Origin of the sequence: Corynebacterium sp. HMSC059E07 (genome assembly GCF_001814395.1) — a bacterium.
Lineage (GTDB): Bacteria > Actinomycetota > Actinomycetes > Mycobacteriales > Mycobacteriaceae > Corynebacterium > Corynebacterium hesseae.
In genome coordinates, this window is the sequence record NZ_KV816341.1 from 1 (window position 1) to 48,083 (window position 48,083).

Annotated in this window: 45 protein-coding genes and 1 tRNA gene; 17 read left to right on the forward strand and 29 right to left on the reverse strand. The window is 61.6% G+C overall.

The window, feature by feature from the left end; genetic code table 11:
* Positions 1 to 175: 175 nt before the first annotated feature.
* Positions 176 to 952 carry a hypothetical protein gene (locus HMPREF2967_RS12360; RefSeq protein ID WP_070686791.1) on the reverse strand — a complete coding sequence of 259 codons (777 nt, stop codon included), beginning with the start codon at positions 950 to 952 and terminating at the stop codon, positions 176 to 178.
* A 162-nt stretch (positions 953 to 1,114) separates the two neighbouring features.
* Here HMPREF2967_RS12360 and HMPREF2967_RS12365 point away from each other — a divergent pair, with 162 nt between their 5' ends.
* A complete protein-coding gene (locus tag HMPREF2967_RS12365; RefSeq protein ID WP_185963183.1) occupies positions 1,115 to 2,254 on the forward strand; it encodes an Mrp/NBP35 family ATP-binding protein in 1,140 nt (379 codons plus the stop codon).
* A 7-nt stretch (positions 2,255 to 2,261) separates the two neighbouring features.
* Here the strand turns inward: HMPREF2967_RS12365 and HMPREF2967_RS12370 are convergent, their stop codons facing one another.
* The 3 genes from HMPREF2967_RS12370 to sigE form a co-directional block, all read right to left on the reverse strand.
* Positions 2,262 to 2,834, reverse strand: a complete 573-nt coding sequence (locus HMPREF2967_RS12370; protein ID WP_070562909.1) for a twin-arginine translocase TatA/TatE family subunit — start codon at positions 2,832 to 2,834, stop codon at positions 2,262 to 2,264.
* Between the two features lie 70 nt (positions 2,835 to 2,904).
* A complete protein-coding gene (locus HMPREF2967_RS12375; RefSeq protein ID WP_070686793.1) occupies positions 2,905 to 3,372 on the reverse strand; it encodes an anti-sigma factor family protein in 468 nt (155 codons plus the stop codon).
* A gap of 84 nt (positions 3,373 to 3,456) precedes the next feature.
* Complete coding sequence (gene sigE / locus HMPREF2967_RS12380) at positions 3,457 to 4,122, reverse strand: RNA polymerase sigma factor SigE (RefSeq protein ID WP_070562087.1); 666 nt, start codon at positions 4,120 to 4,122, stop codon at positions 3,457 to 3,459.
* Positions 4,123 to 4,286: 164 nt separating this feature from the next.
* On the opposite strand from sigE, the gene HMPREF2967_RS12385 reads away from it, so the two are divergent.
* Positions 4,287 to 4,934: an O-methyltransferase gene (locus HMPREF2967_RS12385; protein ID WP_070686794.1), complete on the forward strand. Its 648-nt coding sequence runs from the start codon at positions 4,287 to 4,289 to the stop codon at positions 4,932 to 4,934.
* Positions 4,935 to 5,017: 83 nt separating this feature from the next.
* On the opposite strand, the gene glgC is transcribed toward HMPREF2967_RS12385, so the two are convergent.
* Entirely contained in the window at positions 5,018 to 6,235 is a 1,218-nt protein-coding gene (gene glgC / locus HMPREF2967_RS12390) for a glucose-1-phosphate adenylyltransferase (RefSeq protein WP_070686796.1), read from the reverse strand.
* 154 nt (positions 6,236 to 6,389) lie between these two features.
* Between glgC and glgA the strand changes: the two genes are divergently transcribed.
* Together glgA and HMPREF2967_RS12400 are read left to right on the forward strand one after the other, a co-directional pair.
* Positions 6,390 to 7,544 (forward strand): glycogen synthase, encoded by a 1,155-nt coding sequence (gene glgA, locus HMPREF2967_RS12395; RefSeq protein ID WP_070686799.1) that lies wholly within the window; start codon positions 6,390 to 6,392, stop codon positions 7,542 to 7,544.
* Positions 7,545 to 7,555: 11 nt separating this feature from the next.
* A complete protein-coding gene (locus tag HMPREF2967_RS12400; protein WP_070686801.1) occupies positions 7,556 to 9,013 on the forward strand; it encodes a GH32 C-terminal domain-containing protein in 1,458 nt (485 codons plus the stop codon).
* Between the two features lie 493 nt (positions 9,014 to 9,506).
* On the opposite strand, the gene HMPREF2967_RS12405 is transcribed toward HMPREF2967_RS12400, so the two are convergent.
* From HMPREF2967_RS12405 to dapE, 7 genes are all read right to left on the reverse strand, one after another.
* Complete coding sequence (locus HMPREF2967_RS12405) at positions 9,507 to 10,391, reverse strand: methyltransferase domain-containing protein (protein WP_070562898.1); 885 nt, start codon at positions 10,389 to 10,391, stop codon at positions 9,507 to 9,509.
* 10 nt (positions 10,392 to 10,401) lie between these two features.
* Entirely contained in the window at positions 10,402 to 10,569 is a 168-nt protein-coding gene (locus HMPREF2967_RS12410) for a DUF3117 domain-containing protein (RefSeq protein WP_010187237.1), read from the reverse strand.
* An 89-nt stretch (positions 10,570 to 10,658) separates the two neighbouring features.
* Positions 10,659 to 10,958 carry a DivIVA domain-containing protein gene (locus tag HMPREF2967_RS12415; protein ID WP_070530397.1) on the reverse strand — a complete coding sequence of 100 codons (300 nt, stop codon included), beginning with the start codon at positions 10,956 to 10,958 and terminating at the stop codon, positions 10,659 to 10,661.
* Between the two features lie 3 nt (positions 10,959 to 10,961).
* Positions 10,962 to 11,699, reverse strand: a complete 738-nt coding sequence (locus HMPREF2967_RS12420) for a glucosyl-3-phosphoglycerate synthase (RefSeq protein ID WP_070686803.1) — start codon at positions 11,697 to 11,699, stop codon at positions 10,962 to 10,964.
* A gap of 3 nt (positions 11,700 to 11,702) precedes the next feature.
* Positions 11,703 to 12,515 carry a dihydropteroate synthase gene (folP, locus tag HMPREF2967_RS12425; protein ID WP_198531060.1) on the reverse strand — a complete coding sequence of 271 codons (813 nt, stop codon included), beginning with the start codon at positions 12,513 to 12,515 and terminating at the stop codon, positions 11,703 to 11,705.
* Positions 12,516 to 12,541: 26 nt separating this feature from the next.
* Positions 12,542 to 13,312, reverse strand: a complete 771-nt coding sequence (locus tag HMPREF2967_RS12430) for an LOG family protein (protein WP_070562885.1) — start codon at positions 13,310 to 13,312, stop codon at positions 12,542 to 12,544.
* A gap of 7 nt (positions 13,313 to 13,319) precedes the next feature.
* Positions 13,320 to 14,408, reverse strand: a complete 1,089-nt coding sequence (gene dapE / locus HMPREF2967_RS12435; protein WP_070686807.1) for a succinyl-diaminopimelate desuccinylase — start codon at positions 14,406 to 14,408, stop codon at positions 13,320 to 13,322.
* A 91-nt stretch (positions 14,409 to 14,499) separates the two neighbouring features.
* On the opposite strand from dapE, the gene HMPREF2967_RS12440 reads away from it, so the two are divergent.
* The 6 genes from HMPREF2967_RS12440 to HMPREF2967_RS12465 all read left to right on the forward strand — a co-directional run bounded on the left by HMPREF2967_RS12440 (position 14,500) and on the right by HMPREF2967_RS12465 (position 20,554).
* Positions 14,500 to 15,858, forward strand: a complete 1,359-nt coding sequence (locus HMPREF2967_RS12440) for an amino acid permease (RefSeq protein WP_070524924.1) — start codon at positions 14,500 to 14,502, stop codon at positions 15,856 to 15,858.
* Positions 15,859 to 15,876: 18 nt separating this feature from the next.
* A complete protein-coding gene (gene dapD, locus HMPREF2967_RS12445) occupies positions 15,877 to 16,848 on the forward strand; it encodes a 2,3,4,5-tetrahydropyridine-2,6-dicarboxylate N-succinyltransferase (protein WP_070562103.1) in 972 nt (323 codons plus the stop codon).
* A gap of 126 nt (positions 16,849 to 16,974) precedes the next feature.
* Positions 16,975 to 18,405, forward strand: a complete 1,431-nt coding sequence (locus HMPREF2967_RS12450; RefSeq protein ID WP_070562105.1) for an amino acid permease — start codon at positions 16,975 to 16,977, stop codon at positions 18,403 to 18,405.
* 561 nt (positions 18,406 to 18,966) lie between these two features.
* Positions 18,967 to 19,827, forward strand: a complete 861-nt coding sequence (locus HMPREF2967_RS12455; RefSeq protein WP_070562107.1) for a type IV toxin-antitoxin system AbiEi family antitoxin domain-containing protein — start codon at positions 18,967 to 18,969, stop codon at positions 19,825 to 19,827.
* A 54-nt stretch (positions 19,828 to 19,881) separates the two neighbouring features.
* Complete coding sequence (locus HMPREF2967_RS13315) at positions 19,882 to 20,091, forward strand: helix-turn-helix transcriptional regulator (RefSeq protein WP_070524916.1); 210 nt, start codon at positions 19,882 to 19,884, stop codon at positions 20,089 to 20,091.
* Positions 20,075 to 20,554 carry a transcriptional regulator gene (locus tag HMPREF2967_RS12465; protein WP_227485796.1) on the forward strand — a complete coding sequence of 160 codons (480 nt, stop codon included), beginning with the start codon at positions 20,075 to 20,077 and terminating at the stop codon, positions 20,552 to 20,554. The genes HMPREF2967_RS13315 and HMPREF2967_RS12465 overlap by 17 nt, the downstream gene beginning before the upstream one ends.
* A gap of 419 nt (positions 20,555 to 20,973) precedes the next feature.
* Here the strand turns inward: HMPREF2967_RS12465 and HMPREF2967_RS12470 are convergent, their stop codons facing one another.
* The 8 genes from HMPREF2967_RS12470 to typA form a co-directional block, all read right to left on the reverse strand.
* The gene (locus tag HMPREF2967_RS12470; RefSeq protein WP_070524912.1) at positions 20,974 to 21,537 is read right to left on the reverse strand and encodes a GtrA family protein; all 564 of its coding nucleotides are present in this window, start codon (positions 21,535 to 21,537) and stop codon (positions 20,974 to 20,976) included.
* A 107-nt stretch (positions 21,538 to 21,644) separates the two neighbouring features.
* Entirely contained in the window at positions 21,645 to 22,451 is an 807-nt protein-coding gene (locus HMPREF2967_RS12475; RefSeq protein ID WP_070686809.1) for a pseudouridine synthase, read from the reverse strand.
* Entirely contained in the window at positions 22,452 to 23,537 is a 1,086-nt protein-coding gene (gene dapC, locus HMPREF2967_RS12480) for a succinyldiaminopimelate transaminase (RefSeq protein WP_070686810.1), read from the reverse strand. It lies immediately after the preceding gene.
* 3 nt (positions 23,538 to 23,540) lie between these two features.
* On the reverse strand, positions 23,541 to 23,864 hold the full coding sequence (gene fdxA, locus HMPREF2967_RS12485; protein WP_070524905.1) for a ferredoxin: 324 nt from the start codon (positions 23,862 to 23,864) through the stop codon (positions 23,541 to 23,543).
* A gap of 50 nt (positions 23,865 to 23,914) precedes the next feature.
* Positions 23,915 to 24,307, reverse strand: a complete 393-nt coding sequence (locus tag HMPREF2967_RS12490; protein WP_070686812.1) for a hypothetical protein — start codon at positions 24,305 to 24,307, stop codon at positions 23,915 to 23,917.
* On the reverse strand, positions 24,304 to 25,170 hold the full coding sequence (locus HMPREF2967_RS12495; protein ID WP_070686814.1) for a PIG-L family deacetylase: 867 nt from the start codon (positions 25,168 to 25,170) through the stop codon (positions 24,304 to 24,306). Before HMPREF2967_RS12495 ends, HMPREF2967_RS12490 begins: the two co-directional genes overlap by 4 nt.
* Positions 25,163 to 26,764 (reverse strand): ABC transporter family substrate-binding protein, encoded by a 1,602-nt coding sequence (locus HMPREF2967_RS12500; RefSeq protein WP_070686816.1) that lies wholly within the window; start codon positions 26,762 to 26,764, stop codon positions 25,163 to 25,165. Before HMPREF2967_RS12500 ends, HMPREF2967_RS12495 begins: the two co-directional genes overlap by 8 nt.
* A 102-nt stretch (positions 26,765 to 26,866) precedes the next feature.
* The gene (typA, locus tag HMPREF2967_RS12505) at positions 26,867 to 28,777 is read right to left on the reverse strand and encodes a translational GTPase TypA (RefSeq protein ID WP_070524897.1); all 1,911 of its coding nucleotides are present in this window, start codon (positions 28,775 to 28,777) and stop codon (positions 26,867 to 26,869) included.
* A 272-nt stretch (positions 28,778 to 29,049) separates the two neighbouring features.
* On the opposite strand from typA, the gene HMPREF2967_RS12510 reads away from it, so the two are divergent.
* The 3 genes from HMPREF2967_RS12510 to HMPREF2967_RS12520 are packed head-to-tail and all read left to right on the forward strand — an operon-like array spanning position 29,050 to position 31,265.
* Positions 29,050 to 29,769: an Rv1157c family protein gene (locus HMPREF2967_RS12510; protein ID WP_070686818.1), complete on the forward strand. Its 720-nt coding sequence runs from the start codon at positions 29,050 to 29,052 to the stop codon at positions 29,767 to 29,769.
* Complete coding sequence (locus HMPREF2967_RS12515; RefSeq protein WP_070530369.1) at positions 29,769 to 30,305, forward strand: ribonuclease FAU-1 family protein; 537 nt, start codon at positions 29,769 to 29,771, stop codon at positions 30,303 to 30,305. The genes HMPREF2967_RS12510 and HMPREF2967_RS12515 overlap by 1 nt, the downstream gene beginning before the upstream one ends.
* Before the next feature lie 42 nt (positions 30,306 to 30,347).
* Positions 30,348 to 31,265: a DUF808 domain-containing protein gene (locus HMPREF2967_RS12520; protein ID WP_070686820.1), complete on the forward strand. Its 918-nt coding sequence runs from the start codon at positions 30,348 to 30,350 to the stop codon at positions 31,263 to 31,265.
* On the opposite strand, the gene zupT is transcribed toward HMPREF2967_RS12520, so the two are convergent.
* Both zupT and HMPREF2967_RS12530 read right to left on the reverse strand, forming a co-directional pair.
* The gene (gene zupT, locus HMPREF2967_RS12525; RefSeq protein ID WP_070686822.1) at positions 31,258 to 32,055 is read right to left on the reverse strand and encodes a zinc transporter ZupT; all 798 of its coding nucleotides are present in this window, start codon (positions 32,053 to 32,055) and stop codon (positions 31,258 to 31,260) included. The two genes, HMPREF2967_RS12520 and zupT, sit on opposite strands and share 8 nt — an antisense overlap.
* Positions 32,056 to 32,064: 9 nt before the next feature.
* Positions 32,065 to 34,002 (reverse strand): BCCT family transporter, encoded by a 1,938-nt coding sequence (locus HMPREF2967_RS12530; RefSeq protein WP_070686823.1) that lies wholly within the window; start codon positions 34,000 to 34,002, stop codon positions 32,065 to 32,067.
* A gap of 154 nt (positions 34,003 to 34,156) precedes the next feature.
* Between HMPREF2967_RS12530 and HMPREF2967_RS12535 the strand changes: the two genes are divergently transcribed.
* Positions 34,157 to 34,999: a hypothetical protein gene (locus HMPREF2967_RS12535; RefSeq protein ID WP_070686825.1), complete on the forward strand. Its 843-nt coding sequence runs from the start codon at positions 34,157 to 34,159 to the stop codon at positions 34,997 to 34,999.
* Positions 35,000 to 35,070: 71 nt separating this feature from the next.
* Here the strand turns inward: HMPREF2967_RS12535 and selB are convergent, their stop codons facing one another.
* From selB to HMPREF2967_RS12550, 3 genes are all read right to left on the reverse strand, one after another.
* Positions 35,071 to 36,861 carry a selenocysteine-specific translation elongation factor gene (gene selB / locus HMPREF2967_RS12540; protein WP_070686827.1) on the reverse strand — a complete coding sequence of 597 codons (1,791 nt, stop codon included), beginning with the start codon at positions 36,859 to 36,861 and terminating at the stop codon, positions 35,071 to 35,073.
* On the reverse strand, positions 36,862 to 38,145 hold the full coding sequence (selA, locus tag HMPREF2967_RS12545) for an L-seryl-tRNA(Sec) selenium transferase (RefSeq protein ID WP_198531058.1): 1,284 nt from the start codon (positions 38,143 to 38,145) through the stop codon (positions 36,862 to 36,864).
* A 24-nt stretch (positions 38,146 to 38,169) separates the two neighbouring features.
* A tRNA-Sec gene (locus tag HMPREF2967_RS12550) sits at positions 38,170 to 38,264 on the reverse strand.
* A 35-nt stretch (positions 38,265 to 38,299) separates the two neighbouring features.
* Between HMPREF2967_RS12550 and selD the strand changes: the two genes are divergently transcribed.
* Positions 38,300 to 39,277 carry a selenide, water dikinase SelD gene (selD, locus tag HMPREF2967_RS12555; RefSeq protein ID WP_070524877.1) on the forward strand — a complete coding sequence of 326 codons (978 nt, stop codon included), beginning with the start codon at positions 38,300 to 38,302 and terminating at the stop codon, positions 39,275 to 39,277.
* Here selD and nrfD read toward each other — a convergent pair.
* Genes nrfD through fdnG form a run of 3 tightly spaced genes read right to left on the reverse strand, consistent with a single transcriptional unit; the run spans position 39,267 to position 44,683 of the window.
* Positions 39,267 to 40,361 carry an NrfD/PsrC family molybdoenzyme membrane anchor subunit gene (gene nrfD / locus HMPREF2967_RS12560; RefSeq protein ID WP_070524875.1) on the reverse strand — a complete coding sequence of 365 codons (1,095 nt, stop codon included), beginning with the start codon at positions 40,359 to 40,361 and terminating at the stop codon, positions 39,267 to 39,269. The genes selD and nrfD overlap by 11 nt on opposite strands.
* On the reverse strand, positions 40,358 to 41,401 hold the full coding sequence (locus HMPREF2967_RS12565; protein WP_070524873.1) for a 4Fe-4S dicluster domain-containing protein: 1,044 nt from the start codon (positions 41,399 to 41,401) through the stop codon (positions 40,358 to 40,360). The genes nrfD and HMPREF2967_RS12565 overlap by 4 nt, the downstream gene beginning before the upstream one ends.
* A 9-nt stretch (positions 41,402 to 41,410) precedes the next feature.
* Entirely contained in the window at positions 41,411 to 44,683 is a 3,273-nt protein-coding gene (fdnG, locus tag HMPREF2967_RS12570) for a formate dehydrogenase-N subunit alpha (protein WP_232770869.1), read from the reverse strand.
* An 86-nt stretch (positions 44,684 to 44,769) separates the two neighbouring features.
* Between fdnG and HMPREF2967_RS12580 the strand changes: the two genes are divergently transcribed.
* Both HMPREF2967_RS12580 and HMPREF2967_RS12585 read left to right on the forward strand, forming a co-directional pair.
* Positions 44,770 to 45,840, forward strand: a complete 1,071-nt coding sequence (locus tag HMPREF2967_RS12580) for a lipoate--protein ligase family protein (RefSeq protein WP_070529063.1) — start codon at positions 44,770 to 44,772, stop codon at positions 45,838 to 45,840.
* Positions 45,841 to 45,957: 117 nt separating this feature from the next.
* A complete protein-coding gene (locus HMPREF2967_RS12585; RefSeq protein WP_070524862.1) occupies positions 45,958 to 47,328 on the forward strand; it encodes a dicarboxylate/amino acid:cation symporter in 1,371 nt (456 codons plus the stop codon).
* 312 nt (positions 47,329 to 47,640) lie between these two features.
* Here HMPREF2967_RS12585 and HMPREF2967_RS12590 read toward each other — a convergent pair.
* On the reverse strand, positions 47,641 to 48,083 hold a 443-nt coding region (locus tag HMPREF2967_RS12590), incomplete at its 5' end, for an HNH endonuclease signature motif containing protein (RefSeq protein WP_198531059.1).

Sequence of the window (48,083 nt, forward strand, 5' to 3'; positions counted from 1 at the left end):
GCAGGCAACAACCATAAACCGCTAGAAGTGTCCAAGACCTCCATGGATTCCGTGTCCAAAAAGACACCGGACTCCATGTCCAAAAACCCTATGGACATAACAATACAGTCCTAGGTTGTCCCCCTGGCGCCGAGGACTGCGCCCCCTAGCTTGCCTCTTCTAGGATTCCACACTTCTAGGATTCCTCGTGGACCAAATCCGAGCCACCAGAGGAATTGGAGTCGCCTTCCTCGTTGAGGTTCTGCGAGAGGTTCGCCTCCATCCAGGCGCGCACGGCTCCCTCGAAATCCTCAGACTCCTCCACCTCCTCAACGACCTCATCGAGATCCTGCGTCGTCAGGAATTTGGTAAAGGAGGCGATCTCTAGCTTCTCATCGCGGTTAAAAAGCCCGTCCTGGTAGACCACGACGTAGTTTTGCGGCAGCTCCGGCTTGGAATTGGGGCAGCCTTCGGCGCCGGCGGGCTCCACCACGGACATCTCCGGAGGCATCGACGCCATGAGCGCAACGTGGGTGCGCTCCAGGAAATCCACGTCCTTCGTCCCCTCATCCTTGGCGGCCACATAGTCCTTTGAAATCTCGCGGGCCTCCACCGGGTTGTAGACGCTTAAGAATTCACCCGTGCAGCCAACGAAGAAGTTGCCGTTGGTGCTTATACCGCTGACGTGCTCCCCTCCCTGGCGCACCAGCATATGTTTCTGGGATACGGTAGCCGCGCGCCCCTCATCGCGCAAGGTCTGGCGATAGATTTCCGCCAGCACGCGCTGTTTATGGGATGTCGGGTCGATCATGATGATGATTGGCGCCGATGCAACAGGCTTGGGGTCTGGCTTGGGCTCATATCCCGAGCAGGCGCTGAGCGACGCCCCCACAACCCCCACCAAGGCCACCCCAGCAACGCGGGAGAAGGTTCGGGAACGTGAGGTATGGCGGGGCATCAAGATAGGGCGCATTCTTTCTCTTAAACCAGACATGGAGCAGGACATAAACCACAACATGTCACTACTGTGCAGCTGCAGCGCTTCAGGCGCAGCATCTGGCTGAATTTTACACATCCCATTGCCCTGACGCGGTGTGGCTCTCCTCAGCAACGGGTGACTAGACTGGTGAGGGTTATGACTAGCGCTATTACTGAATCTTCCGTTCGCGACGCGCTCACGCGCGTCGATGACCCAGAAATCGGTCGCCCCATCACTGAGCTCGGCATGGTGAAGTCCGTGACCGTCACCGGCTCGGACGTGGATATCGAGCTTTATCTCACCATCGCGGGCTGCCCGATGAAGAGCACCATCGAGTCCAATACCCGCGCGGCGGTTTCCGAACTAGACGGGGTCGGCGAGATCACCATCTCCATGACACCGATGAGCGATGAGCAGCGTAAAGAGCTCAAGCAGAAGCTGCGCGGCGGACAGGCCGAGCCGGAGATCCCCTTTGCCAAGCCTGAGTCCACCACCCGCGTCTTCGCGGTGGCCTCCGGCAAGGGCGGCGTGGGTAAGTCCTCCGTCACGGTGAACTTGGCGGCTGCCTTGGTGAACAAGGGCCTCAAGGTCGGCATCGTGGACGCCGATATCTATGGCCACTCCGTGCCCAGCCTGCTGGGTTCCACGGCGGGCCCCACAGTGCTTGACGACGAAATGCTGCTTCCCCCCGTCTCCCACGGCATCAAGCACATCTCGATTGGCCAATTCGTGGAGGGTAACGCGCCCGTCGTCTGGCGCGGGCCCATGCTGCACCGCGCCCTCCAGCAGTTCCTCGCGGACGTCTTCTGGGGTGACTTGGATGTGCTCCTGCTGGACCTGCCGCCGGGTACTGGTGACGTGGCCCTGTCGGTGGCCCAGCTCATCCCCAATGCGGAGCTGCTCATCGTGACCACCCCGCAGGCTGCTGCGGCCGAGGTGGCCGAGCGCGCAGGTTCCATCTCGCAGCAAACGCGCCAGCGCGTAGCCGGCGTGATCGAGAACATGGGCGCGATGGTCATGCCGGACGGCTCCACGATGGATATCTTCGGCTCCGGTGGCGGCAGCGTGGTAGCCGAGCGCCTCAGCGTACTGCTGGGCCACGAGGTCCCCCTGCTGGCCAGCATCCCGCTCGACCCAAGCCTGCGTGCGGCCGGCGATGCCGGAACCCCCATCGTTATCTCCGCGCCCGACTCCCCCGCTACCCAAGCCATCAACAAGGTGGCGGATTCCATTGCGGTGCGCTCCGATTCCCTCGTGGGCAAGAAGCTCGGCTTGGGCGTGACCCGCAAGAACTAATCGGGCCTTAGGTGACATCCTCCCAGGAGGAGCTGCCCTCGCCGGCGGATGCATTCCCGCCGCGCGGGGGCTGTGTCGTTTTCTTGTTAGTCGCTCGCTCTTCCACGGACTGCTGCGCACCCAGGTCCGGGTAGACCTGCGAATAATCAAAGGTTGGCCGCGCGGGGTTCTCCTGTGGCGCGGGCTGCGCTGGTCTCTGCGGCGCGGGTTGGTTGTTTACTTCTGCGTCGTGCTCGTACGGGCTGGTGCTCTTCTTGATGTCCTCAGCCATCTTTTTCGGATTGAAATCGTCCCAGGCGGAATCGTCGCCGTCGAAAAGCGCCTTGGTGATAACCCCGCGCGGCCCCATGCGCGTCCACTCCGCCGCCTGGCTCAGAGGTACGCGAAGGTCATCGAACTCCGCGCCGAGACCGCTCATCTCACCGTTGAGCTCCGCCTTAGCGTTGGCAATTGCTTTGCGCGCGGCGTAGATAGCCGCACGGACATCCATGATCACCCCGGGCAAACGCTCGGGGCCGATGATCACCAGACCCAGCAGCACGATGACAAGGATCTCTACCCAACCAATTGAGGAAAACACGAAACTATCTTAACTACTTCGCTAATGGTGACAGGGCGACGGGCGCGCGGAAAGCTTTGGGGCTTATAAGTCAGCCCCGCTGGTTATGCCGGATGGCGCGCACAACCATCTCCACCTTGTCAAGGAAGTCTTGGCGAGGCCGATGCGCGGGCATCTCCGCGTCTGGCCCAGGCCCAGCGCCCTGATTAGCAATACCCGCAAGTTTAGCCATGAGGGAATCCGGCGCCTTGACGTGGGAATCCACGCTGCATTCCCGAATCCATTCGGCGGCATTGCGCTGGTGGTGAATGTCCGCTCGGCACTCCGCGCAGTGCACGAGATGGACGCGCACGCGGTGAGCATACTTGGCCGACATTTCACCGTCGACAAAGGCGACGACTGCCTCGGGCCCCAAGTGGCCAATCGTATCCGCGCGCTGTGCGCGTGCCTTGGCTTTATCGCGGACTTTGGCTTGGGCCTCGGTAAAGAATCCGGACAAGCCTAGGGAGTGGCCATGCTCCTGATCCCCCGAGGACTTCTTATGCCCTGATTCCTTCACCGCAACGTCACCTCCACTCAGCGCGTACTCTCAACCTTTACTTAGCTGCGAGTTTCGCAGTCCTAAGGCTAAACGCTGCCCAGTCTAGCGCGTGCGCAGCAGGCTGCGGGTGTCCGCGTTGGTCTGAGCTTCCTTTTCCAATGCGGCGCGCAACTGGGAGCGGCCGCGGTGGATTCGAGAGCGCACGGTACCCATCTTCACGCCGAGAGTTTCGGCGATTTCGTCGTAGCTCATGCCAACGACATCACAGAGCACCACCGCAACACGAAAATCAGGCGCAAGGTTATCCAGCGCCGATTGCAAAGCCGGGTCGAGGTTAGCCACCGAGTAGGCCTGCTCCGGGGTCATGTCAGTGCCGGGAACACGTTCATAATCCTCCGGCAAGGCCTCCATGCGGATTTTGGAGCGGTGGCGGACCATGTCCAAGAAGAGGTTCGTGGTAATGCGGTGCAGCCACCCTTCAAAGGTTCCGGCCTGGTATTTATTCAAGGAGCGGAAGACGCGCATAAAGGTCTCCTGCGTAAGATCCTCGGCGTCATGCTGGTTACCGGAGAGGCGGTAGGCCAAACGGTAGACACCATCAGCATGTTCGGCAACGAGTTCACCCCAAGAGGGCATATCACCCTGGCCAGCGTCGAACGCTGCGGTTCCGGTCAGCTCTTGGGCTTCTGCGTTCTCGGAAGAGCTGACGGTGGAAGAAGAATCACGAGTGCTTTGAGCGGGCTCAACACTGCGCTGCTGTGTGGTCATGACGATCATCATTCTATAGTGCGGGCCGAAACTCCAGCCAGAGCACTGTGAGCAGCCTGTGAATCCGTCACTCTTCTTACATGCGCTTCTTGTGCCACACGGAGAGGACAATCGCGGGCGATTCTCGGCGCGCAGCTGCAGCGAGTTCACTATGGTTTTCTATTGTGACTACTACGGCTTATGACGCAATGCGAACCTATATCGAATCCACCAGCGAGAGCTCTGAGGTGCTCGCCGCCGCCCGCGCCCACGCGGAGGAGTACGGACTTCCTTCGCCGGATGAGACCACCGGCCAGCTGCTCAGCACGCTCGCCGCGGTTTCTTCCGGTACCTCCTCCCGCCCCCAAGCGGTGGCGATTACCCCGGCCGCATCAGTCGTGGGGCTGTATTTGCTGGCGGGGATGCCGGACAACGGAATCCTGACCTGCATTGACCCAGAGGCCGAGCACCAGGCCAGCGCTAAGCAGGCCTTCCGCGATGCCGGCTACTCCCCTAGCCGCGGGCGCTTCCTTCCTTCCCGCCCCCTCGACATCATGGGCCGCTTGGCTAATGACACATACCAGGTGATTTACGCCGAGGTCCCCGCCCTCGACATGCCTGCGCTTCTCAAGGCAGCGTGGCCTCTGCTCCATCAGCACGGCACCTTGGTGTTGGCCAATGCGCTTCTCGACGGCACCGTGGCCGACCCCTCCCGCACCGACCGCGACACCGCCGCCGCCCGCGAGGCCGACGAATACGCCCGCTCCCTCGAGGGTGCGGCCGTCACACGCCTGCCCTACGGTGCGGGCTTGACGCTCATCACCAAGCTGTAGTCTCCACCAAGCACCACAAAAGCGGGCGCGACGGTGGCAATCACACCACCCGCACGCCCGCTTTAGGGCAGAAATAGCGCGGCTTAGACCTTTACGTTCTTGCCCACAACCACGACTCCGCCTTCAGAGACCTTGAAGCGCTCCTCATCGCGTTCGCGGTCCACGCCGATGATGGCGCCGTCGCTAACAACCACGTTCTTATCCAGGATGGCATGGCGGACTACCGCGCCACGACCGATGCGCACGCCGGGAAGGATGACGGAGCCTTCCACCGTCGCCCCATCCGCCACGTGCACATCCGAAGCCAGCACAGAGTTGCGCACCGTACCGCCGGAGACGATGCAACCCGGAGCCACCATCGAGGACTGCGCAATACCGTTCTGCACAAACTTCGCCGGCGGGAAGTTGGAATCATCCGTGGAGTGGATAGGCCACGAACGGTTGTACAGGTTGAAGATTGGGTGCACCGAAATCATGTCCATGTGCGCCTCATAGAAGGAGTCGATGGTGCCAACATCACGCCAGTAGCCATGGTCACGCTCCGTAGAGCCGGGAACTTCGTTAGCCATGAAGTCATAGACGTGCGCCTGATCGCGCTGCACGAAGTAAGGGATAATGTTGCCGCCCATATCGTGAGCGGAATCCTCATTCTTTTCGTCTTCCAGCAACGCGTCGATAAGCGCCTGCGTGGTGAAGACGTAGTTGCCCATGGAGGCATAGGTCATGTTCGGATCATCCGGGGTCGCCGGAGGATTGGCAGGCTTCTCGACGAACTCCGTGATCGTGCCCATCCCATCCGCCTGAATGCAGCCAAAGGCGGAAGCCTCCGAGCGCGGGACGCGGATACCCGCCACCGAGCAATCCAGACCGGTGGCGATGTGCTCTTCCACCATCTGGGCCGGGTCCATGCGGTAGACGTGGTCGGCGCCGAAAACGATGACATAGTCCGGCTTTTCGTCATAAATCAGGTTCAGCGACTGCAGGATGGCATCGGCGGAACCGTTGTACCAGCGCTTACCGCGACGCTGCTGAGCCGGAACGGAAGCGATGTACTGCGGGGTGGGTCCAGACAGGTTCCACGCTTGGGAAATGTGGCGGTCCAGAGAATGGGACTTGTACTGGGTCAGCACCGCAATCTTGAGGAAACCGGCGTTGACAAGATTGGACAGCACGAAATCGATCAGGCGATAGGAACCGCCGAACGGAACGGCGGGCTTAGCGCGGTCTTCCGTCAGAGGAAAAAGGCGCTTTCCCTCACCGCCGGCAAGGACAATGGCAAGGACATTTGGAAGGCTTCTCACATCACCCAATCTATAGACGTTTTCTGGATCGCGCAGTCGAAGAGTGCTTGTTTTTACCCCCTTTTGATGACCTCTCGCCGCCCCCGCGGGCCAATGCGTCACATGGCCTCTCAAGGTTTAGCGCGAGCTGTGGATAATCCGTATTCTGGCGATTATGAGAGCCGGAATTTTTTCTAAGGAGTATCCGCCGGAGATTTATGGCGGAGCGGGCGTCCACGTTGCAGAGCTCACGCGCTTCATGCGCGAGATCATCGATGTTTCAGTTCACTGCATGGGTTCTGAGCGCGACGAGAAGGATGTGTTTGTGCATGGCGTTGATCCCTCGTTGAAGGAGGCTAACGCCGCGCTGCAGACACTCTCCACAGGGCTGCGCATGGCCAACGCCGCCTCCGATATTGATGTGGCTCACTCCCACACCTGGTACACGGGACTGGGTGGGCACCTTGCCAGCCGCCTGTACGGCATCCCCCACGTGGTCACCGCACACTCGCTCGAACCCCACCGCCCGTGGAAGCGCGAACAGCTTGGTGGTGGCTATGAGATCTCCTCGTGGTCGGAAAAGAACGCCATGGAGTACGCTGACGCCGTCATCGCGGTGTCGGCCGGAATGAAAGACTCAATCTTGGATGCATACCCCCGCATCGACGCCGACAAGGTCCACGTGGTCCTCAACGGCATCGATACCCAGGTATGGCAACCGGGTGAGTCGGCGGTGCTGGATAAGTTGGGCGTCGACAAGCAGCGTCCCATCGTCGCCTTCGTGGGGCGGATCACCCGGCAGAAGGGCGTCAAGCACCTGCTGAAGGCTGCCCAGAGCTTTGACCAAGACATTCAGCTTGTGCTGTGTGCCGGCGCACCCGATACGCCGGAGATTGCGGCGGAGACCGAAGCCCTCGTGGAGGAGCTGCGCGCCCAGCGTGACGGCGTGTTCTGGGTCAAGGACATGCTCTCGCGCGAGGAAATTAAGCAGGTCTACTCCGGCGCGGACGTTTTCGTCTGCCCCTCAATTTATGAGCCTTTGGGAATCGTCAACCTTGAGGCAATGGCTTGTGGCACCACCGTGGTGGCGTCCAATGTGGGCGGCATCCCCGAGGTCGTTGTGGACGGCGAAACTGGTGTTTTGGTCAACTATGACGCAGATGACGACGCGACCTTTGAGGCCGATCTTGCCGCCGCTGTGAACCGCGTTGCTGCCGATAAAGAGCTGGCACAACGCTTCGGTGCTGCGGGCCGCCAGCGCGCCATCGAGGACTTCTCGTGGGCTACCATCGCGCAGCAGACCGTGGACATTTACCGCTCGTTAATGTAGGAAGGACTGCCGTGACGCATAAAGAAACGCACCATCGCCCAGAACTTCACTTCGTTCCCGATAGCGGGATCCTCGACGCCCCCGCAGGAATCGTCCGGGACGGTCATACCTGGCATCTGTTCCACCAGTACCGCCCTGATGCCGGCCAGCCTGCACGCTGGGGTCATTCAACCTCGGAGGAAACGGCCTTCGCCTGGCTGGACTGCGACGACGTTCTCGCCCCCGTCGGCGGTGAGCTGTCACTACGCGCAGGCTCAGTGGCGGAGGGCAAGGACGCCCTCAACCTTTATTTCACCTCGGTGACCTCGGTGGGCACCAGCGTGCGCTTGGCGCGGTATACCGACTACGCCGATGAATGCATCGTGTCAGATGACCCTTCTGCGCTCGATCCGGACGTCGTCCGCTTCGGGGAGGCCGTGGGCGCCCACACCAACTACGACCGCTTCCGCTCCCCCTCCGTGGTCCCGGATTGGGCCAAGGAGGACCGCGAAGAGGGACACGATGGCTGGCTGATGCTGGCGCTGACCGGTCATTCCGATGCCCCGATGCCGGTAATTCTGGACAGCCCCAATGGCGAATCTTGGACTCTTCTTGGGCCCTTGAGCTTCGACGGCGAACCTGGCTTCGAAGACGGCGAGGTTCCGGCTACCTCCCCCATCCCGCCGGTGGTGTCACCGCGCTTGGTGCGCCTTCGTGACGAGGTAGATAGGGAAATCTACGATGTCCTCTTCGTCACCTTAGAGCGCGAGGGCCGCGACGTTTCTGGCTACATCGTGGGCCGCCTCGACGGCACCGTGTTCACCGTGGCACGAGGTTTCCAGCGCGTGGACTATGGCCATGACTTCTCCCGTCCACGCAACACCAACACCACGACCGGAACGATTCCGCAGGAGCGCCGCTACGACCGCGCCGTCATCCTCGGCCTGCTCAATGGCAATGGCCGCGGCGATGACGCCACCAAGCACCCCACGTGGGAGGCTGAGGGCTGGGCTAATAGCTTGTCACTGCCACGTGCAGTCACGCTGCAGGGCGGTGTGCTCTACCAGACTCCGGCGGAGGGTCTGCCGGATGCTGTGAAGCTCTCGGACTACGCACGCTCATGGACAGGCGTATTGGAGGTACCGGCGGGCTCGAGCGTGACCGTCACGCTGAAGGATGGCTCCGGTGACGCCGCTGCGGTCATCCGCCACACGGGCGAGGAAATCAGCTTGGATCGCTCCATGTCGAAGGCCTTCGACAACTACTTCAAGGACTCCGCCCCAGCAGTGGCCAAGCTGGCCGAGGGCGATTCGGATACCCTCACCGTCATTCAGGATGGTGCCAGCGTTGAGGTGTTCGTAGACGGCGGATTGGTGGCTATGAGCTCCCGCGTCTACTTCGAGGGCGGTTGCTCCGCTATCGAGGTCAGCACCGAGGGCGAGGCTATTATTGAGCAGTCCTGGAACAGGAAGGGCACCAAGCTCTCTTAAGAGCGTCGAACGACGATTATAGAAGGAGGCCCAGGGCGACTGGGCCTCCTTTTGTGTGCGGGTCCACTGTTTTGTGCGGCCACGTTGCGCCGCTGCGCTCGCGGTCATCATTTCTCGCGCATGACTCATCAGTTCCACTCGCTCCCCTTCCTCCCTTCGCGCTCACCGGGAGCGGTCTTGGCGGCTGATCGAGGCTCTTGGTGAGCGCGAAGGGAGGATTCGAGGGGAGGATTCGACGAGAGGGGACAGCGAAATAGCCAGCGCGTCAACGCAAGCTCCAGATCACAGTGAGCAAACAGGCCCAGGGGTGGTTGCTTCACAGGCCGCCCCGCCCTTCGCGCTCACGGAGGAGCTAAAACCTTCCGACGGACCCACTGCCGGTGAGCGCGAAGGGTCGTTCTGGAGAGAAAAGGGACGGTCGAAAGAGAGAAGGACCGTTCCCCGAGGCTGAACAGCAAGGGCTGGCAATGAGAAGCCGAGCGCAAACGATGAATTAGGCCGAGCGCAAGCGGTCCAGACGGGCGTGGGCGGTCACGGTCAACGTCTGCGGCAACGAGGCCATACGCTCTGCCAGCTCCTCCGGACTAATGTGGCGCGCCGAGGGGCTCATCCCCACCTGCGCGGCGATGGAAGCCTTGTCCAAGACGATAGGGAAAGAAATATCGACCGGATCCGCTGCCTGCTTGAGGAACCCTTCCGCCTGCGCGTAGAGACGCTCCACCTTGCCTTCTTCCACGCCGAGAATTCCCAGCGGCTCTCGCAGCTCATCCAGGTGACCGGACTGCGGGGTCAAGACGATGACCTCCCCGCCGGGTGCGAGAACGCGCTGAAACTCCGCCGGATTGCGCGGCGCGAAGACCACCGAGATGGCATGGATTGAATCATCTTTCAAGGGCAGGCGCTCCCACACATCCGCAACCACAGCGCCGACGCGCTCGTGCGACTTGGCCAGGTGCTTAGCCGCATGCGTAGAGATATCGAGGCCCACGCCGCGAGCGCCCTCAATCGAATCGAGCGTGTGCGCCAGGTAATAACCCGTGCCGGCGCCTACCTCCAGGAGCGAGGGGGCGGTGTCCTCATTCAGGCCTGCTTGCTGAGCCGCGTCCTGACTCTCCAAAGAATCTTGCACCGCTCCAGTGACTGCCTCCACGAAGGGCGCGAAATGCCCCATAGCCAGGTAGGTTTCACGGGCGGTGACCATCGCGGCATCGTCACCTTGATGCTTCAGACCCGCACCAGCTGCCAACGTGACGTAGCCTTGCTTGGCCACGTCATAGGAATGGCCGGTCTCCGACACGAGGCGGGAAAAATCATCTGCGCCCTCAAGGGCGCTGCCATCGGCGGGATCGGCCAGAATATCGACGATATGTGAAAGCATGCTCCCTAGACTAGCTAGAAACTGCTACGAGGAGTGAACCCAACTCCGCTGCTTCTTCTTTGCTGAGCTCAATAACAATGCGCCCACCCCCGTCAGAAGGAATGCGCATGACGATCTTGCGGGACTCCTCTACCGCTTCCATCTCTCCACCAGTGGTACGGGGCTTCATCGCTGCCATATTGAGTCTCCTTCGACTGTATTTTGTACGTCCTTCTAGTTTAGCTCTTTTTCGGCCGCCGGCGGCAGACTCGTCGTTGTAGGCTCGGCCTAGGCTTGAACCGAAGGTTCTGAAGGTTCGCCCGATGACGCCGCCTTGGCACCCCAATGGCGCTCCACTGCCGCCAACAGGGCATCCACTTGGTCCTGGCGGTAGCCGCGCGCAACCACGTCAAAGCGCAGGTCATCGAAGCGCCCCTCCTCGAGGGCCCGAAGATTCTCTCGATCGGTATCCACGGCCTTGTCGGGAGCGCCCATGACAGGCCCCCGGCCCACGAAGCTTCCCCACGCCCACGTGCCGATGATGATGAGGGCAATGAGCACCACGATAAGAAGAATCCAGGACATCATGCGCTAAATCCTACCCAGCAATGGTGGCCTTTGGGCAACAGGCCCAACCACGCCAGCACGGGACAGGATGGTGCGCGCAACCACATCGGCCATCGGGGCCAGCTCCTCCAATGGACGGTTACGGTGGGTGCGGGTGCCCAGGTCAACCTCGGCGAGGGCATAGGGGCCATAGCGCTTGGCGACGTCTATCAGCAGCCCCGCTTCCACCCCGTACCCTTCCACGAACGGCAGCTCCATGGCGGCCGCGCGTCTTAAGGCGTACTCGCCACCGAGTGGTTGGTCAATGTGTGCGAGCTCCGGGAAGAACTGTCGCAAAAGCGGCTTGGCGGTCAGCTCGGTCACGCGCCCGCCGCCGGTGGGCTTTCCTTGAAAGCTGCGCTGGTAACGCGCCTTAACCATCTGGATGTGCGGATCGATGAAAGGCTCTGTGAGCGTGGAAACCATTCCGGGCGCAGCGGATTCTAGGTCCGCATCGATGAAGACGACGATGTCGCCCTCAGCTGCCGCCACGCCGCGCCAGAGGGATTCGCCCTTGCCGGGGCGGGGCTCCTCAGGCAGGATCTCCCGCCAATCGAGCACCCGAGCCCCTGCCGCCTGTGCCTCAGCCGCAGTTTCATCACTCGAGTCCGCATCGATGACGATGACCTCTTGAGGTTCATCCGCCAGGCAAGCACGCACCACGTGCGCGACTGTGCGCTCCTCATTGAGCGCAGGGATAACCACGGAAACGCTGTCGGCCATGGCTTAGGCCAGCCCCCGCGTCGTGGCCAAGGGTGCCATCTGGCCCTGGATGGCGGCGGTCATGCGAATGACGTCGAGAGTCGGGGCCACCTCATGGACCCGGAATGCCGCCACACCCCGTGCCGCCGACCATGCCGTTGCCGCCAGCGTGCCCGCGACGCGCTGGTCCACGGCGCGGTCGAGGGTCTCACCCACAAAATCCTTGTTCGACAAGGCCATGAGCACCGGCCAGCCGGTCGCCACGATCTCATCGATGCGCCGCAGCAACTCCAAGCCGTGGAAGGTGTTTTTGCCGAAATCGTGCGTGGGGTCGATAAACGTCAGCTCCTCCGGGCAACCGAGGTCGGCGGCGCGCTCGGCCAGCCGCGTGGTCTCGCTGATGACATCGGCAACCACATCATCGAAGTGCACACGATGCGGGCGGGTGCGCGGGGTCACGCCACCGGTGTGCGAGCACACGTAGCCTACCTTGTGGTGGCCAGCCACCTCGATGAGCTCGGGGTCCCAGCCGGCCCACGTGTCATTGACTAGACCGGCACCAGCAGCGATCGCGGCCTCTGCTACCTCAGCGCGCCACGTGTCCACCGAAATCAGCGCTTCCGGGCGGCGGCGGTGCAGCTCCGCGATGGTGGGCACGACGCGCTCGATTTCCTCGGCTGCGTCGACATGCTGACCCGGGCCGGCCTTGACGCCTCCGATGTCGATGATGGAGGCGCCGTCGTCAAGCGCCTGCTCCGCGCGCTGGATTGCTGGGTCGAGCTCGAAGGTGGCGCCCTTGTCATAGAAGGAGTCTGGGGTGCGGTTCACAATCGCCATGACCCGCGCGAGGTTGTGCGCTTGGGTCACTTGCTCTCCTGCTCCCGCAGGCGCTTGTCCGACATGACCTTGTGCGCGGCCAGGATGTGGGCGACGGCTTCATCGATATCGTCCGTGACCAAGAAAAGATCGAGGTCCTCGGCGCTGATGAATCCACCCTCGGCCAGGGTCTTCTTCATCCACTCCACCAAGCCGGACCAGTATTCAGTACCCATGAGCACGATGGGATAGTTGGTCACCTTGCCGGTTTGGACCATGCACATGACCTCGAAGAATTCATCCATGGTGCCCATGCCGCCGGGCAGGCAGATGAAGGCCTGGGAGTACTTGAGGAACATGGTCTTGCGGGCAAAGAAATAGCGGAAGTTCAGGCCCAAGTCCACGTAGGGGTTCAGGCCCTGCTCGTGCGGAAGCTCGATGCCTAGGCCCACAGACAACCCTCCGGCCTCGTGCGCGCCGCGGTTGGCCGCCTCCATGATGCCGGGGCCACCGCCGGTAATGACGGCATACTTAGCCTCCACGAGGCGGCGCCCCAAGGCCACGGCCAGCTGATAATTCGGATCCTCCTCCGGGGTGCGAGCGGAACCGAAGACGGTCACGGCCTTCGGCAGCTTGGCCAGGGCGTCGAAACCATCCACGAACTCGCCTTGGATGCGCAGGACGCGCCAGGGATCGGCGTGCTGCCATTCGTGATCCGCGCCGGACTGCAGCAGCCGTTGGTCAAAGGTGGAGGACTGCTCTCCAGCAGTACGCACGAGAAGTGGTCCGCGCAGGGTGCGCAGTTGCTCAGGCGTCATGGTGGTCTTATCCCTTCAGGTAGTTCAAGAGTGCGGTCGAGACTTCGGTGATCTGGGTGACGGGCACTTGTTCGTCCTTCTTGTGGGCAAAGCCTGGGTCTCCAGCGCCGAAATTGACGGCTGGGGTCCCCATCTCGGAGAAGCGGGCCACGTCGGTCCAACCATACTTGGCGCGGACGTTGCCGCCGACGGCGTCGACAAGCGCGCGTGCCGCCGGCTGGCCCAAGCCGGGCAGGGCGGCGCCGGCGATGTCGTCGACCTCCACGGTGATGTTCTCGTGTTCGCCGAGGACCTCCATCAGGTGCACCAGCGCCTCCTCGGAGCTGCGGTCCGGGGCGAAGCGGAAGTTGACGAACATCCAGGCCTCATCCGGGATGGTGTTGGTGGCCACGCCGGATTCGAGGTGGACGATGTTGAGGCCTTCCTTGTATGTGCAGCCGTCAATCTCCACATCGCGCGGCTGGTAGTTGGCCACGTTGAGCATCACCGGCGCCAAGGTGTGGGCGGCGTTGGACCCCAGCCAGGCGCGGGCCGAGTGCGCGCGGGTGCCATGGGCGGTAACGCGCACGCGAATGGTGCCCTGGCAGCCGGCCTCGATCATGGCGCCGGAAGGCTCCCCCAGCAGAGCGAGGTCCCCCTTCAGCCATTCCGGGTGATCCTTTTGCAGGTGGCCCAGGCCGTTGAACTCGGTGGCGACCTCCTCGCCCTCGTAGGCGATGACGGTGAGATCGTGCTTCAACTCATCGGAGTTGTACAGCTGCGCAAAGGCGTTGAGGTAGACCGCCATGCCCGACTTCATGTCCACGGTGCCGCAGCCGTACATGATCTCCCCGTACTCCGACATGGTGTGGGGCACGTTATCGGCCAGAGGAACGGTATCGATGTGGCCGGCTAGGACCACGCGGCTTTCAAAACCCCGGTTTGTCCGGGCACACACGGTGTTGCCATAGCGTTGCACCTCCACCGTGTCTTGGTCCAGACCGCGCAGGGCCTCCTCGACGGCGTCGGCGATCGCCTCTTCGTGATGGGAAGGGCTTGGGATATCCACCAGGGCCTTAGTGAGCTCGATGGGATCGGAGAAGAGATTTAAAGTCACAACCCGCCATGCTAGCGCCCCCGGATGCTCAGCGCATTGCGTAAAGTACTTCCCATTACAAACAATCAATAGCGTTGAAGGTGATCACCCTATGGCAGCGGCCACACAACTTAAAACCCGCCACCTCACCATGATGGGGCTCGGATCCGCAGTGGGTGCGGGACTCTTCCTGGGCGTGGGCCTAGGCATTCAGGTGTCCGGCACCTCCGTTCTCATCTCCTATGCGGTAGCTGGCGCGCTCATCGCCTTGGTGATGTGGATGCTCGGCGAGATGGCCGCCGCACGCCCTTCGTTGGGCGCGTTCTCCACCTATGCAGGACAGGCCTTTGGGCCATGGGCCAGGTTTACGTTGGGCTGGATTTACTGGTTCATGCTGGTCATGGTGATGGGCGCGGAGATTACCGGTGCTGCGGCCATTATCTCGAATTGGTTCGGGGTCGATCCGTGGATACCGGCTTTGGTGGCTGTGGTGTTCTTCGCCGTGGTCAACTTTGCCGCCGTGGGCGGCTTCGGCGAATTCGAGTTCTGGTTCGCCATCATCAAGGTAGCCACGATTGTGGCCTTCCTCGGAGTCGGTGTGCTCATGGCGCTGGGAATCCTGCCCGGAATGGACCTCTCCTTGGCAGGTCATAACTTCACAGAGAACTTCCTGCCCAACGGCGGCCCCGGTTTTGCTGCCGGCCTACTCGCCGTGGCTTTCGCTTTCGGTGGCATCGAGCTGGTCACCATTGCCGCCGCCGAGTCCGAGGATCCAGCGCACAACGTCGCCACTGCGGTGCGCGCCATCATCGTGCGCATCATGGTCTTCTACATCGGTTCCATCCTGGTTATCACGCTGGCATTGCCTTTCAGCTCCATCCAGGACGCCGACGTCGCCGCGGACTCGCCCTTCACGCTGGTCCTCGCCGCCGCGAAAATCCCCTTCGCTGCGGGATTCATGGAAGCCATCATCGCCCTAGCGCTGCTCTCTGCCTTCAACGCACAGATCTACGCCACCTCCCGTCTGGTCTATGACATGGCGAAGGACCATAGCGCGCACCACATCTTCCTTCGGACGAACACCTCCGGTTCCCCCATTTTTGCGGTGGTGCTCTCCATCATCTTCGCCTTTGCATCGGTGGTGCTGCAGTACTGGAACCCGCCGGGATTGTTGGCCTTCCTCTTCAACGCGGTTGGCGGCTGCCTGCTGGTCATCTGGTGTTTCATCGTGGCCTCCTATATCAAGCTGCACCCACAGATGCAGGCCAACGGCGAGCTCACCACGCTGCGCGTCCCGGGCTTCCCGTGGCTGCCGTGGCTCACCGCCCTAGCGCTGGTCGGCCTCACAATTCTTATGCTTTTCGACGCCTCCGCCCGCAACCAAGTCCTCGCCGTCCTCATCCTGACCGTGGCCCTGGTTGTGATCTTTCACCTACTACCGGGTAACTCACGGCGCACGACAGAGGCGTAGCTGCTAGGGTGTGAGCCTATGACTTCAGCATCCGCACGCGGCCTGGCAACCATTACCCACGACGGCACCGTCCTGGACGTTTGGTTCCCAGCAGTTCACACCGATATTTCTGTAGACGCCAGCGGCACCGAGCGCTTGGAGGAGGTTCCGCAGCAATTCGCTGACCTGGTTGGCCCCGATGAGGAACGCGGCGTCGCCCGCATCGCCGTGGAGACTAAGATTGCGGACCTTGACGCAGCACCTGCCGATACCTACGACGCTTACCTGCGCCTGCACCTGCTCTCTCACCGCGCAGTCAAGCCTCACGGCCTGAACGTGGACGGGATCTTCGGCAAGCTGGCCAACGTGGTGTGGACCAACTACGGCCCCTGCGCGGTTGCCGATTTCCAGATGGTCCGCGGCCGCCTCGCTTCCCGCGGTCCGGTCGTTGTCTACTCCGTCGATAAGTTCCCGCGCATGGTGGACTACGTCGTCCCGTCCGGCGTGCGCATTGGCGATGCCGACCGAGTACGCCTAGGTGCCCACCTCGCCGAGGGCACGACCGTGATGCACGAGGGCTTCGTTAACTTCAACGCCGGCACCCTGGGCGCCTCCATGGTCGAGGGCCGCATCTCCGCGGGTGTCGTCGTGGGCAATGGTTCCGATATCGGCGGCGGCGCCTCCATCATGGGCACCCTCTCCGGCGGCGGCAAGGAGGTCATCTCCATCGGCGAGCGCTGCCTGCTCGGTGCGAACTCGGGTGTGGGCATTTCGCTTGGCGACGACTCCGTCGTCGAAGCCGGCCTCTACGTCACCGCCGGCACCAAGATTGCGGTCTTTGGCAAGATTGCTCAGGCCCTGGGTCTGTCCGAGGGCGAGACTGTCAAGGGCTCTAAGCTCTCCGGCGTCTCCGGCGTTCTGCTGCGCCGCAACTCCGTCACCGGCGCCGTCGAGGCCGTGGACTGGAAGTCTGAGGCTGTGGCCCTCAACGAGGATCTGCACAAGAACTAAGCGCTGTTGCTTGAGGCCCCCGTTTCTGCGGGGGCCTTTCGCGATCGTGGACTTAAGCCCTCCGCATTATGCACAAGCGCTATAAAATGGCCCCTTTATGCCCAAACGCCTTGGCAGCTGCCTACAATGCTAAAGGTGACTGCTCAAAACGATTCCTCTCCTAGCTCACTCGGCAGCGGCTTGAAAGTCCGCCACCTAACCATGATGGGGCTGGGCTCCACTATCGGTGCCGGTCTTTTCCTAGGCACCGGCGTAGGTATTTCCGCCGCCGGTCCCGCGGTTCTCTTGGCCTACCTCATCGCTGGCTTCCTTGCCATCTTGGTCATGCAAATGCTCGGTGAGATGGGCACGGTCATCCCCGCTTCCGGTTCCTTCTCTGAATACGCCGAGCACGGAATCGGACGCTGGGCAGGCTTCACACAAGGCTGGATTTATTGGCTTGCCACCGTCGCCGTCCTCGGCGCGGAAATTACGGGCGCTGCTGGTTTCATCGGCGCATGGTTCGACTGCCCGCCGTGGATCCCCGCGGCCATCTGCGTGGCGCTCTTTGGCACCATCAACCTCTTGCGTGTGCGCTTGTTCGGCGAGTTCGAGTACTGGTTCGCCTTCATTAAGGTCGCCGTCATCATTGCCTTCCTTGTCATCGGTGCGCTGCTGATCTTCGGGCTGCTTCCTGGCCACACCTTCATCGGGACGTCCGTCTTCCTTGCCGACGGCTTCATGCCCAACGGCCTCGGCGGCGTGGCCGCCGGCCTGCTCGCCGTGGCCTTTGCTTTCGGCGGCATCGAGGTCGTCGCCATTGCCGCGGCGGAATCCGAGGACCCCGAGAAGTCCCTTGTCAACGCGGTGCGCACCACCATTACTCGCATTTCGGTCTTCTACTTGGGCTCCGTCCTCGTCATCACCTTCCTCCTGCCCTACTCTTCGCTCGGCTCCGCGCAGTCTGCCGCCGAGTCTCCGTTCACGATGGTCTTGGACCGGGCTGGAATCCCTGGTGCTGCGGCCATCATGGAAGTGGTCATCGTGCTCGCGCTACTCTCCGCGTTCAACGCGCAGATCTACGCCTCCTCCCGCATGATGCACTCGCTGGCCTCCCGAGGTGAGGCGCCCAAGCTCTTCGCTGCAACAGATCGCCGCGGCGTGCCAACCGCCGCCATTGCGCTGTCCGTGGTGCTCTCCGCGGTCATGGTTGTTCTCAACTATGCGGATACCGGATGGCTGCTGTCCTTCATGCTGAACGCCGCTGGTGCTTCGCTGCTCATCGTGTGGGTCTTCATTGCAGTGAGCCAGTTGCGCCTGCGCCCGCAGCTCGAGGCCATCCACCCGCTGCCGGTCCGCATGTGGGCCTACCCCTACCTCACGTGGTTCGCGCTGGCATTGTTTGCAGCTATTGCGGTGCTCATGCTTAGCGACGCCTCCGCCCGCATCCAGCTCTACTCCGCCGCCGCCATGTTCGCTGTGCTCGCTGTCGCGGGCGTGATCAACGCTAAGGCCCGCGGAATCTCCCCGACCGCTCGCCTGCCCCTACCAACAGCCGAGGAGCTGAAGGCCCGCTAGCCGCCCCTCCCGCTGCCACTCCACTCCCTTCGCGTCCCTTCCTCACTCCTCCTCGCAGCCACCTCACTCCCTTCGCGCTCACCGGCGCACTGCGTAGCACCGTATCTCCGTTCCCTGTGGCCGCCAAGGGCATGCCGCATGAGCTGTCACCCCAGCAAGCGCCCTTCGCGCTCACCAACGAAGGGCGGACAATGACAGGCGCCTGCCCCGTGAGCGCAAAAGGTAGGTGGACCCGAACGGCGCTCGATGCAATTCCCAACCTCACCGATGCAATTCCCGACCAAGCCTATGCCCTTCGCGGTCACCGCCGAAAGCTCTAGCAGCTAATCAGCGAGCCCGGTGAGCGCCAAGGGCGCGGAGGGATTTAAGGGGCTGTGTTGGTCGACAACGCCGAATCGATGCGGCGATCCGAACACTGCAAAGCCCAAACGATAGGGAATGCGCTAGACAGGAAGACGACGCGTCAACATAAACCCTCAGAATCTGGCTTTGAGGCAGGGTTATCCACAGGCGGAGAATTGACTATCGACTCGTCGCCAAGCACTGCATACCTTGAGTTTCATGAAGGCATGGACTACCGCAGAGCTGCGCGAGATGGGGTTGAGCAAGGAGGCAATCCGGCGGAAGCTTCGCGCGGGAAAGCTGTTTCGCGTGCATCGGGGGATTTATAGCGATGAGTGGTCGCCGTTAGCTGTGGCACAAGCTCTGGCTCACGGGCTGAGTCGAATACATTTCACGGGTAAGACCGCGCAGGAGATTCACTTGGGGCGGAATTTGACGTTTCCGCTGGAGGCCGAGGGGCCACGAACGCTCAAGGGGAAGAACTTTCGGGTGACGCATTCGCGGCTTTCGGCCACAACCCTGGTCAACGGACTTCCGGTCATTCAGGTTCTCTGGGCGGCGCGGCGAATAGCCGCAGCGTGTGGTCAATTGCTGGAAGAGCATTATCGCGGCAAGACGGGCCCTGAGCGCTTAGACAACGACCGGCGGAGAATGCGTCGGATTCCCCGGCGTCTAAAGGAGGCTATTCGCCACACACCCATCGGCGCGGACAGTGTGCCGGAGCGCCAACTCAGTCGAAGACTGCGCACGACCGGAATCTTCCCTGAACACAATGCGCTCATCGCGGGCTACCGCTTTGACTTGAAGATTGGCAAGCTCATCGTCGAAGTCGACGGTTGGGAATACCACAAGGATGGCAGGGCTTTTCAAGCAGACCGTACGAAGCAGAATGCGGCCGTGGCACATGGATATACGGTTTTGCGCTTTACTGCCGACGATATCCGCTACCACCTCGATGATGCCTTTTTGCTTATCAAAGCGACTCTTGAGCTGCTCAAAGGGCGAAATCCCAAGCTCCCTTCTGCCGCGACCCAGCCTTATTGGACTTGGCACTTATGCATGCAAACATTGCCATCATGACAAGTTTGCTTTACACTAAGGCATGTAAGCGTTACACACCGTAAAGGAGACCAGATGGCCGAGCACCAGAACATGGTTCGCAAATGGCGGCGTTGGCTCGAGATGTCTCAAGCTGACCTTGCTGAAAGAGCCGGAGTTTCCCGCCAAACTATCGCCAATATCGAACGCGGCAACTACTCTCCCTCCGTCTACCTAGCGCTAGACATCTGCCGCGAACTAGGAAAAACCGTCGAAGAAGTCTTTGGAGATGAACAACATGATTAACGCCCTGGCCAACTACACCCTCAACGAGATCGAGCGCGCCTCCCGCGACGAATACGAACGCGAGACTTTCTACAAGGCGTATGCCATCAGCGCTACCCCGAAACTCTTCCTCGAGCTTGTCGCCGCAGCCATCCTCGCCTGGGTCCTCCCTGGTCAGATGAGCATGCTGTGCTTCCTCGCCATCGCACCGTCTATCATCGGCAATCTCTTCGGCACGGCGTGGCTGCGCAAACGAGTCGCTACCCCATCTGTTGGCCGTAATTGGTCCGCCATGGCCGTCTACCTCATCCCGCTCATTGTGATGTTCGTCGGAATTGCCCATAACGCTTACGCACCGGACTCCACCTCCTACTTGGTTGGCGCTGGGGCTGGCGTGACCGCCGCCATCATCTTCACGCCATTCCTTCGCCGCCGCCAGCACCAACGCGACCAAGAGCGCCTCGACGCCGAGCTCGACGACTAGGCAGCTCTTCCCCGCCCACCTTCCTCCATCCCGCCCTTCGCACTCACCGCGGACGGCGGGTTCCTCTATTTTGCAGGCGCCGGTGAGCGCCAAGGGAGAATAGGGCCACGCCGAACCAAGCTCCGAAGTGCATCTCACCCCGCCATCTCACCGGTCAAACCGCTAACACGCCCTTTCGCGCCCACCGGTAGCAGTAGCTACCGAATTTATTGGACGCCCGTGAGCGCGAAGGAGGCATTTCCACCAATTACCCCTAAGCGCTCACCAGGGCGATGGAGCGCTTCCTCGCCGTGATTCTGGTAAGCGCGAAGGGAGCATGTGCTTGCCGACGCCCCCTTCCCGCTCACCGCGACATGAAAAAGGCCCCGCCGGCCGACGCTGGTGAGCGCGAAGGGTTGGGCGGGGCGAAGGGTCGATAATTAAGCCGGTTCGGTCTCGTGGACCACGACCGGCGCCTTGGGCTTCGAGCGGAAGGTCCACAGCTTGTTGAAGATGAAGTTAATCGGCATGGCTACCACGATTGAGATGGCATTGGCCCAGTAATACATCGTGCGGAAGCCCGTGGAGTCATTGAAAATATCGGGCGGCAGTTGCAACGGCGAGGTCGGATTCATCAGCAAGTACTGCACAGCAAGAGTCACCAAATACGCGCCAATGCCCGTAATGAGGAACGGGAAGAAACCCCGCAACCACGAGACTTTGCTAACGGATTTAAAAGTCCACATGCGGTTGAGCTGGTAATTCCACGTATTCGCAACGAGGAAGGCGATGGTGGAAAAGAGCATGAACCAGCGCACGTGAAACTGGGTGCCGAAGAGGTTGAACATCGCGTCATGCGGCGTAGCGCCGAACCAAGCCAACCCACACTTTGCGGCCAGGATTGAAACTGCAATATTGACCAACGCGCCCGAACCGCCAACCAGACCGAACTTAATGAACTGGCCAAAATTCGAGGCAAAGCGAGCAAAGCTCAGATCCGCCATGGACACGCCCTTCGTACAAAATGCTCAATTATGATGAATAAAACTTCATTTGAGTTTAGTCGTTCAATCAGCACAAACTAAAACGCACGCTGCATTAGCGCCCAATCTCACAGCTTGAACTCACGCTTGCGGCCGGTAACTGGATCGCTAAAACTCAAAGCGACATGGGAAAGCAGCAGCGGCGTGGAGAAATCATAAAGATCCAAGCCTCGATCCACGGGATAAGTATCATCCCCCACAATCGGATGTCCCAGGTGGTTAAGTACCACGCGAATCTGGTGGGTATGGCCGGTGAGCGGCCATACATCGGCAGTCGTTCCACTAGCGCTCACTCGTGTCACCGTAGGCGTACCGGTGGAATCCACACGGACCTGGCGTTCACCACGCACGCGCCGCATCGCCAGCCGTACAGTGCCGTCGAAGGAGAAGGGCGCGGCCACCTGAGCCCGGTAGTGCTTCACCACCGAACGCTTCTGAAAGAGTTGCTGATACGCAGCGCGCGTGCGGGAATTGCGCGAGCACAGCACCAACCCCGAAGTCAACCGGTCCAGCCTGTGCAGCGGCACGATGGAGTCCTCATTAAAGTCCACGCGCAAGCGTGTCTGGAGCGTCTCGCGAACGATGCGTCCATTCGACGTCGTGGGTAAGAAGTGCGGCTTGTCCGCGACTATCAGGTCCCCGTCCTCAAACACCACCCGGTAGTCAAAGGGAATAGGATCTTCGGAAGGTACCGAGGGGTGATACCACGCCAGCGTAGGGCCAGGAAGTAGAGTGCCGGGCTCCAAGCGAGTGCCAGGAGAAAACGCGGAATCGCCCGCCTCACCTGCCCAATAGGTAGGTGTGGCGGGCACGATGCCAGTGAGCATCACCTTGCGCGGGCTAATCCCCTCCCGCGCCGGCGGGCGAAAGGCCACTTACTCAGCCAAGCGCGCCACCGCCGCCGCGATGCGCTCGTCCGTACCGTTGAGGCCAATGCGCACGAACTGCTCGCCCGCTGGGCCATAGAAGTCACCCGGTGCAACGAGGATGCCGCGCTCGGCCAGCCAGTCGACGGTCTCGCGGCAGTTCTCACCGCGCGTTACCCACAGGTAGAGCCCAGCCTCGGAGTGCTCGATCCTAAAGCCCGCGCCAGTCAGCGCCCGCATGAGCTCCACACGGCGCGCGGCGTAGCGTTGGCGCTGGAGGGCTTCGGAGGGGTCGTCGTCAAGCGCGGCAACCATCGCCGCCTGGATGGGGCCTGGAACAATGAGCCCCGCGTGCTTACGCAGCTCCAGCAGCTCCGCGATGAGCTTGGCATCGCCCGCAAAGAAACCGGCGCGATAGGAGGCCATGTTCGCGCTCTTGGACAGCGAATGCATGGCGATAAGCCCGGTATTGTCGCCATCGGTCACGCGCGGGTCCAAGATGGACACCGGCGGGTTCTCATCGTCCCAACCCAAGCCCATGTAGCACTCGTCCGAGGCCACGATGGCATTGTTCGCGCGCGCCCAAGCGACGATTTCGCGCAGCTTCTCGACGCCCAGCACCCTGCCCGTCGGATTCGACGGCGAGTTGATGAACACGAGCGACGCATCCTGGAAATCCTCGTCGGCGCGCAGGGGCTTAGCACCGGCCAAGAGGGCGCCGACTTCATAGGTGGGGTAAGCCACCGTCGGGAAAGCCACGGTCTCACCGCGCATGCCCAGCAAAGTGGGCAGCCAGGCGATAGTCTCCTTGGTGCCGATGACCGGTAGCACCGCGTCCACGTTCATGGTGTAGCGGCGCTCAAGTGCCTTCGCGATGGCCTCGCGCAGCTCCGGAGTGCCCTGAGTCTGCGGATAGCCGGGAGCCTCGGCCGCTGCGGACAGCGCTAACTGCACGCCAGGGGCAACTGGATCAACGGGATTGCCCACCGATAGGTCAACGATCCCGTCCGGATGCGCCTGGGCTTTCTTCTTGGCGCCGGCGAGCGAGTTCCACGGAAAATCCGGAAGCGTGCGTCCAAGCGGCGTGCGGCTCATGCTCTACTCCTGGTTCTGGGGTGGGAGCTTAGCGATCATCGGGACGTCAAAGTCCTGCGGTCCAAGTGCTGCCGCGCCACCCGGGGAGCCGAGATCATCAAAGAAGGCGGCATTGGCGTCGTTGTAGTCCAACCACTCATCCGGGACGTCATCCTCGTAGAAGATGGCCTCCACCGGGCAAGCCGGCTCGCAGGCGCCGCAGTCCACGCACTCGTCTGGGTGGATGTAGAGCATGCGCTTGCCCTCGTAGATGCAGTCGACCGGGCACTCTTCAACGCAGCCGCGGTCCATCACGTCGACGCAGGGCTGCGCGATGGTGTAAGTCATAAGGTGTTTAAACTCCTGTGTGTCACGGGTTTTCTACGAATAACAGTATGCTACTCCGAGGCGAAAAATGGCCAAACGCTGCCCGCGATTCCCGCAGCGAACAGCAGCAGGCTGAGAATATTATTGGCCAGCAGGCTGCCATCCCCGATGGCGGCTCCCAGCATGAATGCGAGAAAACCACCCACCCAGGCCAGTCCTGGCACGCCTGCGATGTAGGGATTCTCACTCCACAGACGCGCTGTGCGGGTCAACACCCCGTTGAACCAGAAGGCGATGAGGATGGTGATGGGAAAGGCCACGCTGGCCCCGTCAAACCACGGCACCCGGGCGGTAAGGTAGACCACCTCGAGCGTCAGCGAGCAGAGCGCTCCCAAGACCAGCCACACCAAGCCACCTATTTGCTCGCCCCGGGAGAAATCAGTGCGAATGGCGCGCTCGCTCACTTCTCCCCCAGCAATGAATCCTGCGGCTCTCCCTGGCCAAGCTGGTAGAACTCCTGGCGCAGCAGCGGCATCGTGAGCAGATTGGACAAGGCATAGGCGGCGGGGACTTGGGCGGGGTCCTTAAGACCCGCCTGGGCGGCGTGGGGGTTGACGGTGGTGAGGGAGCCGTCGGCAAGCCAGATCTGCGTGGCGTGGGCCAGCATCGCGGCGCGCTTGGCAGCAAGTGCTGCGTCGCTGAGCTCGTAGGTCACGTCGCAGCCGGCGTTGGTGAAGTTGTCCAGGTACGCCTTGTCCGGCAGGCTCCAGCCATCCGGAGGAGTAATAGCGTCGAGACCCCGATAGTGCGCGGCACGCTCAAAGACGGCCCACCAAATGCGCTGATCAGGTACTGCGGCCGCGTGCACGGCCTTGTGCACGGCGATGTGGTCTGGGTGACCGTAGCCGCCGTCCGGACCATAGGTCAGCACCGCGTGCGGGCGCAGCTGTTCAAGGTGGCCGCGCAACAGGTCTGCTGCTTCCTCCACACGGTTGACCAGGGCCCGCGGGTGATCATGGGCGGGGGAACCTTCCATCCCAGAATCCCGAAAGTGCCCGAAGCCACCCAGCTGGATGCCATCAACGCCTAAGGCGTCGAGCGCGTGCTTGAGCTCCCAGGCGCGGAACCCTCCCAGCTGATCTGTTTCCGCGAGGCCTTGGTAGGGTTCGCCGATGATTTCGCCCTCCTCCCCCAGCGTCGCGGTAATCACGGTGACCTGCGCGCCGCGTGCGGACAAGTCCGCCAACGTGCCGCCTGTAAAGAGCACCTCATCATCCGGGTGCGCGTGAACGGCCACGACACGATAGCCGGTGAGATCCTTATTCATCGTCTTTCCTCCACTGCGGTGCGCTAATCAGACCGGAGTCCCAGTCCTTGATGCTTTGTCCGGGGCCAACAATACCCTTGCCCAAAGCGTGGATTCGCACCTCATTAAGCAACGGGACGAAGAGAACTTCTTCTTTGTTGAGGTGCTCCACCTGCTCTTGAGCCGCTGCGGAGTCGAGCTTTCCCGACAAAATATCGGTAGCAGTCTTCGCGGACTCTTCAGGGCAGAACCCCGACTGCGTTGCCGCAGGCCGCGTGGGCGTTGCGCACACGAAGTAGTTAGCCAGACTCAGCGCATCGCTGCCGTTTTCATCCCACGCCACCACGGCGTCAACTTTGCCAGCCGGGAGCAAGTCAGAAGTTATGGTGGTCGGGCGTTCGGTGACGAGCTCCGCGTCGATGGCCTTGGCTTGCAACACGTCCACGATGGTGGTGGCCGCAGCCAGGGCAGTTGGATTGAGGGGATCCGCGGCGATGCGCACGGGTTTGCGGCCCGCACGCTCACGCAGCGGGGCAAGTTCTGCGTTGCTATCGAAGGGGTTCTCCCCCGGTTCGAGCTCCGAAGCGCGGCCGGTGGCAAGCCGGGCCAGCTGGTCGGTGTTGAGCAGCGAAGCCAAGGCGCGGCGTTGCGGCTGTTCCTCGAGAGCGCCCTCGGCGGCCGACATCTCCAGGCGGAGCTGACGCTGCCGGGTCACCACACCGGTATTGACGTTGCTGAGCAGGCTCAAATTCTCCAGGGTGGTCTGCTGCGGGGTGAAGTCAGCAAACCCAATCTGGTGCGAGCGCAGCATGTTCACCACCTGTGCGGTATCGCGCACAGCGCGCAATTGGATCACGTCGATATGTGCGGGATCCTCTCCCCAGAACCGGTCATTGCGGTTAAGCGTGATAATCCCTCGCCCGCGGTCCATCCCTTCGACGAGGTAGCGTCCAGCAGAGGCTGGGATACCCTCAGCTAAGGCCGAGGTGAAGTCCTTGTCCTCCAGCACATGGGAGGGCAATAGGTGGGCAAAGAGCTTGTGCCAGTCCTCCACGCGGTGGTCGAAGTCCACGGTGACCACTCGCCCATTACCGGAAGTCCGCACGGCCGAAATTGCCCGGTAACCGGACACGTTTTTAGCACCCGGAGTGCGCGTGATCTGGGACCACAAATAATTGAAGTCAGAGCCACTGATCGGCGTCCCATCGGACCATTGCGCTGGCGCGGCGATGGTGTAGCGCACCCGCATGGCAATACTGCCCGGAGCGTCGATTTCCTCGGCGGATTCGAGGACATCCGTGTCCATCTGGTCCCCATGGAAGGCCGAGGGCAGCACTAGCTCAGCGATTTGGTTGACCAGCTCCGAATTATTCGCCACGAGGTGCGGGTTGAGCCCGCCGCGCAGCGGGTCCACCCCAATGGCCACGGTGCTGCGCTTCGGCAGTGCGTCTTCCTTGGGTGCTGCCTCCGGCGGCGGAGTGGTGATGCTTGAGTTCGTGGGCGTGGCGCTGCGATCGTCCTCGTCCACCACCGGCGGCGGGCCGGGGTTGGCTTGGCATGCAGTCAGCACGGCGGCTGCGAGAATGACTCCGAGCCGGGGCAGGAAACGGTCCACTCCACACAACCTTTACGTCCGGAAAACTCTTCCGCGCTATTTTAATACCCCGGGGCAGGTGGTCCTAGCGGTGGGGCGCCGCTTGGCGACGCCCACAGCAGCCTACTTGTTGAGCTGCTTAGCGCGTGCGGCCGCGCGCTTGCGGTCGGTGGCGGATAGCTCGACCTTGCGCACGCGCAGGACCTTCGGGCCCACCTCGACGCACTCATCGGTGCCACAGAACTCCAGTGCCTCATCGAGGGACAGGGTCTTGGCCTTAGCCAGCGTGACAGTGGCGTCGGCGGTGGCGGAGCGCATGTTGGTCAGCTTCTTTTCCTTGGTGATGTTGATGTCCATATCCTCATCACGGTTGTTGGCGCCGACGACCATGCCCTCATAGGCCTCCATGCCCGGCTCCACGAAGAAGTCACCGCGGTCCGCCAGCTGCTGCAGAGCATAAGCGGTGATCTGGCCGGAACGGTCGGCCACGAGCGAGCCGGTCGGGCGAGCCTTGATGTCTCCGGCCCACACGTCGAGACCATCGGAGATGGAGTTAGCGATACCGGAACCGCGGGTCTCCGTCAGGAACTGGGTGCGGAAGCCGATCAGGCCGCGCGCTGGGACGCGGAAGACCATGCGGACCCAGTCGCCCTCGCGGACGTCCATGGACTGCATCTGGCCCTTGCGGGAGGCCAGCAGCTGGGTGATAGCACCCTGGAATTCCGATGGGGAGTCGATGGTGAGCATCTCGTAGGGCTCCATGGTCTTGCCGTCGATGACCTGGGTGACCACCTGCGGCTTGCCGACGGTCAGCTCGAAGCCCTCGCGGCGCATGTTCTCGATGAGCACGGACAGTGCCATCTCGCCGCGGCCCTGTACCTCCCATGCATCGGGACGCTCAGTCGGCAGCACCTTGATGGAGACGTTACCGATGAGCTCCTGGTCCAAGCGGGCCTTGACCATGCGGGCGGTCAGCTTGTCGCCGCCGCCCTGGCCTGCCATCGGGGAGGTGTTCACGCCGATGGTCATGGAGATAGCCGGCTCGTCGACCTTAATGCGCGGCAGCGGCTTCGGATCCTCGACGTCGGCGATGGTGTCACCGATCATGATGTCGGAGATACCGGAGATGGCCACGATGTCACCGGCGATGGCCTCGGTGTCCGGCTGACGCTCGAAGCCGACGGTGCGCAGCAGCTCGGCCACCTTGACCTGCTTGACGTGCATCTCGCCCTCGTCGTCGTAGTGCATCCAGGCCACCTGCTGGCCCTTCTTGATGGTGCCGGAGTAGATGCGCAGCAGTGCGATACGACCCAGGAAGTCGTCGGAGTCCAGGTTGGTCACGTGGGCCTGCAGCGGGGCGTCGACCTTGGCGGAGGGCTCAGGGAGGACCTCGTAGATGACGTCGAAAAGCGCCTGCAGGTCGTCGGCGTTAGGAACATTGCCGTCACCCGGGTTTTCGGTCGAGGCCTTGCCCTCGCGGCCGGAAGCGTAGAGAACCGGCAGGTCCAAGAGTTCCTCGGCGGCAGCGGCTGCTTCCTCATCTTCGAGGCCGGCAGCGATTTCCAGCAGAAGATCCTGCGCTTCGGTGACGACCTCGTCGATACGGGCGTCGGGGCGGTCGGTCTTATTCACGCAGATGATGACCGGCAGCTTCGCTTCCAGTGCCTTGGTGAGCACGAAGCGGGTCTGCGGGAGGGGGCCTTCGGAGGCATCGACAAGCAGCACAACGCCGTCCACCATGGAGATGCCGCGCTCGACCTCGCCGCCGAAGTCGGCGTGGCCCGGGGTGTCGATGACGTTGATGATGAGGTCCCCGCCGTCCTTGCCCAGGCCCTTGCGGTGAATGGCGGTATTCTTCGCCAGAATGGTGATGCCGCGCTCGCGCTCCTGATCATTGGAGTCCATGACGCGGTCCGAGTGTTCGCCATGGTCGCCGAAAGCGCCGGACTGCTCCAGCATTCCGTTGACGAGGGTGGTTTTACCGTGGTCAACGTGTGCGACGATGGCTACGTTACGGAACTCAGTATTACTCACGTGTGGGGTGCTCCTTTAAAGCATGATGCGTTAGCGGTATGAACGGCCCTTAAATATACTCTCTAGCTCTTTCATGTGCAGCATCGTGCGTATCGCGCGCTTTAGCGCGCGATGTAACGAAACGATATCAACAGCCGACATACCGCACAGTAGGTCTCTATTTAGAGTTGACTACGCCAAAAAAGTGAATATTGTGGCAGCAGATACTATTGTGACGCATGTGATTTAGTTTCCTGCCGCCACGTTCCCCTACCCAAACACAAGGATTTTCCATGGCCCTTTCCGAACAGCGCTCTTCCCGCTCCGCCCGCCGTGGCGTCGCCGGACTAACTGCTGCCGTGATGATGGGCTTCCTCAGCATCACGCCAGCACATGCCGGCGCCCCCGATCTCTCCTCGCTGGTGAACATTCCACAGAGCAGTAGCCCGCTGGACAGCCTCGGCCGCCCCACCCCGGAGACACAGGAGCGTGTTCGCGCTTTCGCGGCACAGCCATGGATTCCACAGGAGGCCCGCAGCGCCATCCTCACCGCCCTTAACTTCTCCGCCGGTGACGGCGGCGAAGGCGGTGTGGCCATGCCGGAGGGAAACAACCCCGGCTTCCGCCAGTTCTACTGGCCTACGGTCTCTGCGCAGTGCATCGGCGGGCAGGGCGATTCGGTGGGTTCCGCCATCGCCGTGCCTGGCCCGACCGATATGCCGGCCCCAGGCGCAGGCGAAAGAGAAACCGTCTTCCTCTTCACCGCGCTGGGCACCCCCACCGCCGCAGAGCAGCAGGGTGCCATGAGCGTCCAGTGGTTCAACCTGGATACCTTCCAGTTCGGCACCACTCCCCTATTCAACAACGGCATCAACGCCGATGGGCCGACCACGGTCTCGGGCCGCGCAGCAACGGGCAAGGGCACCGTCGTGGCGGTCCTCTCCGGTGCGGTCAACACTGCTGAATCCTCGTGTTCTTTCCCACCTACCGCGGCTTACCTCGAGGTTAACTAATGAGCACTGACCTGCACCCAGTCAAGCAAGAAACCTTTAACACCACCGACAACATCAACGTCGACCCGAAAGGTTTTCAGCGGGAGGTAGACACCTACCGGGTCACCGACTTTGGCCTTTACATGGCCCGCGGCGCCAACCACCCGCGCTTCGGCTACCTTGAATCCTGGTTGCTCCCGGAGCTGGGCCTGCGCGCCAATATCTTCCACTTCCGCGAGGGCGTGGATGTCCACCAAGATTTCTACATCGACGTCGCTGATATCGACGTCGACGGTGATGTGTGGACTACCCGCGATCTTTATGTCGACTTGGTCTCCACCTCCGGCGAGCCGGTTGATGTGCTCGACATCGACGAGCTAGCCGCCGCAACCTCCAACGGCCTCATCAGCGCCGAGGAGGCCGAGCGCGCCATGGAGCGCACGCTTACCGCCGTCGAGGGCATCACGCGCTACGGCGATGACGCCATGAGCTGGCTGCGCACGCTGGGCATGGAACTTACCTGGGCAGAAAATGTGGAGCTCGTTCCTGCCGAGTAACCTAGGGTAAACACTTACCCCTACACCACAAGGAAGTGAGCCATGGCCGGTGGCCTTTTTGCCCTGCTTGATGACGTCGCCCTGATCGCCCGCTCCGCTGCCTCCAGCGTCGACGACGTAACAGCATTGGCCGGAAAGACCTCGGTGAAAGCAGCGGGAGTCGTCGTCGATGACGCCGCTGTCACGCCCCAATACGTCCAAGGCGTCAAACCGCAGCGTGAGCTGCCGATGATTTGGCGGATTACCAAGGGCTCGCTCATCAACAAGCTCGTCATCATCCTGCCGATTGCGCTCATCCTGTCGTGGATCGCTCCTTGGGCGCTCACCCCCATCCTCATGTGCGGCGGCACATACCTGTGCTTCGAGGGCGCGGAAAAGATTTTCCATGCTATCCTCCACCGCGGCGAGGAGGAGCAGACCGTAGAAGAAAAGGGCGCCGACGCCGAAGATTCTCTGGTCAAATCCGCGATCACCACGGACCTCATCCTCTCCGCCGAAATCATGGTGATCTCCCTCAACGAGGTCATGGACCAGCCCTTCTGGCTGCGCCTCGGCGCCTTGGTTGCCGTCGGCATTCTCTTGACCTTAGGTGTTTATGGCGCCGTCGGGCTCTTGGTCAAAATGGACGATATCGGCCTCGCCCTGCTCAAGCGCCATGATGGCGATTCGGCCGTGGGTACCGCCCTGGTCAAGGGCATGCCCATCGTGCTCAACATCATCGGCATCATCGGCACCGCCGCCATGTTGTGGGTCGGCGGCCACATCGTGGTCAAGGGCTTGAGCGAGTTCGGCGCTGAGCAGCCCTATGGCTTCATCCACCACGTGACCGAGAGCATCAACAATGGCGCGCTCGCCTGGTTGGCGGACACCGGCTTGTCCATGGTGTGCGGCTTTATTCTCGGCTCCGTTATCGTCACCATCATCATGGCGGTCAAGGCCACCGCGGAGCGCGTTAAATAAACATCGCGAGGGACACTGCCATGACCGCCATACCAGCGATGAGGCCGTAGATGGCGCAGTGGTGTTCGCCAGTCTCCTCCGCCGTGGGCAAAAGCTCATCCAGGGAGATGAACACCATGATTCCTGCGATGACGGCAAAGCTTATGCCAAACGTCATCGGGCCAATGAACGGCATGAGCAGAGCGAATCCGATAATGGCGCCGACAGGCTCAGCGAGCCCAGAAATCGTGGCCCACCAAAATGCCTTCGTGCGCGATCCCATGGCACTGCGCAAGGGAACCGCAACCGCAATACCTTCCGGAATGTTGTGGATGGCGATGGCTACCGCAACGGGGATAGCAATTTCAGGGGCTTCGAGGCCCGAAAGAAATGTGGCGAAGCCCTCGGGGAAATTGTGAATGGCCAGCGCGAAGGCGGTGAATATGCCGGTCTTCATCAGCCTCTTGCGGCGTGCTTCTTCCTCTGTAGTGGCCGGCTCGTGCGGGTTAATCTCCTCGGGAACGAGGCGGTCGATAATGGCGATGACCGCAATGCCGGCGAAGAACGCCGCCATCATCGTCCACGTGGCAGTGGCCTCTCCCCCAAGGGTGCTTTCCAGCTTCTCTAGGGACTGCGGCAGGATCTCCATAAAGGAGACGTAGAGCATTACGCCCGCAGACAACCCCAGGGCTGCGGCCATAAACTTCGGCCCGGGCTCGCGCTTGCCGACGGCCAGGGCGGCACCGATGGACGTCGACAAGCCAGACAACAGCACGAGGCTGAAAGCAAAGGCGATGGTGGCTAGATCCATAGTGGGAAACTATAGCCTGTCTGTGCTGTCCTCTGGCGGTAGCGCAAGTGACTCGCCGTCCTTGACTGTCGGGTCGTCGTCGGTGTACTCGCCGGTTTCGTAGTCATAGCCTACCGCGTGTCCTTCTTCATCCGTGCGCGCGTACCACTCGGTGACTTCCGCCGCGGTGGAATCAAAGTCTGCACCAGTGGCGTAGGCGGAATCATCCGTTGTGGGCTCAATGGCCAACGCAAAGTTGTCGCCGTGTTCCCGCACGCCGTGGATGATGGCATTGGACACTGCTTGTTCTTCATAGAACGTACGGATCGCGGCGGGGTCGTGACGCAACTCCCGAATCAACGCGATGCACATGAGCACAATGATGACCGCGAAAGGCAATGCAGTCACGGTGATGAGGTTCTGGAGGCCTTGCAGCGCATTACGGCCGCCCGCGAGAAGAATCACTACGGCGATTCCCGCCATACACATGACCCAGAAGATGGTGACCCCGGGCTTCGGCTTAGGGTTGCCGCGTTGCGTGAGCTGTGAATTCACGATGGACGCGGAATCCGCCGTGGTGATGAAGAAGACGATGAGCATGACGAGCACGAGCGGCGCCATGATCTGCGACCCCGGCAGGTGATCCAGAACGGTGAAGAAGATATCTTCTGCAGGCGGCATGGAGTCAATCGTTCCATCGGGCGCAATATCTCCGTCGCGACGCTGCAGCCAGATTGTCGTTCCGCCCAGAATGGTGAAAGCACAGACAATGATGGCGGAAGGAATAAGCAAGACGCCCAAGATGTACTGGCGGATGGTACGCCCGCGCGAGATCTTGGCCACGAACACACCGACGAAGGGCGCCCAGGACACCCACCAGGCCCAGTAGAACGTGGTCCAGGAGGACAAGAATGACACCATTTCTTCGCCTTGTCCCATGTTGGCGGAGAGCATGCTCGGCATCTCATCGAGGTACTCAATGATGACGGCGGGCAGCATGTTGGCCAGGAAGGCGGTGGGCCCCACGACAAAGAAGAAGACCGCGAGCCCGAGCGCCAAGACAAGGTTGATGTTGGACAGCCAGCGGATTCCTTTCGATACACCCGAGACCGCGGAGAAGATCGTGCCGATGGACAGCACTATGATGATGACCAGTGCCGCCGTGTTGCCCGTGGTTGACCAGCCGCTGACGATTTCCACGCCGCGGCCGATCTGCAAGGCTCCAATACCAAGTGTTGCCGCGGTGCCGAAGAGCGTGGCGATGATCGCTAGCCCGTCGATGATGCGCGCGGGTATGGAGTCCGTCTCGCGGTTGCCAAAAAGCGGCATGAGGATAGAACTCATCAACGGCACTCGCCCGCGGCGGTAGGACACGTAGGCCACACACAGTCCGCCGATGGCATAGATTGCCCACGCATTGATTCCCCAGTGCATTGCTGCTTGAGCCATCGCGCCCATGACGGCGTCATCGCTGGCGGCCTCATAAGCGCCGGGCCGGGGTGACAGGTAGTAGCTCAGCGGTTCGAAGGGGCCGAAGAAGATAATTCCGATGCCGATGCCGGCTCCAAAGAGCATCGCTGCCCAGCTCACAGTAGAGAACTCCGGCTTCTCTCCATCCACGCCCAAGGGAATCTTTCCGTATTTGGAAAAGGCGAGGATGAGGAGCAAGAACATAAGGAATGTTGCCAGCGTGGTAAAGATCCATCCCAGGTTGCGCATGACCCAATCCAAAGCCGCGGAGGAGGCAGTGAAAACCTGCTCGGGTGCGATGACACCCCAGGCAACGAATGCCACAATGAGTCCGCCCACGACGATCAAAATGGGTTTGTCCACCCCATACTTCACCTTTTGGTCTTCGATGGACACGCCCGGAACCAAGGCGGGATGGATGTTGTGCGGATAGATAATATCTTTAAGAATCCGCTTAGCCTCGCGCGTACGCTTCTTGCTCTGATCGGTATTGTTCACCGAACTACGAGAATCAGCCGTGATGGGTCTTCACTCCTTATTCGATATGTTGTTGTTTAAGTCTTCTATCGACCGTATCGGAGATCCGGCTCCTGCGTAAGCTTGAGACAAGTCCGTCGATTCCCATCTGACCCACGAGGTGACTGTCGCAACCATGGCGCTGTATCCGCTAGCTCCTTCTTATTTTGGTGTCGAGCACGTCGCGGTTCTTGAGCACGTGAACTTCTCCACCGCGTTGAGCATCCCTGGGTTGGCGCAGGAGCCTGCGCTCGTCGACGTTTCCTTGCTCCCCGACCCCACCACCGGGGGCTGGCGCGTACATTCAGATTTCGGATTCTTGGGTTCACTCGATGGTGCGGAGTCCGCAGAGTATCCCGCCCTGAATCGACTGCGCACGGCGGCGATGAACCCGGCGACGCATGCCACCGTCGACATTGTCGACGGCGAGGTGGAGATCGCCCTCGCCTTGGGGCTCGACCCGTGGATGGTTCCCGCCAACAACCAACCGGCGGGTACCGCGCTGCTCAACGGCGGACAGGGCGCGCTTGTTCGCGTCGCGGAAGGAGAGCTCACCGCATATCAGCTCCGCACGATGGGCACGAAACAGTTCTTCGTGACGCTCGTGCTTCTCGACGACACCGTCCTCGCCACCCACGACAACCTCGTCCTCGGGCCGTGCGCGGGGCTCTCCGATGCCCCAGCGCTGGCCGCCGCGTTCGCGGCCGCCACCCAATCCGGCGCCTCCCTTGCCGCCCGGGCTTATGCTGCCGCGGGCCGCATCGCCGTGGACCTTCCCCTCGACCCCGAAGACCCTGCTCACCCTGCTGAACTCTTCATGCCCGCGGCCCCACCTCTGCCAATCGACCCAGACAAGCCTGCCATCCCGCCAGTGCTCAACCCCAATGCCGATTGGGAGTTCACTGCCCCGGCCGATCCCCTTGCCTCACCGCTGCCGGCCGGTCCACGAGCCTTCGCGTCCCCCAAAGACACCTTTTAACTGGCACCTTATGCGCTTAACCTAATACACTGACCTGGGATTTCTCCGAAATCCGGCCACAAATGGTGCCTTTACTTTGGTTCCTTTGCCCCTGCCGCGCGCACGAATCGCTTTCCGTCGACTAGGCGCGTCGCACCCGTGGCGTCGAGGTGCTCCAGCACCGGGATGGCAACCCGGCGCGTCGTTCCAAGTGCCTTGCGCGCCTCCGAGAGGGTGAAGGGCTGTTCCAACTGTGAGACCACGGCGAGTGCCTCGCGCGGAGCTGAAGGCAGAAGCACCACACCGTTAGCCAGCCGGAGCAGGCGCCCAGCGCGTTCAACAGCGGCCAGCTCTTTCGGTCCCAGGCCCAACTCTTTGAGGTCTTCCGCTTCCGGGGCAGCAAAGGGGTCTTCACGCAGTTGCTGCTCGAGTTCCGCCACTCCCCTCTCCGCGGGGCCAAGGTCGACTGTCTGCCCGGGCATGCGCAGTACGCCATCAACTGTCTCGAGCTTGGCAGCTGCTACCGCCAGACCTAACAAGGCCGGCTCGGTTAGTCCCAGTGCATCCATGGCCGCTGCCTTCGTCAGCCCCGGGGAGAGCGGATTCGCCTTGGCGTGGGCTTCCACAGTCTGAATCAAAGACCTTTTCCACGCAGTGACCTGGCTGGCGGCGATCCACCAGTCGCGGAACTCAATGACTCCCGCTGGCTTCTCTGTCACCGAAAAGCCATCGCGCACAAGACCATGCAGCTCCGCGTAGCCACAGCGCTTGAGCCATTGGGCCGGGTTCGTTGCTTCTAAAGTTTCTAGCTCAACAGCGCGCTTCTTGGCATCGCCGCGCCTATTCAATTCAGCTGGGTGTACATCCACCACCTCAAAACCGGCCACGACGTGCCGCCCGCCCGGACTGCGCACCACAAACCTATCGAGCAAAGTAAGCGGTAGCGGGCTTTCCAGAGTCAACCGCGCGAACTCACCTCCTAAAGGCCGCAGCCGCGCTCCCACTCCCGCGGTGCCGATGTGCACCACGAGGTTCTGTGGAAGCTCGCTCATGTTAGTACCGAACGTTCGCCGCACATCCACGGTGTCGAGCACACGCCAGCACCCAGGGCTAAGCAAAGCATCTCCGCGATGAACCTGGTCCGCGGCCACCCCGCGCAGGTTGAGCGCTACGCGCGTGACGGGTGCAGCGCTGTCCACTGCCCTGTTCTCACTGTGCACCCCACGCACCGTGGCGCGTTGCCCACTGAGCTCAAGGTCATCGCCAACCGAAACCGTCCCGGCCGCCAACGTTCCCGTCACCACGGTTCCAGCGCCCTTCACGCTGAAGGCGCGATCCACCCACAATCGCACGCGCGCCTGCGGATCCGGCGCGGGCATAGCAGCAAGCACGCTATCCAATTCGGCACGCAGCTTCTCCACGCCTTCGCCGGTCTTTGCGGAAACGTAGACAATGGGGGCGTCGGCAAGCGCTGTTCCAGCCAGTTCTGCTTTGACCTGCGCGGCTACCTCTGCCCGGCGGGCAGTATCAGCCCTATCAGCACGAGTCAGCGCCACCACGCCGTGCTCGATTCCCAGGGCACGCAACGCGTCACGATGATCGGTGGACTGCGCCTGCCAGCCTTCATCGGCCGCCACCACAAAGAGAACCACCGATGCCGGCCCCACCCCGGCCAGCATGTTGCCCAAGAACTTCTCGTGCCCCGGCACATCGACAAATGCGACGTCCGCGCCCGAGCCCAGCCTCGTCCACACAAATCCTAAATCGATGGTCAATCCGCGCCGCTTTTCTTCCTCCCAGCGGTCCGGTTCCATCCCCGTCAGCGCCTTGACCAGGCTCGACTTGCCGTGATCCACGTGCCCCGCAGTGGCCACTACATACACCTAGATCACCGCCCGCAATGCCGCGATGAGCTCGGCATCCTGTGCCTCCGGCACACACCGCACATCCACCAGGCAGCGCCCCTGATTCACGCGCGCCACCACAGGAGGCTCACCCAACCGCAACGGCCGTGCCAACTCCTCTGGCAACGCCACGGCCCACCCCGGTAGCGGCACCTCGGGTGCCCCGCCACCGCCGACGCGTCCGGCGTGTTCGACGACCTCACCGCCAACTGCCGCTGCCACCTTCTCCGTGCGCTCGCGGTGGCGCTGCGGATCAATGTGGAGCGCGTCCTGCACGGCGTTGGAGGGCGTGGACAGAGAGGCCTCGAGCGCGTTGAGCCGTAGCTTATCGATGCGCACCGCCCGCGCCAACGGATCTTTCTTGCACGCAGTAATCGCTTCCTTTGCACCGACGAGCACCCCGGCCTGCGGGCCGCCGAGCAGCTTATCCCCTGAAAAGAGGACAACGTCGGCGCCATCGCGAAGAGCCTCGCTGGCGGAGGGTTCTGCCGGCAGCGCGTCATCTGGTCTAAGCAACCCCGAACCGATATCCACGATGAGCGGCAAGTCGGTGAGCGCACGAAGCTCAGCAACCGATACCGAAGAAGTGAACCCACTGATCAGGAAGTTGGAGGGATGCACCTTCAAGATGGCTCCCGTGTCCTCCCCCATCGCCCGCTCATAGTCCGCCAGGTGAGTGCGGTTCGTAGCGCCGACCTCGCGCAAGCGGGTGGCCGTGGACTCGATGAGCTCGGGCAAGCGGAATCCCGCGCCAATCTCGATGAGCTCACCGCGGGAGATGATGACTTCCTTGCCAGGGGCCAAGGCCGCCGTAGCCAACAGCAGCGCGGAGGCACCGTTGTTCACTATCAGCGCATCCTCCGCGCCGGGGCATGCAGCCAATACCGCATCAACGGCCGCGCGGCCCCTATCTCGTGAGCGCAGGCCGCTGTCCAGATCCATCTCAACGTCCGTATACGATGCCGCGGACACTAGCGCATCTACCGCTGCCGGCGGTAAAGGAGCCCTGCCCAAGTTCGTGTGGATGATGACGCCAGTGGCGTTGATGACGTGGCGCAAGGAATATGGCTGCACAGCATCGAGCCTGGTGGCCAGCTCCTCCTCAATCTGGGAGGGGGCGAGGGAGCCGGAGCGGGCGTCGGCAAGCACGGCGTCGATGATCCCGCGCACCGAGTGCGGCGCCAGGCGGTGGTGGGCATCCTGCACCGCCGGGTACTGGAGGATCTCATCCATCTTCGGGATAAAGCGGCGGGGGTCAGTCATCAAAGTTCCTCCTAGCTGCGCACATGGCGGAGACGGACAGGAATCGAACCTGCCAGACCGAGATGCTCGGCCTCACCGGTTTTGAAGACCGGGGCGCCCACCAGGACACGTACGCCTCCGTCTGCTCACCTTACACGGGGCTAAAGTAGGACTTATGACTGACATTAAACTTACGTCCTTTGCCGCCGGTGGCGGTTGCGCCTGCAAGATTCCCCCGGGAGAACTCGAGTCTGCTGTGGAGGGCCTCGTGGGCACCGCGGACCCCAACGTGCTGGTCGGGCTTGACGACGGCGACGATGCCTCCGCCGTGCGCATCCCCAACGGCCTGGCGGTCATCTCTACCGCGGATTTCTTCACGCCGATGCTCAATGACCCTTATGACTGGGGCCGCGTGGCTGCTGCCAATGCGCTTTCCGACGTCTACGCCATGGGCGGCACCCCCATCACCGCCATCAACCTGGTTGGCTGGCCACGCGAGGTGCTTGGTCTCGACATTTTGCGCGAGGTTCTGCGCGGCGGCATGGACGTGGCATCTCAGGCCGGCATCTCCATTACCGGCGGCCACTCCATCACCGCACCGGAACCCACCTATGGTTTGGCAGCCACGGGTATCGTCCACCCGGATAAAATCCTGCGCAACGACGCCGCCGAAGCTGGACTTCCCATCACGCTGACCAAGCCGATTGGCGTGGGCATCCTCAATAACAAGCACAAAACCACCGGTGAGGTCTCCCAGGCCGCGGTGGACTCCATGACCGCGCTTAATCGGGATGCCTCTGCGGCAGCCGTGGCGGCCGGGGTGCGCGCGGCAACCGATGTCACCGGCTTTGGTCTTCTGGGCCATCTCTACAAGATGTGCCGCGCCTCCGGTATAGGCGCAGAGCTGGACTTCTCAGCTGTTCCTGCGATTGAAGGTGCCAAGGATGCCTTGGCGGATGGCTTCATCCCGGGTGGCTCGCGCCGCAATCTGGATTGGGTGCGCCCCCACCTCGACACAGATTTGAGCGAGGAAGACTTGATTTTCCTCGCCGATGCCCAAACATCCGGTGGACTCCTCGTCATCGGCGAGGTTCCCGGCTACCCAGTCATTGGCCGGACTGTGCCGGGCGATGCACGGATTTCTATCCGCTAGTCACCGTCGAATGGCTGAGGCCCTCTGCCCTGCGGCGGGCTTCAGCGCGCCGCTTTTGGGGGCCAATGCTTGTCGACGGATCCTTCACCGCCTCCAGCCCAGCGTTGAGCACGCCAAAGCGCGTGCACGCGGATCCCGCCATGAGCGCCACGCCGGATACCACCGACACCGCGCGCGACTTTGTCGCCGACGCGATTACGGTTCCCACCCCACCCGCGGCGATGAGCGCCTCAGAGGCCTTCATGAGTTTCCCGGGCGTGCCTTCGTGCAGCGGGCGAAGAGGCTCAGGCTCCATGTTCGCTTCCATGACACGGGTCGCGGCCAGATCGGCCGCTGCGGCAGTAATACCGAGCGCTCGTGCCGCGCCCGCATTCTCCACCGGGGTAAAGACCATGACAGCACCCGACGCCGCTGCCGAGGCCGAGGACACGAACACATAGGGCAGGTGCTTCTTCGCGTCATTCCACGTCGGGTTTGATGTGTTGGCCAACAGCACCGCGGTGTAACCCGCCAGCGGTCCGCCAAGCACGCCGGCGACAGCGCCTGCTGGGCCCGCGGCCTTATTGAGGAGGCGGCGAAGCGGCTCCGGCAGCACACCACCGACCAGCTCGTCCGCTTCCACGACCGCGGGCAGGGCCGCGGCGGAAGCGAAGCTGCCCAGGATCCACGAGCCGATGGACATCGGCGAGGTCACCTTGAAGACGCGGAACATGTTGAGCAGGCGCTCTGGGCGGCCGAGGTCCAGCACCAAAAAGACCGAACCTACCGACGCCGCGGAGAAAGCCGTCAACCGCGTCGAGCGTTTCAGCGGTGCGTTCCCAGTGGCCTGGGCACCGGCGGCCAACATCGCAGAACCGCCGGCCACGCCGCCGAGGAAGAAATAGCCGCCGATGGGCCACTCCCACGGCGGGGCCTTGACTACTGGCTTGCCGTAATACGAGGAGAACTCGAAGTCCTCGGCCATGCGCTCTTCTTTGGAACCATCCTGTGCGCCGGCTCCGACTCGTCCACGCCGGCGCTTCTTGCCGCCGCCACGCCTGCGCCTAGGCTCCTGCGGCGGGCGGTACTCATCAAACTCGCTCACTTGCGGCCTCCCAACATGAATGCCCCGGCCACAGCCAGCGCCATTCCTCCGATAGCTTTCGCTGCGGTCTTGTACATCTGCGGCAAATCCGCCGTGGGCACGCGCGGATCCGGCGGCAGCCCATAAACCTCAGGAGAGTCGAGCAACAAGAAGATTGATCCCGTTCCCCCAACACCATCTTGCGAGTTTGCTCCGTAGAGACGAGCCTCCGTCAGCCCTTGCTCGTGGAGGACGCGCACGCGCTCCCGCGCTGCGGCAAGCATCTCCTCGTAGGGGCCGAATTGGATGGAGTCCGTCGGGCAGGTCTTGGCGCAGGCAGGCTGCTCACCAATTTTCAGGCGGTCATAGCACATGGTGCATTTCTGGGCCACGCCCAGATTCTTAATGGGCATGGCCTGTCCCGGTGTATGGTCGGGGCCCTGCGGCTTGAGTTGCTTCAGCTTTGCCAACACGTTTACGCCCGCGTGGTCCGGAACCTGGTAGTCCACGGTGGCCGTTTTATCCGCCTTCAGCGTCACGCCGCCGTCATCGCGGCGCTCAATCACGCCGAACGGACAACCGGCCACGCATGTCCCGCAACCATTGCACACATCATCTTGGACCACGACGGTGCCGAATTCGGAACGGAACAGCGCGCCTGTCGGGCACACGTCCAAGCATCCAGCGTTGGTGCAATGCTTGCACACGTCGGAGGACATCAACCACCGGAAATCATCGGTATCCGGGGTCATGCTTGGGGCGGAAGCTTTGGGCATGCCTAGCGAAACAAGTTTCCGTCCCTCCTCGCGAGCCTGTTGAATACGCTCGTTGCTTTGCTCAATGAAGGCCACGTGGCGCCAAGTATTGGCGCCCAGCGAACCAGTGTTGTCATAAGAGTCACCGGTGACCGCGTACCCCTCAACCGGGTTTCGGTTCCACTCTTTACACGCCACCTCGCAGGCCTTGCAGCCAATGCAAATCGAGGTATCCGTAAAGAAAGCCATGCGCTGATAGGACTCATAGCCGTGCTTATCAGCCTTTTCGGTCAAAAGATTAGCCATTGGTCCTCCTTAGCTTTCTTTGCCTTCATAGTCGGCGACGTTTCCAGCAGTCGCATCATCACCCGTGTTGTCCTCGGTAGCTGCTTTCTCAGTGCTGAAGGCATCGTCAACATCCAGGATCCGGTTGCCGGAGTCCACGGTGAGGTGTGCTCGTTCTTGGTACTCGTGCAAGAGCTGAAGACGTGCCTCGCCACGCGGGCGGCGGCCCGGCTGGATATCGCACGCGCCCACCTTGGAATTCTGGATGAATACGTTTGGTTCCAGGGTCAGGCCCAACAGGTCGTTGGCGCCATCGCCGGCTACCTCGGTGGTCTCCGATTCTCCGTAGTGATACGGCAGACCGATCTGGTGGAAGTCCTCACCATTGATAGTAAGCATCTCCATGCGGTCCGTTACCAGAACCTGTGCCTCGATGACACCGCGTGGGGACACGATGGTGGCCCACTCACCGTTGACCAATCCACGCTTGGCGGCCAGCTCCTTGTCCACCTCGCAGAAGAGTCCCGGCTGCAGCTCCGCCAAATAAGGCAGGCGGCGTGACATCGCACCCGAGGTATACATCTCCGTCAGGCGATAGGTGGAGAAGACGAACGGGAAAACATCAGCACCGCGCTCCCCCGGCTCCGGGCGGGAGAGGTTGTCTTCGCGCTTAATTGTCAGACGCGTCGGCGACTGCTGCTGCTTGTACAGCGCATTGTGTACCGGTGATTCTTGCGGCTCGTAGTGAGTCGGCAGCGGGCCGTCAGACAATCCCTTCGGCGCGAACAGCCAGCCTAGGCCGTCGGCCTGCATGATAAACGGATCGTCGCCATCGAGGGCATCAGGGCCAATGGCGTCGACAGGTGCCACGTAGTCCGGGCGCTTCGTCAACGGGAAGTCGGGCACGTCATCGCCAACCCACTTTCCTTGCTCTTCATCCCACCAGATGTACTTCTTGCGCTCCGACCACGGAGTTCCATCCGGCTTTGCGGAAGCACGGTTGTACAAGATGCGGCGATTGGCCGGCCAGACCCAACCCCAGTCGAGAGCAACCTCGTTTTGCTCCGAACCCGGAACCTTCTTCGCGGCATGGTTGATGCCGTCCTTGTACACACCGGTGTAAATCCAGCAACCGCCGGAGGTGGAGCCATCGGTACGCATTTCTGTAAAGGCAGGCAAGAGCTGCCCCTTCTTCGGGCCGTCGAGATAGTAACCGTTGATCTCCCGCAAAATCTCATCCGAGCTCGGATCGCCGTGCTCATCTTCGGTGTAGTCCCAAGTTACGGACTTGATTGGCAGGTCGCGCGGATCAGTCGAATCCGCGAGGCGCTCCCTAATCTTCTTGCCCAGCTGGTAGAAGAACCACGCCTCACTGCGCGCTTGCCCAGGCGGCGGAACCGCTTGGAAACGCCACTGGACCATGCGCTGAGTCTGGGTAAAAGTTCCGGACTTCTCCACGTGGGTAGCTGCCGGCATGAGGAAGACCTCAGTAGCAATGTCCTCAGTCTTCAGCTCGCCGTTCTTAATCTCCGGCGAATCCTTCCAGAAGCTTGCGGTCTCAATCTCTTGGAAGTCGCGTACCACCAGCCACTTCAGGGAAGCGAGACCGCGGCGCTGCATACCACCGTTGGACTGCGCCACCGCCGGATTCTGACCGAAGACAAAGTAGCCCTCTACCTCATGGCGCAGCATGGCCAGCAAGGTCTCATAGGTCGAGTGTGCTCCAGAGAGGCGCGGCATGAGGTTAAAGCCCCAGTCGTTCTCCTTGGTAGCAGCATCGCCCCAGTAGGACTTCATGAGCGAGACCGCGTAGTTCTCGCCCAATTGCCAGAAGCCCTTCTGGTCCGCCGCGCGGAAAGAATCCAGGTAATCCGCCCAGGTTTCCTGGTCCACATGCGGCATGGGCAGGTAGCCCGGAAGCGAGTTGAACAGGGTCGGGATATCCGTCGAACCCTGAATCGAAGCATGCCCGCGTAGCGCCATGATGCCGGAACCGGGGCGGCCCACGTTACCCATGAGCAGCTGCAGGATTGCCGCGGTGCGGATGAACTGTGCACCCAAAGTGTGCTGGGTAAAGCCCAGCGCGTAGGCGAAGCACGTCGTGCGCTCCGGGTTGGAATTCTGCGCAATGGAATCCGCCAAGTAGTAGAAGTCCTCCGGCGAAATACCGCAGGTCTCCTCCACCATCTCCGGGGTGTAGCGCGAGTAGTGGCGCTTGAGAATCTGGAAGACCGTGTTCGGGTCCTCCAGCGTCATGTCCTTCTCCACGTTCCACGAGGAGCCCTCGGGCTTTTGGACATATTGCCACGAGTCCGTGACATATTTGCCCTTCTCTGCGTCGTATCCAGAGAACAGGCCCTCCAAATCCTCGGTGTCCTTAAAGCCCGGCGAAATTATCGACGCCGCGTTGGTGTAATTCACCACATAATCGTGGAAATACAGGTCATTATCCAGCACGTACTTGATAATCGCGCCGAGCAACACCACGTCGGTGCCACCGCGAATACCGATGTGACGGTTCGCAAAGGCAGACGTACGCGTATAACGCGGATCAACGTGAATAATGCGCGCGCCGCGCTTCTTGGCTTCAACGACCCATTGGAAACCAACTGGGTGGCATTCCGCCATGTTAGAACCCTCGATGACGATGCAGTCCGCATTCGCCATATCCTGCAGCGGTTGGGTTGCGCCGCCGCGGCCAAACGAAGTTCCTAGACTAGGAACGGTGGCGGAGTGTCATATGCGCGCCTGGTTTTCCACCTGAATGGCGCCGGTGGCAGTAAACAGCTTCTTGATGAGGTAGTTCTCCTCATTATCCAGCGTCGCACCGCCCAGCCCAGCGATACCCATCGTGCGGTTAAGGGGACGCCCCTGCTTATCGACGTCCTCCCAGTGCCTTGCGCGCGATTCCACGAAGCGGTCCGCGATCATGTTCATCGCGGTCTCTTCATCGAGCTCCTGCCATTCGGTGGCGTAGGGTGCTCGGTACTTGATCGTGGTGATGCGAGTCGAGGAGTTAATGAGCTGCTCAGAGGCCGAGCCCTTAGGACACAGACGCCCGCGGGAAATTGGGGAGTCCGGATCGCCCTCGATTTGGATGACCTTGTCATCCTTGACATAGACGCGCTGGGAACAGCCCACCGCGCAATAGGGGCACACCGATTGCACCACGCGGTCCGCGTCTACGGTGCGTCCGCGCAGATCTTCGCTCTTAGCCGACTGCGTAGACACATCGCGACCGAAGGCATCCTTGTTCCGGATCTGGCGCACGACGGGCCAGTTCAGTGGGCTAAAACGTGACATACCTTAAACCTACTTGCTTGCCCCAGCGTTTTCCAGCTGCCACTACCCCGCCTCTCCGAACAGCACCGCTGAGTACGCTGACAACTATGAACCACACTAAGCACTTTGAGCTCAAGGTCCCCGGCGGCAAGTTGCTCGTCGTTGACCTCGATTTAGACACCGACAACACCGTCACTGCCGCGAAGGTTTCCGGCGACTTCTTCCTCGAGCCTGAGGAGGCCTATGAGGCACTAGCCCCCGCCTTGGTCGGCACCACCACCGCCACCTCGACAGAAGAGATCCAGTCCCGCCTCGATGCAGCCCTTGCACGAATCGATTCACCCGTAGCTCTCCATGGCTTTGACACCCACCACCTTGCCGTCACCGTTAAGCGCGCGCTGTCTGGTGGCACCGATTTCACCGACCACCACTGGGAGATCCTGCGCCCAGGTGTTCTCCCCACGCCCGTAAATGTCGCACTTGACGAGGTTCTCCTCAACGAAGTTGCTGAAGGAAAGCGCGGGCCCACGCTCCGATTTTGGGAATGGGAAGATCGTGCCGTCGTATTCGGTTCCTACCAGTCCTATGCCAATGAGCTGGATCAGGAGGGCGTCGACAAGCACGGCATTGTTCCGGTGCGCCGAATCTCCGGCGGTGGCGCGATGTTCATGGAGGGTGGCAATTGCGTGACCTATTCCCTGTACGCCCCGGAGTCGCTCGTGGCCGGCTATTCCTACGAGGCCAGCTACGAATACCTGGACCAGTGGGTGCTCGCGGCGCTGAACAAGCTTGGCGTCAATGCATGGTACGTGCCGATTAATGACATCACCTCGGACGGCGGCAAGATTGGCGGCGCCGCCCAGAAGCGCCGTAAGGGCGCGGTACTGCATCACACCACGATGAGCTATGACATCGATGCGGACAAGATGATGGAGGTCTTGCGCATCGGCAAGGTCAAGGTCTCGTCCAAGGGTCTTGCCAGCGCAAAGAAGCGCGTCGACCCGCTCCGCCGCCAGACTGGCGTGCCCCGCGAGGAGATCATCGAGACCATGGCGCGCGAGTTCGCCACCCGCTATGGCGCCATCGACGCCGAGCTTTCCGACGACTCCCTCGCCGCCGCCCGCCACCTCGTCGACACCAAATTCCTCAACGATGAATGGACCAAGCGTATCCCATAATTTGCGGGGGAATTTCTGGGCAGCGTACGGTGTTATAAGTTCAAGTGAACCGATCGGTACGAGAGTACCGAACTAAATGGTCCATTTCTATACAACACTGTCTAGAAGGAAAATCTCGTGTCAGACACTTCCTCTCGTGCATCCTCGCGCACGCTGCCCTCTTGGGCCACCGGCTTTGGCGCCCAAGTTATCGCCGGTCTCATCATCGGCCTCATTCTCGGTTTTATCGCTTCCGGCATGGAGTCTGAGTGGCTCTCCGATACCCTGTCCGGCGTCGGCGGCGCGTACGTCCAATTGCTCAAGGTGATGGTCCCGCCGCTCATCTTCGCGGCCGTCGTTACCTCGGTTGCCAACCTGCGCAAGGTGGCTAATGCAGCCTCGCTGGCGATCTCCACTCTGGTCTGGTTTGCCATTACGGCGTTCTTCTCCGTGCTTGCCGGCATTCTGGTCGCCCTAGTAATGAAGCCGGGAGTAGGCACAACTGTCGATGCTTCCACCGCCGCCGACCCATCCCACATCGGCTCCTGGACCGCTTTCCTCCAGCAACTTGTCCCCGCCAACTTCTTCGGGCTCACCGCTTCGCTGAGCGACGGTGAAATCTCCCTCAGCTTCGGTGCCCTTCAGCTCCTTGTCATTTCCCTCGTGCTGGGAATCGCCGCCGTCAAGGCTGGCAAAGCCGCCGATCCCTTCCTGCGCTTCACCGAATCCTTCCTCAAGGTCATCCAGGTGGTCCTCTGGTGGATCATCCGCCTTGCCCCGATTGGCACCGCCGCTCTTATCGGCAAAGCCGTGGCCACCTATGGTTGGGATGCGCTTAGCTCCTTGGGCAAGTTCGTCCTCGCTATGTATGTGGGCCTTGCACTCGTAATTTTCGTGGTCTACCCCGCCGTGCTCGCATTCAACCGGATCCCGGTAGTTGGCTTCTACAAGCGAGTCTGGCCCGTCTTCTCCCTTGGCTTCGTCACCCGCTCCTCCATGGGCGTCATGCCAGTTACCCAGCGCTTTACGGAAAAGGCCATGGGCGTGCCCCGAGAATACGCCTCCTTCGCCATCCCGCTGGGCGCTACCACCAAGATGGACGGCTGCGCCTCCGTCTACCCGGCCATCGCCGCCATCTTCATTGCACAGTTCTACGGCGTTGATCTCTCCTTCACCCAGTACCTGCTCATCATCTTCGTTTCCGTCATTGGTTCCGCAGCAACCGCCGGCACGACCGGCGCTACCGTCATGCTGACGCTGACGCTCTCCACGTTGGGTCTTCCGCTCGCCGGCGTGGGCCTCTTGCTGGCCATCGAACCCATCATTGATATGGGACGCACCGCCGTCAACGTCACCGGCCAATCACTGTGTGCCACCATCGTGGCCAAGCGCGCCGGCATTCAAGACGAAGCCGTCTGGGATGCTGCTGGTAACGGAGTCTCACACATAATGAACGAGGACCAAGACGCAGACGAGCCCGAGACACAGCCGGTCAACACGACTGCATAACTCTTCCTGCCCCTCCCCAAGCCTTCCTAACACGCAAGAGCCGTGTAGGAAGGCTTCGGTATTTCTGCCCAAGCGACGGGCTTTACCCGTCGTTCTTTTCGACGGTGTCAGTGTAGAGCTCGGCACTTGGAGCTATGGGGTCGTCGTTCTTTCCGACGGTGGGTGTGTTCTTGGGTTCTTTCCCTTCCGACTGTTTGGAGTGGTGTCGCCGTTTGATTCGACGAGGGCTAGGCCCCTGTTCTTCGTCATCGTCGTCGTTTGAATCGACGGGTATTCTCGCCTTTTTCGTCGTTTGATTCGACGACTCAGGTTTTAGAAGGGGATGTCCTCGCCGCTGTCAGTGTCGGTGTTGGTCTGGGTTTCGGCTTCGGCTTTGGCTTTGGTTTGTTGTTGTGCGTAGTCGTCGAGTTCTTGTTTGAGGTGTTGGGCTTCTTCGCGCACACGTTTCCTGGTGGCGGTGATGTGTTGGGCGACTGTTTGCGCCCACCGTTTTTGCTTGGGTGCTAGGGGCCCGTCGGCTTCGTTGATGGTCCAGGTACCGTCAGCGAAAAGCCAGATAACATCCCCACTGTAGGGGTCCAGCAGGTACTTTAAGGTGCCATCGGTTTTCATGTTGTGATGGCCTTGGCATAAACATGCCAGGTTCTTCGGATGGGTTGGCCCGCCTTCAGCCCAGTTATGCCGGTGATCCAATTGGGTAAGAAAGGCAGGTTCCTCGCATCCGCCGACCCGGCAGGTTCCGTCGCGGCCTTCGA

Excerpts from the sequence above, each read along its gene's own strand:
- HMPREF2967_RS12440 (WP_070524924.1), top strand. The coding sequence starts at position 14,500 with ATGGCAGCGGCCACACAACTTAAAACCCGCCACCTCACCATGATGGGG.
- HMPREF2967_RS12415 (WP_070530397.1), bottom strand. The coding sequence starts at position 10,958 with ATGATGTCCTGGATTCTTCTTATCGTGGTGCTCATTGCCCTCATCATC.
- HMPREF2967_RS13315 (WP_070524916.1), top strand. The coding sequence starts at position 19,882 with ATGGCCGAGCACCAGAACATGGTTCGCAAATGGCGGCGTTGGCTCGAG.
- HMPREF2967_RS12515 (WP_070530369.1), top strand. The coding sequence starts at position 29,769 with ATGAGCACTGACCTGCACCCAGTCAAGCAAGAAACCTTTAACACCACC.
- HMPREF2967_RS12360 (WP_070686791.1), bottom strand. The coding sequence starts at position 952 with ATGCGCCCTATCTTGATGCCCCGCCATACCTCACGTTCCCGAACCTTC.
- zupT (WP_070686822.1), bottom strand. The coding sequence starts at position 32,055 with ATGGATCTAGCCACCATCGCCTTTGCTTTCAGCCTCGTGCTGTTGTCT.
- HMPREF2967_RS12455 (WP_070562107.1), top strand. The coding sequence starts at position 18,967 with ATGAAGGCATGGACTACCGCAGAGCTGCGCGAGATGGGGTTGAGCAAG.
- dapC (WP_070686810.1), bottom strand. The coding sequence starts at position 23,537 with ATGAGCCGCACGCCGCTTGGACGCACGCTTCCGGATTTTCCGTGGAAC.
- HMPREF2967_RS12470 (WP_070524912.1), bottom strand. The coding sequence starts at position 21,537 with ATGGCGGATCTGAGCTTTGCTCGCTTTGCCTCGAATTTTGGCCAGTTC.
- HMPREF2967_RS12535 (WP_070686825.1), top strand. The coding sequence starts at position 34,157 with ATGGCGCTGTATCCGCTAGCTCCTTCTTATTTTGGTGTCGAGCACGTC.
- selA (WP_198531058.1), bottom strand. The coding sequence starts at position 38,145 with ATGACTGACCCCCGCCGCTTTATCCCGAAGATGGATGAGATCCTCCAG.
- HMPREF2967_RS12565 (WP_070524873.1), bottom strand. The coding sequence starts at position 41,401 with ATGGCTAATCTTTTGACCGAAAAGGCTGATAAGCACGGCTATGAGTCC.
- HMPREF2967_RS12520 (WP_070686820.1), top strand. The coding sequence starts at position 30,348 with ATGGCCGGTGGCCTTTTTGCCCTGCTTGATGACGTCGCCCTGATCGCC.
- fdxA (WP_070524905.1), bottom strand. The coding sequence starts at position 23,864 with ATGACTTACACCATCGCGCAGCCCTGCGTCGACGTGATGGACCGCGGC.
- HMPREF2967_RS12430 (WP_070562885.1), bottom strand. The coding sequence starts at position 13,312 with ATGACGCCTGAGCAACTGCGCACCCTGCGCGGACCACTTCTCGTGCGT.
- HMPREF2967_RS12450 (WP_070562105.1), top strand. The coding sequence starts at position 16,975 with ATGCTAAAGGTGACTGCTCAAAACGATTCCTCTCCTAGCTCACTCGGC.
- HMPREF2967_RS12510 (WP_070686818.1), top strand. The coding sequence starts at position 29,050 with ATGGCCCTTTCCGAACAGCGCTCTTCCCGCTCCGCCCGCCGTGGCGTC.
- sigE (WP_070562087.1), bottom strand. The coding sequence starts at position 4,122 with ATGACCACACAGCAGCGCAGTGTTGAGCCCGCTCAAAGCACTCGTGAT.
- dapD (WP_070562103.1), top strand. The coding sequence starts at position 15,877 with ATGACTTCAGCATCCGCACGCGGCCTGGCAACCATTACCCACGACGGC.
- HMPREF2967_RS12580 (WP_070529063.1), top strand. The coding sequence starts at position 44,770 with ATGAACCACACTAAGCACTTTGAGCTCAAGGTCCCCGGCGGCAAGTTG.
- HMPREF2967_RS12405 (WP_070562898.1), bottom strand. The coding sequence starts at position 10,391 with ATGCTTTCACATATCGTCGATATTCTGGCCGATCCCGCCGATGGCAGC.
- folP (WP_198531060.1), bottom strand. The coding sequence starts at position 12,515 with ATGGCGATTGTGAACCGCACCCCAGACTCCTTCTATGACAAGGGCGCC.
- HMPREF2967_RS12420 (WP_070686803.1), bottom strand. The coding sequence starts at position 11,699 with ATGGCCGACAGCGTTTCCGTGGTTATCCCTGCGCTCAATGAGGAGCGC.
- HMPREF2967_RS12465 (WP_227485796.1), top strand. The coding sequence starts at position 20,075 with ATGAACAACATGATTAACGCCCTGGCCAACTACACCCTCAACGAGATC.
- HMPREF2967_RS12410 (WP_010187237.1), bottom strand. The coding sequence starts at position 10,569 with ATGGCAGCGATGAAGCCCCGTACCACTGGTGGAGAGATGGAAGCGGTA.
- glgA (WP_070686799.1), top strand. The coding sequence starts at position 6,390 with ATGAGAGCCGGAATTTTTTCTAAGGAGTATCCGCCGGAGATTTATGGC.
- selD (WP_070524877.1), top strand. The coding sequence starts at position 38,300 with ATGACTGACATTAAACTTACGTCCTTTGCCGCCGGTGGCGGTTGCGCC.
- HMPREF2967_RS12365 (WP_185963183.1), top strand. The coding sequence starts at position 1,115 with ATGACTAGCGCTATTACTGAATCTTCCGTTCGCGACGCGCTCACGCGC.
- HMPREF2967_RS12495 (WP_070686814.1), bottom strand. The coding sequence starts at position 25,170 with ATGAATAAGGATCTCACCGGCTATCGTGTCGTGGCCGTTCACGCGCAC.